Genomic DNA, 57,671 nt, shown 5'->3' with positions numbered 1-57,671 from the left:
TACCATGTACTGCTGTCGTTATCAGTATGCTCGTCATGTGAATCATCTGACACGTCTACACCATTCTTATTGTGTACATTTATGATTCCGATGTCATCGGCAATATCTGAGACAACAACTTCGTATGTGATCTCATACTGTGAATTAGCGTCAAGCTTCGGAAGATTTCCCTTTATAACTGTGTCACCGTTTCCTATGGTTCCTGTCGCAGGAGTCACATATCCATTTGATGTGACATCTGTGTACTGACCATTGCTGTCCTTGAGCTTGCATGTAACATTCTGTACTGTTCTCTTGGCATCAGATCCAAGTTTTGAGTCAAGTTCATTTGCAAGAATATCATCGAGTGTAATATCACCATCGCTTCCATACTCAGAACTTACTATAACCTTGTACTTGTAAACTATCTTGTGATCGTCAGGATAATTGCTCACACCATCTGAGGATTTTGTAACCTTGAGATCTGTGGCACCGTCCTTCACATATTGGTAGCCCTTGTTGGTCTGATCCTTATCATCAACCTTTGAATTCTTAGCCTCCGCGATATTGCTCTGGTTCAGATTGATCACGTCCTGAGAAAGATCATCGACTTTACTCTTTACTGTATAGGTTATCTTATATGACTCCTTTGCACCGAGTGCAGGAAGAGTTCCTTCTATAGTAGAGGTACTACTGTTATATGTGAGTGACGAGCTGCAGTCTGTGTTGTCAGACTTGATCACCTTTATATCTGTAACTTCAGGTGTGACACCTGCTATGTCGTTGGCTATAACATCACTAAAGTTCAGATCCTCACTGGCACTTCCATGATTGGATGAAACTTCTACGGTATAGTCAAAGTATACATATCCATCCTTAGGATCTGTAACTCTACCCTCGGATGCGGTCTTCTTCACATCCACATCAGGCTTGAAATCCACATCCACAGTCACAATCACAGTGCTTGTGAATTTGTTCTCGACCTGGTTTTTCTCATTGTACTTTGTGAGATCCATATCGATCCACGCCTTGAAGAAAGCCTTGAGCTGGGCTCCCCCCTTGAGTGCTGTATGATCGATAGTCGCAGTAAGGACTCCGTTCACAACTGAATACGAACCGATCTTGTTACCACTTCCATCAGTTATATCCTTATTCAGAATATCGGAATTAAACTTTATGGTATCCGGCATCGTATAAGTAAATGTTGCATCTTCACCAGACTCCAATATGCTATTAACAACATCTTCCGGGAACACTATATCCATAGACATCTGGATATCTACACCGGCTTTTGTAGGATCATTTGGATCTACAGGAAGCGGCGTTGTGGACGGTCTGGAACTGCTACCATATATATTACCTGCTTTATCAGCAATCGTAGCTCCAGTAATATAATCTTCAAGATTTCCGGTTACTGCTGCACTCGACAGCATTGCTATCGAATCAGTAGCCGTGGCGTATGCGTCTCCTCCTCTCGTCTCGGCCGCATTTGACCAACTATAATTAGAAGGCGAAATCAACGTAGTTATCATAACTACCGCCAGCAGCAGTGCTATAAGCTTTTTCGTAGTTTTTGCCATTGTAATACCTCTTTTCTAATTATTTTTCGAATTACAAACTTGCTTTAAATTTATCATAACACATGGTAATTGTAAACAGTTTGTGAACAAAAAGAACAGTTTTCTGTTGCTTTTTTGTTCACATTTACTTTATCGTTTAATTATTAGGTGATTTTGTACTACTATTCTTCGGCAGCATAATCTATCGAAATATATCAAACATATAAAATATAATCGATTACAATTCACTCTTTCTGTCTCTGTTGAGAAGCTCTGTGAGAGCCTCTTTTGCCGTCATGCCATTAAATAATACGTTATTGACTGCTTCAACGATAGGCATCTCAACCCCATGCTCCCTGGCAAGTGCCAGTGTTGCCTTGGCAGAATAAACACCCTCAACAACCATCTTGACCTCCGCCATAGCCTCCTCATAGGTCTTCCCCTGACCGATGAGATAACCGGCATTCCTGTTACGGCTGTGCTTGGATGTACATGTAACTATAAGATCTCCCATTCCTGAAAGTCCTGACAGCGTCTTGACATCTGCGCCCATGGCAAGTCCAAGTCTCATGATCTCCGCCATTCCTCTGGTCATAAGAGCAGCCTTCGTGTTGTCGCCAAGTCCAAGTCCATCTGATATTCCGGCTGCCAGAGCTATTACATTTTTCACTGAACCACCCAGCTCAATACCAGTCACATCAGTGCTTGTATATACCCTGAAATAATCGTTCATAAATGCGTTCTGGATCGTCTTTGCAATCTCTATATCACGGGCACCGGCAACTACCGTTGTAGGTATTTCGCGGCCTACTTCCTCTGCATGTGACGGACCCGAAAGGACAGCCACCTTAGCCTGTGGAATTTCTTCCTCAATGATCTCCACGAGAGCCTTGAGTGTGGACTCTTCTATTCCCTTGCTGACATTCACGATAAGCTGTCCGTCGCTCACCTTGTCAGCGATGCTCTTTGCTGTGCTTCTGACAAACGGAGAAGGCACTGCGCACACTATCATCTTCTGACCGATAACAGCCTTTGACGCATCTGTTGTATATTCAATACTGTTGTTAAGTATAACGCCCGGAAGTCTGTCTCTCTGCTCATGAAATTCCTTGAGCATGGCAACCTCTCTCTCATCTATAGACCACACTATAACCTCGTGTCCATTTCCTGCCAGCAGATTAGCAAGTGCAGAACCCCATCCACCTGCTCCAAGAACACCTATTTTCATCGTAAAATACCTCCAAAATATTTATATTTCTTTTTTCAATCCTTGAATCACTTTTTCTATTTTAACTTTTTTTCATCATTTAATCCAGTCCATAGTGACAATACATGGATGTTTTTGCAATTTTTTACTGTATTTTTAGATTTTTGTCCAGTTATGTAAACTCACATTATTCTATTCAACGGTTTTTAATACACTTTTCACTGCGTATAAATATCACATAACCATAATCTCAGTTTTATGTATACTCATTATGTTATCTGATTTTATTTTATCCAGACATCTATAAAACGTTGCTCACTACAAAAAAACCCCCTCCTTCCTGGTTTATCCAGTAAGTAGGGGATTCAATAACTCTCTATTCGCTTCCGCTTTCCATCAAGCCTTCTTAGAACCAAACGACAACTTATTCTCCGTTCCCGCTATCAGTCTCTTGATATTCTGCCAATGTCTTATCACGGCCATTCCGGCTATGATTCCCGCCATGATTATTCCTTCGATCATTTTGGCATTCGATGTGAAATTATAATCTCCATGAATTGCAAATACTGTGTATAATATGAAGAATCCGATCATGATCGTAAGTGATCCAACCGATACATATCTTGTTATCACAACACTTATAACGAACGCTGCAAGGAGTATCACTACCAATCTCCAGTCCCACAGACCTACTATCATTCCGCCGCTGGCAGCAATTCCCTTGCCGCCCTTGAACTGCATATAGAATGGGAAGTTATGACCAAGCACAACTCCAAGTCCTGTATACAGTACGAACATGTATGCATCACCTATACCTAACTGGCCAAGTATGATATGTGTCAGTGAGCAGGCGATTATTCCTTTGAGGAAATCCCCCAGGAAAACTATCAGTCCAGCTTTCTTTCCAAGAACTCTCAGTGCATTTGTCGTTCCCGCATTTCCACTTCCATACTTTCTTATATCAACACCTTTTATCCTGCCGTAAATATACGCTGTCTGAATGAGTCCTACTCCATAGCCCCCAACCAGACATATAGCTCTAATCAACATCTCCATGACTACTTCTCTTTCCTCTCCCTGATTATGAATTTTAGAGGTGTACCTCTGAATCCAAAGGATTCTCTTATCCTGTTCTCTATATAACGTGTATATGAGAAATGCATAAGCTCCTTGTCATTTACAAATATGACAAATGTAGGAGGTTTTACTGACACCTGGGTAATATAATAGAGCTTAAGTCTCTTACCCTTATCTGATGGTGGCTGCTGCATAGCAACCGCCTCACTCATAATCTCATTCAGAACACCAGTAGCTATGCGGAGTGAATGATTCTCTATAACAGCATCTATGGTCTCGAACAGCTTTGGAAGTCTCTGTCCGGTCTGGGCTGATATGAAGAGCAGTTCCGCATACGGCATGTATGAAAGCTTGTTTCTGATCTCCTCTGTAAACTTATATATGGTCTTGTCATTCTTCTCGATGGCATCCCATTTGTTCACAGCTATTATCATTCCCTTGCCACGATCATGTGCGATTCCCGCGATCTTGGCATCCTGATCGGTTATTCCCTCCGTTGCGTCTATTACGAGGACTGCAACATTACATCTCTCAACCGCTGATACTGTTCTTATGATACTGTATCTCTCTATATCCTCTTTAATCTTGCTCTTTCGTCTGAGTCCCGCTGTGTCTATGAATACATATTCTCTGCCATTTCTGACGATCTCTGTATCCACGGCATCTCTTGTGGTTCCGGCTATATCTGATACAATAACCCTGTCCTCACCGAGAAGCTTATTAATTATAGAAGATTTTCCTACGTTTGGCTTTCCTATGATGGCGATTCTAGGTCTCTCATCCTCCGTGTCATCCTTTGCAGACTCATTGAAGTGTGATACCACCTCATCGAGCATATCTCCTATTCCAAGTCTGGATGAACCTGATATAGGATGTGGATCTCCAAGTCCAAGATTATAGAACTCATACACATCCGGCATGAACTTTTCAAAGCTGTCTACCTTGTTGACAACGAGAACTATAGGTTTCTTGGATCTTCTGAGCATATCGGCAACCTTGACATCATCATCAACCATTCCCTGTCTGACATCCGTCATGAACAGGATGACGTCCGCTGTCTCTATGGCTATCTCTGCCTGTTCTCTCATGCTCTTAAGTATAATATTGTCTGACTCCGGCTCAATTCCTCCTGTGTCTATCAGAGTGAAATTGTAATCCAGCCAGTTGATATCGGCATAAATTCTGTCTCGCGTAACTCCCGGTGTATCCTGAACTATGGATATCTTTTCTCCGGCAAGCACATTGAACAGAGTTGATTTACCTACATTTGGTCTGCCCACTATGGCAACTATAGGTTTACTCATTCTATCTTCCTCCATATATAATTAATTACATATCATCGCCAATTACTGCATGAATAAAATCAGCACCACTTGATTCTACAATACAAACATCGACTTGTAAAGCATCTGTGAGCTCTGCAAGCGTCACATCATCAAGGAATTTTGGCTCATCCGCCATAAGAGTATTGGAAGGCAGTATAAGCCGCTGCCCAAGAGGCTTTCCTGTGAGCTGCTTTCTTATATCTCCACCCGTAAGCAATCCTGTCACGGTTATTCTGTGTCCAAAAAAATCATTAATGATCTTATACAGATGCACCTTCACATTAGGAAACTTCTCAGGGATTCTGTTAGCAAGGAGCTTTATGGAATCATATACGAGCACTCCAGTAACCATGGACACCTCATACTCTCTGTCATCGCCCTCTACGCAGCTCCACTCTTCATCAAACTCATCCATGAGCAGTCTCACCATGCCCACACCATTTTCAAGCTGGATAAAGCCATCATACCTGTCAGCCTCAGGGAAATCCCTGCCGGCATTTATATACCATTCATCACTTGCCTGGACAAAATGTGTGCCATGCTTTTCAAATGCCTTTTTCTGAAAATGTTCTATTATATCAATAACCTCGCAGGCGTCCTCTCTGTTGAACGGTTCAAGATGGAACAAGCCATCTCTGTAATCTGACAAACCGACAGGGACCACGGACAAACTCTCCATAACAGGAACAAACTCCATAAGATCAGAGATCGTACGCCACAATTCCTCCCCGTCATTTATCCCCTTGCACAGAACTATCTGTCCATTCATAGGAATACCAGCTTCATAAAATTTCCTTATATAGTCAAGTATGGCACCGGCAAATCTGTTGTTCAGCATACTGCAGCGCAGCTTGGGATTGGTAGTGTGCACTGATATATTTATCGGAGCAAGGTGATAATTGATTATTCTGTCAATATCCTTTTCCTTCATATTAGTAAGGGTAATATAATTTCCCTGAAGAAATGACAGTCTGGAATCATCGTCCTTGAAATATATAGTGTCTCTCATACCTTTCGGGTTCTGATCGATAAAGCAGAATATGCACTTGTTATAGCAGGACTTGTAATTATCCATCAGAGAATTTTCAAAAACAATCCCTAGATCCTCGTCATAATCCTTATCTATCTCCAGAAGCCACTCCTCGCCGTCAGACTTCCTCACGAGAAGTTCTATATATTCGTCATTTATGAGATACTGATAGTCAAATATATCCTCTATAGGATGGTCATTGACCGCCAGAATATTATCTCCCGGTTCGATCTCCATCTCCTGGGCTATACTTCCCTCAAGTATTTCCTTTACAATATGTTCCATAATTTCCTCTTTTATATTAATTGTCTACGGATCAAAAGCTGCAGCAAATGAATAACGCCCTATCATTCAGGGAGCATGATCACCGCCGCAAGATTACCCCGCAGGCCTTTGCTCGCCCTGTGTGAAAAAAGCCATTCGCTGTTACAGCATGTACATATATTTGTCACGTCAATATTCTCAGGTTTTACACCTGAATCAACAAGATTGTAATAGTTGGCCTTGTGGAGATCAAGCAGATATTTGCCATTACCCTTGCTAAATACGATCTGAGCTGCCTCTGCTTCCGTATATGCCGCCATAAAGCGTTCAGCTACATCTTCACTCACCTCATAGCAATTCTTGCATATAGAAGGTCCTATGGCGCAAATGAGATTCTCTGGAGATGTTCCATATTCAGACTTCAATCTGTTTATCATATGTCCGCTTATCTTGCTGACGGTTCCCTTCCACCCGGAGTGATTCGCCGCAACAACCTTTTTCACCGGATCATAGAACAATACAGGGACACAGTCCGCATAAAATGTCATAAGCGGTATCCCCGGAACATCCGTCATAAGTCCATCGATCTCCAGAATATCCGACTCTCTGATTATTCCCTTTCCGGCATCCTTCTCTGTAACCTTATATATATCTGTCTTGTGCACCTGATCAGAGAACACAAGCTTTTCGTGATCATACCCCACTGCAGTGGCAAATCTGCGGTGATTCTCCATTACCAGATCCGCATCATCACCTCTGTGGAAGCTCAGGTTCATGGAACCCAGATATCCCTCACTCACTCCGCCGATCCTGGTGGAGAATGCATTTACAACTCCTGCTCTGTCCATTTTGTCAAATGATATATAATCCACGCCATCCACCGTGTGGACATGTGTTGAATTGTCTTTCCTAATATACTTTATATCCATATCCGCCATCCTATCAATATCCCGAATACTCAAATGCATTTTCTATATGATGTATATCCTCACCAAGTATGGTTATCACATCAAATCTAACCGGGGTGTCCATTCCATATCCATATTTGTTCAGGAAGAATAATGCAGTCCTACATATCTGTCTCTGCTTGCGCACATCGACAGCCTCCTCCGGCAAGCCCTTATGTACTCCGGACCTATACTTCACCTCGATAAACACTATATATCCATCGTGTTTTGCCACTATATCTATCTCACCGCTGGCCACCCTGAAATTCCTGCACAGGATCTCATAGCCCCTGCCAGCCAGATGATCAGCAGCTAAAGCTTCTTTTTCATTACCGGTTGCTCTGCTGTTATACATCATTTCACCTTTCCATGAATATATGTGTGATGAACAATTGTTATACAAAGTTCTTGATAAACGTCCTTCTGTGTATTGCGCACGGACCGATCTTCTTGAGCGCATCAATGTGCTCTGCCGTACCATATCCCATGTTTTTTGCAAATCCATACCCCGGATACAGACTGTCATACTCAACCATAAGCCTGTCCCTTGTAACCTTTGCAATTATACTTGCTGCCGCAATCGACGCAGACAGCGTATCACCTTTTATTATGCCTACCTGCTCGATATCAACACCCGGAATATTAACCGCATCGTTTAACAGGAGCTGTGGTTTAACCTGAAGCTTCGATATAGCCTGCTTCATCGCCTCGTAATCTGCATTGAGAACATTTATCTCGTCAATTACTTTCTCGTTTGCCATACCCACGCCTACAGCTACAGCCTTCGCCATGATCTCATCGTATAGAGCCTCCCTCTTCTTCGGTGTGAGCTGCTTGGAGTCGTTGAGGTATAAAATATCACAGTCCTTTGGAAGAATGACTGCAGCAGCCACTACAGGGCCTGCAAGCGGGCCTCTTCCGACCTCATCTATACCACATATATATCCCTTATCAGCGTATTTTCTCTCAAATTCAAACATTTTATAGCTGCGGGCTTTTTCCTTTTCAAGAGCATTGATCTTTTTCTGAGCGGACGCTATGATCTTCTTTACCCCATCTCTCTCATCGTCGCCATACTTCTCGATAAGCCCCGAATATTCACTTATATCAGCATCAGCAAATACTTTTTTTATCTCCGCTATACTTTCCATATGTCCTCCACCTAAAAACAAGGACCATTGCCACTTTTTAGGCAACAGCCCCTGATATCTTATCCTATTCTATCTTGCCAAAACCGCCTGTAAATCTGAATACAGCCCTGCCAATGATATCTTTCTTGTGTATATTGCCAACATCCTCCACACGGCTGTCACGGCTGTTGTTTCTGTTATCTCCCAGAACAAAGTACTCGTCATCACCCAGTGTGATCTCCTCGGCTGCAACTCCGCGCTTGTCGCTGGCTATAGCCTCTCTGCCATACACATCGCCCTCCAGAGGCTCGTCATTTATATAGATAACACCATCTTCGTCTATATACACTGTCTCACCCGGAAGTCCGATTATACGCTTGATGAAGAAGGTCTCATCATCGTCTCCATACGGGAATACAACCACATCAAATCTCTTCGGCGAGCCAAATTCATACTCAAGCTTGTCAATCCATAATGTATCTCCGCTGTGAAGAGTATTGCTCATGGACTCTCCACTGACCTCTGTTCGCTGTCCGACAAATGTGAGCACAGCCCAGCATATGCCAATTACTATTATTATATAAATACACAGAAATATGAGATCCTTGACAATATTGACTTCCTTTTCGGCCTTTTCTTTCTTTTTTGCCTCTTTCTTCTCTTTCCTGAGTTGCTTCTTTAAAGCCTTCTCGTCGAGTTCTCCATCCTCATTGTACACTTCTTCAGAAGAGTCTGTATTAACCGCTTCTGCAGTTTTATCTGAGCTCTCAGATTTAGCTGCTCCTGCAGCTTCTTCCGATGTCTCCTTCTGAGATGCTTCTTCCGATTTATCTGCTGTCTCCGCCTTTGCATCAGCCGAACTCTCAGCGACTGCTTTGTCCCAGGACCAGGAGGACTTCTCCTTATTTTCCTGCTCATCGTCGGCATTTTTCTTTTCAGCTTCCTTTGCTTCCTTCGCAGCCTTTTTTGCAGCCTTCTTCTGTTCTTTATCTATCGCTTTCTGACGCTTCTTCTCATATTTGGCGATCTCTTTGTCCCTTTCCTTCTTCGCAGGGTCATCCTCAAATATATCGTTTAACGCATCAGCAACATTCTTGTTTTCTTCACTCATCTAGTCTTCCTTCGGGGTCTCCAATGTAATACGCCCCAGCTTTCCCGATCTGAAATCATCGATCAGCAGAGCCGCAGCCTTGTCATAATCGAGCTCCCCGCCCTTCTTAATGCATTGTCTCTTCTCTGCGATACCTGTCAGCATCTGTACAGGATCATCAACACTTTCAATATTATACCTTTGAACAAGGGTATTACAATAGTTTGCCTGTAAAAATTTAATTAATTCAACCGCTATATCCGTTATGCTGAGTATCTCATCATTGATCGAACCAATGAACGCAAGTCTGAGACCAACGGCCTCATCATCGAATTTCGGCCATAAAATACCGGGAGTGTCCAGAAGCTCAATATTCTTTCCAAGTCTTATCCACTGCTTGCCTTTTGTGACACCAGGCTTATTTCCAACCTTGGTGCAGGCCTTTCTCGCATAGGAATTGATAAACGTGGATTTGCCGACATTCGGGATACCGACTATCATCGCCCTTATCGGACGGTTTATGATTCCCCTTTTTCTATCCCTCTCTATCTTCTCTTTGCAGGCCTCCTGCACGATATTGTTGATACTCTTCATCCCCATACCGTCACGGGCATTTATCTTTGCAACGGCAAAGTCTTTATTCTTATAATAGTTTTCCCACTTTGTTGTGACTGCATCATCCGCAAGATCTGATTTGTTGAGGAGTATGAGTCTGTATTTGTTCTTTGCAAGCTCGTCTATATCAGGATTCTTACTACTGAATGGGATTCTTGAATCCACCAGCTCTATGACGATATCTATAAGTTTTATATCCTCCTGCATCATTCGTCTTGCTTTTGTCATATGTCCGGGATACCACTGTATATTCATATCTCTACCTCTATTTTATCTTTACTCTGCCCAGCATCTCGCTCTTTTGCACATTGCCAGCCGCCTGAAATCTTGAATCCTGGCTGTTGTCCGGATTGTCTCCGAGCAGGAAGTATTCATTCTCTCCAAGTGTGATCGCAGATTCCGCTATTCCGGCTGTTTTTATCTCACAGTCGACGGGATAATCTGCAAGCGGATTGCCATTTATATATACCTGACCATTCTGGATAAGCACAGTCTCACCCGGCAGGCCTACCACTCTCTTGATGGAATAGTATTTGTCCTGATTCTCAACTATACGATACGCTACCACATCGTATCTTTCCGGGGATGTCACCAGATAAACAGCCTTATTGACCAGATACGATTCTCCATCCGTCAGTGTCGGCTCCATGGATGGTCCTACCATATATACCGTCTGGAATCCAAATGCAACAAAACCATAACCAAGTATAGCCGCTGTCAGTATCGATATGAACCAGCCAAGTGCGCTCTTCATAGTCTTTTTCAATGATCTCTGTTGTCTTCTCTGACGCCTTTTTTCTCTCCTTATCCTTCGGAGTCTGTCATATCTCTCACTCATGAATTCTATCCTTCAATCATCAATATATTTGTTCAGTTCATTTCATCCATTCTAAAAATGGCTGGAGTAGAAATACTCCAGCCACTTTTACTTTCATGTTACAAGCTTTATTATTTAACAAGCTCCTTAACCTTTGCTGCCTTACCAATTCTTGAACGTAAGTAGTAAATCTTAGCTCTTCTAACTTTACCTTTTCTTACAACTTCAATCTTCTCAACGAAAGGTGAGTGTACAGGCCATGTCTTCTCAACACCGCATCCGCTAGAGATCTTTCTAACTGTGAATGTCTCTCTGTTGCTTCCGCCCTGTCTCTTTACTACAGTACCCTCGAAGATCTGGATTCTCTCCTTGTTACCCTCTTTGATTCTGTTGTGTACCTTAACAGTGTCTCCTACGTTGAACTCATCAACGCTCTCCTTCATCTGTGAAGCTTCAAGATTCTTAATGTAATCGTTCATTGTGTTCCTCCTTAATATTCTGATGTTCTTACTACCATATCCACCGGATATATGGGCACAGAGGACCATCACTCTTTTCACAACTCATTTAATATAACATACTGAAATTGTAGATGCAAGAAGAATTTTCGGATTTTATCCGTTTTTTAGCAAACAGGGCATATAGATTGATTTCTATATGCCCTGTTGCATTAAATATCTTGTTCGACTTAATTCAGTCAAGTGGAGCAGACACATTAGAAGGCGAACTTCGTTCGCAGGCGTCTGCGTGCTTCATAACTTGTCGTCAAGCGTAGCTTGATGACCTACGCGCACATCAGTGCGCTTCCTCTGAAGGATTCCTCCCACCTACGGCGGGCCCCTCCTTATGAAAAATAGTGGAGCTGGCGGGAGTCGAACCCGCGTCCAAAAGCTCATTCACTACAGTTTCTTCCATCACAGTCAGTGCTTTAACATTTCCTCAGCCTATCGCCCACTAACATGCTATAGACCTTAGTAGCTTCATGGATTTTCCTACATCGCAAAGCTTAGATGCAGGAGTTTGCCGAAAATCGACGCCATTCCTAAAGGCTCGGCGTTCCTAAAGGATGACGACTGCCCTTAGGCAGCGTATGCTAAATTATCGTTAGCGTTTATTTTTTTCCAGCTTTTAGCGTGGCTCTGGTCCACGGATGGCTTCCATAGCTTCAAAACCCCTGTCGAAACCAGTCAACCCCTGATCATAGATCAGTGATAACCGATCATATATAATATATGCAGCAAATATCACAATGATACCTGCGCCTATATATCTTAATTTATCAGATGCTGTTACTCAGCGTCAGCAGTTGTATCTTCCGCTGCATCTGTCGCCTCTGCTGTATCTTCTGCAGCTTCAGTTGTATCTGCTGTGTCCTCAGCATCTGAGGCTGTGGCAGAAAACAGAGTGTCATAACCGCTGTCCTTCCAAGTCTTATCAACATATTCTGATAAGCTTGAAGCATCAACGTACTTAGGTATCGCCTTATATATCTTCACACCCGCAACACTTCCAACTATAGCAGCGATAACAACAATCGTAACTGTTATAGCTGTTATCTTCTTGATCTTCTGCTTCCTGAGAATCTCCTTGCGGTGCTTTTTCTCATATTTCTTCTTATCTACTTTACTCTGACTCATAACGCCCTTCTCCAGACTATCGTTTATTTGATTCCGATACACACATTATATCTGAACCAGCTTATCTTCTTCAACACCCTGCTAGTATAACACATGCTGTATCATATTTCCAATAATAAGTTTGATTTCACAGAAATTCCACAAACGCACACTATCAGAAATCTCTGCTTCTGTTCTTCAGATCTCTCTCCATCTCGCGCTTCATATCCTTCTTGGCGATATCCTCACGCTTGTCGTAGAGCTTCTTACCTCTTGCCAGACCTATCTCCATCTTGACAAGGCCATCCTTGATATATACCTTGAGCGGCATAATGGTATAGCCCTTCAGCTTCTGCTGTCCGATGAGCTTGTTGATCTCATACCTGTGGAGCAGCAACTTTCTCGTCCTGAGCGGATCTTTATTGAATATATTCCCCCTCTCATATGGGTTGATATTCATTCTGTACACATACACCTCGCCGTGGTCTATTCCGACAAATGCTTCCTTGATACTGCAGTGTCCCTGTCTTATGGACTTTACCTCGGTTCCCACAAGCTCTATTCCGGCCTCAAACTTCTCTTCTATAAAATACTCGTGATATGCCTTTTTGTTATTTGCGATGAGAGTGTTTCCTCTTTCCTTTGACAAATGTATCCTCTCCTTTATATACAATACTGAAATCTATCGACTTCGTCATCTTGTCTGTATTCTTCACCTTTATCTGTATAGGATCACCGATGGCATATTGTTTGCCCGTGTCCTCACCTATCATAGCATAATCTTCCTGAGAAAAATAGTAATAATCGTCGAGCATATCTGCCACGTTCACAAAGCCTTCCACCGTATTCGGCAGTTCCACGAACATTCCCCGGTTTGTAACTCCCGAGACAAATCCGTCATAGACCTCGCCAATGTGAGCTGACATATATTCCACCTTCTTGAGCTTCTCCACATCACGCTCAGCTTCCTCAGCTCTTCTCTCCTTGCGCGAATTGTCATCAGCCACCCTGTCAAGTATCATGCTATAATGTTCTATTCTCCTCGAGTCAAGTCTGCCATGTATATTTTCCTTTATTATACGATGTATCTGCAGATCTGGATATCTCCTTATAGGAGAAGTAAAATGACAGTAATACTTACACGAAAGTCCAAAATGTCCTGTGCACTCCGTTGAATACTTCGCCTGTTTCATGGTCCTCAGCGCCATCCTACTCACAAGATTCTCATAAGGCTCACCCTTTATCCTGTCAAGCAGCTTCTGGAATTCTTTCGGATGTATATTCTCCTTTGATGCCTTAAAGTACATTCCAAAATTACTTATAAGGAGCGCCAGCTGCTCAACCCTGTCTGCATCAGGTGTCTCATGCACTCGATACTCAAATGGTATATCCTGCCAGAAATAATCCTCAGCAATCGTCTCATTTGCAGCAAGCATAAAATCTTCAATGATCTCATTGGATCTGCGTCTCTCATATACACCTATTGATACAACTTTGCCGTCGGAGTCTATCTTGATCTTCGATTCGTCAAAATCAAAATCTATTGAGCCTCGTTTTCTTCTGTTCGCTCTGAGAAGATCCGACACATGAAGCATCATCTCGAACATGGGCACAAGCTCCTCATATTTTCTGGTCTCCTCTGGATCGTGATCCTCGACAATTGCAGACACACTTGTATATGACATTCTACGGTCCACATTGATCACAGTCTCACATATCTTATGTCCTACTATGTGGCCCTTCTGATCTATGTCCATAAGGCAGCTAAGTGCAAGTCTGTCCTGTCCTTCATTCAGCGAGCAGATACCATTTGACAGCTTGTGTGGAAGCATAGGTATTACCCTGTCCACGAGATAACAGCTTGTACCTCTGTTAAGTGCCTCTTTATCCAGAGGGGAATTCTCCTTTACATAGTGGGTCACGTCAGCTATGTGCACACCAAGCTTGTACATTCCGTCCGCCTCATAGAGTGTTATGGCATCGTCCAGGTCTTTTGCATCCTCGCCATCTATCGTCACTGTCTGAAGATGTCGGAGATCCGTTCTGCCTGCCATCTCCGATGCGCTGACAAAATCAGGGATCTGTGAGAGGCTGTCCATGACCTCGTCAGGAAAATCGACAGGAATGTCCAGAGCTCTGACCACAGACAGCACGTCACTCTCCGGATCATTTATATGTCCAAGTATCTCTATAATCTTTCCCTCCGGAGACTTCACTTTGTCTCCATAACTGATGATCTCCGCCACAACCTTATGTCCAGCCATGGCGCCCATGGAATTTGCCTTGGATATAAATATGTCTCCATCTATTTTCAGATTGTCAGGTATGACAAATCCAAAGTTCTTATTCTTCTGATAGACTCCGACAACCTTCTTTAGTCCACGCTCAAGTACCTTTATAACCGATGCTTCCTGCTTCATTCCCTTCGGTCTGTCCTCCGCACGTATGAGGACTGTATCACCGTGGAACGCTCCCATGGTATTCTTCTCAGGGACAAAGAAATCCTCCTTCATGCCCTCAACGCGGACAAATCCAAAACCTCTCTGATTGCCGATAAATGTTCCCTTGTATGTCCCTTCTCCGACCTTCTGATATCGTCCTTTTGCCGATCTGATGATCAGTCCCTCCTCTGTGAGGTCATTCAGTATATCGAGAAATGTCTGTCTCTCATCTCCCGGGACCTGAAGGAATGTACACATCTCCTTGAACTTCATAGGCGGATAATCATCATCGCATATAAATTCATATACCGTCTGTTTTCTTCTGTTGTATAACTCCAAATCCTTATTATCCATAACAAACCCTTTCTATATACATTATGCCCGCATCCCTACCGCACAAATACATTGCATAATGAGCAAAAAAATGCTTACATATATCAGTTAATATATGTAAGCATCAGAAATCATTATTAGTTGAAAAGCTTTGAGTCAAGCAGTAATGCAAGTACAAAGAAGAGAACTGTGAGAACTGCTGTTATCTTCTTAAGTATCTCCTGCTTTGAGCTTCCCTTATTCTTGCTCCAGTAGGAATTGTCAAATCCGCCGCCTGCTCCTGATATGGAACTTGTAAGGCTCGCATCCTTTCCTTCCTGTGAAAGAACCACTATTGCTAATACTATACATACTATAACATAAATTACCATTAATATTGTCTTCAGCATCTTAACACCTCCGTTTCCGAAAAAATGGTGTGTGTATAATTTTAACACCAACTTGAAACATAATAACACAACAAAATAATATATTCAATAACTATTTTCTTCGTTTTCTGTAAAACTCCGCAAATACCAGCATTGCGATACCTATTATCGAACAGGCAATACCTACGCCTGCATATTTCACATGGAATTTCATCTCAACAACATTCTCACCCTCAACAAGACTTATAGAATACAGGCTGTCTACCACCTTATCCGGCTGTACCTTCTGGCCGTTAACTTTGACTGTCCAACCATCACAGTAAGGAATAGATGTGAATAAACTCTGTCCTTCCTTGGCATTTACAACAAATTCTGCGCTGCCATTTTCTATATCCATCACATCAGGGGTATGTTTCTCAAGCTCCTCTGCTATGCTTTTCAGCAAATCCAGATCAAGAACATAAAACTGCTCTGCTCCATCATCCAGATCTAGCTTCATCTTTGAGTGAAGCACAACCTTGTAGTAATCACGATCCTCATTTACAGGAATATTGAACACTGACGGCGAAAGCCATCTGGCATATCTGGTCCTGTATATTCCATTGACATTCAGCTTTGCGTTAAACAGACTGTTCCATGGGATATTGCCATAAGCGATGTAATTGCCTTCCGGGATCTCCATCTTGTATACACGCTTCTTCGCTTTACTTACAACCGTCTCGTACTTTAAAGGCTTATAGATCTCAACCTTTCTGCCGAGCAGCTCGCTGTAGAGCTCATTTTGATATTCAAACGGATTGCCGTTATATTTTGCCGCTGTATATTTGCCTGAATCATATACAAATGCCATAGGCAGGCTGTATGGGTTCTCGTATACATCGACTCCATTTGCATTGTCTGCAATATCCTCTACTTTATTCATGCCCTCCAGAGCATAATCAGATACGATGTATCTGACTCCCAGCAGTGAATCAGTTCCAAGCACCGGCATGTTGACAACACTTAGGTTATCGCCTTCGCTCCTGTATCCCGTGTCCACAAGGAAGTTCAGCACTGTGCTGTCAGCGGTTGACACATACGATCCTATCGCCCAATACCCATAACCAAACGACTCGTCATAATTTGCTCTGACATTGTTCTTATATTTAAAATTATCATCCGTATCTTTGCCATTATTGTTTTTCTTTTTTTCGAGTGATCTTGTCGCCCTTGATCTGGTCTGGCTGATCCTGTATGTATCGGAATCATATTCTTTCAGATCATTTATAAGGCCTTCCATAGCCGTCTCATACTCAACAAAACTCTCACCGTTGTCGATATGGATATTGTCCATTTGCAACATCACGCTGTATCCTGTCTCAACAGTCAGCACTGCACACAGAATGACCGTAAATATAATTCCGAACACTCTTCCGGATCCTACGTTTTTCGAAAGCCTGCTTATGAGTGCTATCAAAACGGCTACCCCTACAATAAGCGCATCGGTCAGCCATACAAGTTTGTTATCCTGGACTCCATGCAGATAGTTTACACCAAGCATAGCCGCACTGAATATCGCACTTGCAATGATAACCCGCCTTTTTACAGCATTCAAATCCTCCGAGAGGAAAAATTCAGCGGCAAAGAATAATATACAGAATATTCCAACATGTGAATATCTGTACCAATATGATCCAACCTCTTTGAACAGATAAAATGCCATGCACAATGGATTCCAGTAAAACATGAGCAGCATTACCACAAGCGTGACAAATGCTAATATCTTCTGCTTTACATTGTGTTTCTTACCGATGAAGATTCCAATAAATCCTATCAGCGCCAGACATCCGCAGTACAGAGACACGCTTCCCTTCTGACTCTGTGCACCAAGCGAATATCCGTCTATCACAGATGAAACATCACCGATAAATGACATGTCGAGCAGAGAGCCGAAATCAAGACTTCCTCTTACACTGTAACGCATCGCACCTATCGTCGGAAGGAACAACACCCCACTGATCAGGACTCCCGCCAGCATTGAATATATAAACCGTCCAAGTTTTCCGGCAAAATCCTTTATGACAGTCTTCTCAGCCTTAGTATCCCCACTGTACAATCTTGAATATGCAAATTCAAACAAAAACCAGAAACAGGCAAATACACAGTTGATTCCGCCCATATACCAGTTGAACAGAACTGCCAATGCAACTGATACGGAAAGCATAACAGGCCTGCCACCGTTAACCACTCTGTACACGCCCAGCATTATGAGCGGTAACATATAGAAGCCGTCAAGCCACATTATATTACATGCCTGGGCTATTCCATACTGACTCACTGCATAGCTCACCGCCAGAAAAATGATAAGTGCCTGCTTTTTCACAGAACCATCATTCCACTCTTCAAATCTCCTGTTGAGATAAAATGCAAATGTCGCCGCCGCACAGGCAAGCTTTAACGTTATGATCACATGTACGAACAATACAAGCTGGGATTTGTCGAATAACAACAGCAATAAATTGAACGGGCTGGAAAGATAATAACTGAATACTCCTATGCAGGCCCCTCCTATAGATTTGCTGAAAGAATAATCTATATTATTTTTGCCGTCAAATACATCCTTCAGATATGCCAGAAAATCAAGATACTGAAAATCAGCATCCTTGGATGCGAGTGAGTGTACTCCGAACGGCACATACTTTTTTATATAAAACAGAAGCCACAGCAGGCAGAATGTGATAATGCCCGCTGTAAGCATCTGAATAACGAGCTGTTTTCTCTGTTCTTTCTCCATCGTATTCTTCTCCAGATTATTTAGTTTTAATATAATACTACACAATCTGTGAAAATACTATATAGATATAGATTAAAAATTTTTAATGAAAGAATTTCTAACTTTTACATACTGATTTATAACATATACCTACTTCGTATATCGAAACCATGATTCAGCGGTCCACTGCCCGATCCCAGATCCAGCATGGCCTCCAGGGCACCGGATATATATTGTTTGGCCATTCTGACTGAATCACTTACATCATATTCCTTTGCGAGATTTGAAGCGATCGCACTTGAAAGCGTACATCCTGTGCCATGTGTATTCGGATTATCAATACGCTCACCCGAAAACCAGGTGATATTCTCTCCGTCAAAAAGCATATCATTTGCATCATTTATGCTGTGTCCACCCTTTACAAGGACAGCGCAGCCATACTTTCCGTATATACATCTGGCGGCATTCTCCATATCAGCTACGCTCTTCACCGATATACCAGTGAGCGCCTCAGTCTCAGGTATGTTTGGCGTTATGAGCTTTGCAAGTGGGAACAGTTTACCGGTCATGACCTCCACCGCATCATCGCTTATAAGCTTAGCACCACTGGTCGCCACCATCACAGGGTCAAGCACGACATTCTCCGCATTGTATCTGGCAAGTCTGTCAGCTATCACATCAATAAGTTCAGGAACAGATACCATTCCTATCTTGACCGCTTTCGGCCGTATATCGGTAAACACCGCATCTATCTGGGCGCCAAGTACATCAGGGATAACGTTCATGATAGCAGTCACTCCTGTGGTATTCTGAGCCGTGAGGGCTGTGATCGCACTCATACCAAATACGCCATTTGCCTGCATGGTCTTGAGATCCGCCTGCACACCTGCGCCACCTGAGGAATCGCTTCCGGCTATGGTGAGGACAGGCACAAGACGGCTTCTGTCAGAATTTATACTGCACAGCATGTCATCCATACTCTTAAAATAATGATCACAATGTGCTATAAGATCTCCCTGTCTGTCCCTGCTGGATTCGTCATAGAGACCGACCACAACAAATCCTCCGTTCTGTGCTGTCTCCGCCGCATGATATGCGTCCTCGAATACAAATGTATCCGAAGCCGGAGTTCCCATAAACTCAGCCGCCATCTCATATATCTTAGGTGAGGCTGCCTTGCCCACGCCCACCTCAGAACATGTAAATATCCTGTCAACATACTTCATAAGTCCCGTCCGCACAAGTGCTGCCTCAACATGGCATCTGTCTGTGGATGTTGCAACAGTGACCGGGATATCATATCTCTTTAAGAACCTCAGCAGTTCAGGCACACCTGACTTCGGCTCAACTTTATTTGCATAGAAATCGCGCACAGTCTCATTGATACCGTCTATAATCTCCTTCGCGCTGAGTTCAAGTCCATAGTGTTTCTGCATATATTCTGCGCCCTTCATCATGGTCATGGTGAAAAGCACCTTCTCAAGATCAGGTTCTGCCTGTATCCCCTGTCCCGCCAGATACATCTCTCCGGCATGATCCCACATAGGCATAGAGTCAAGCAGAACCCCATCCATATCAAATATCGCACCTTTTATATCACTGATAACTATTTTTTTCATATACACCTCTATATCATATATTTAGTCAGGCATCAAGCATATTCTCTACAGAAACCTTGAGCTCCTCTGTGGCCTTCTGTATGTCCTTTTGTCCGAATATGGCACTTATAACTGCCACACCGCATATTCCGGAGCCCGCAAGCTCGGCCACATTATCCTTTGTTATGCCGCCTATTGCAATGACCGGTATGGACACCGCCTCACAAATTGCCTTGAGAGTTTCATGGCTCACATCGTCTGCGTCATCCTTTGAACCTGTTGTAAACACTGCTCCTACACCAAGATAATCTGCGCCGTGCTTTTCCGCTATAATCGCCTGTTCGACAGTCTGTGCAGACACTCCAAGTATCTTGTCAGGGCCGAGTATCTTTCTGACGTCCATGGCCTCCATATCACTCTGTCCCACGTGTACACCGTCAGCATCTATATCTTTTGCTATGCTGACCTCGTCATTGATGACAAATGGAACTCCATATTCCTTACAAAGCTTCTGTATCTCCTTCGCCTCAGCGAGGAAGTCTTCTCTGTCGAGATTCTTCTCCCTGAGCTGTACAAATGTTGCACCGCCGTCAAGTGCCTTCTTTACCTGATCATACAGAGTCTCTTCACCAAGCCAGTGTCTGTCAGTTACTGCGTAGAGCAATAGCTCTTTCTCACTGCAATTTATCATACTATCCGTCCTTCCTATATGTTTCGATCCCGATCTGATGCAGATCCAGGCAATTATTAGACTTCCGTCAATTATCTGATTTCAAACTTTGCGCCCTGTTCAAGTGTATCCCCGTCCATATTGTATATGGCATCGATTATCCTGTTCCTGTATGTTGAATTACCCTCAAATGCCTGCAGATGGGAATAACCGATCTCCCCAGCAAGTCCCATGACCATGACAGCCGCTGCAGCAGCCTCAAGCTTGTTGTCCTGATTTGCCACAACATATGCTGTAATCATTCCTGAGAGCTGGCAGCCTGTTCCAGTGATCTTACCCATCTCAGGACGGCCGTTTCTGATTACATAACATTTCTCGCCGTCCGCAACAAGGTCTATTGCGCCTGTTACAGCTATGATAGATCCCGTTTCAGCAGATAGCTTCTTGACAAATGTCACTGCATTATCAAGCGTATCCTCCGTAACCGCATCTGCCACATCGGCATCAACACCCTTTGTGCTGCCGGAACCATATGCCAGAGTTTTGATCTCAGAGATATTTCCTCTTATAACATCAAATCTAATCTCCTTCATAAGTCCAACAGCCGTATCAGTTCTGAGCTTACTTGCTCCTGCTCCAACAGGATCGAGAAGTAGAACATGTCCAAGTTCATTTGCCTTCTTCCCTGCCAGGTACATTGATGGAATAGTGTTCTTGTTAAGTGTTCCTATGTTGATATTCAGACCACCACATATGCTTGTGATATCCTCCACGTCACCCTCATCATCCGACATGATAGGACTTCCACCGCACGCCAGAATGACATTTGCCACATCATTTACAGTTACATAGTTTGTTATATTGTGTACCAGAGGTACATTCTTTCTTACATTTTCAAGGCACTCTTTTATCATGTTTTTCTGTCTCCTTTATATATACTCTGTTGTTTATCTGCTAATCTTTTTTGACGAAAAGCGGCCATACCATAAGGCACAGCCGCTTTTCTTATGCTGTATGTATCCCTACGCCGGCGCTGATCCAGGTCAGACCTGATCTACTCCTGGGCAGGAGGTACATCAGATGTACAATGCATACACTTTGTTGCTTTGATATCTATCTCACCCATACAGTATGGGCACTTTCTTGTGAGAGGAGCTGCCTCCTCTTTCTTCTTACCAAGATCCATGATCGCATTGATTCCCTTCATGATGACAAATATAACAAATGCCATGATTATGAAGTTGATAACTGCTGAAATAAACGCTCCATACTCGATATACTGTCCTGTATGGAATATCTGAAAATGTCCACCAATCTCTGCTCCACCGATGCTGTTGATTATTGGTGTGATGAAACAGTCTGTAAAAGATGTAACCAATGACTGGAACGCTCCACCAATGATAACACCGATTGCAAGACTCATCACATTTCCCTTAAGGGCAAACTCCTTAAACTCTTCCAAAAACTTCTTCATATGTATCCTTCCAACTGAATACAGCACCGATCATAACAATCTTATATTATAATTCGGTGCCGTATCTTTTATTTGTTGTTTCTCGCGCGATTGATATGACATATATCTACATTTGCTGTCATCGCTCATCGCACATCATCTTTTTTACTTTCTTACAATAAGTGACTTGCCTGTCATCTCCTTAGGCTGAGGAAGTTCCATAACCTCAAGAAGTGTAGGTGCGATATCTGCAAGACATCCGCCCTCACGAAGCTCTACATCTTCACCATAGTTGTAAAGGATAAATGGTACAGGGTTAGTTGTATGAGCTGTATGTGGAGCACCGGTCTCATAGTTGATCATCTGCTCTGCGTTACCATGATCAGCACAGATAAAGAGAACACCATCAACCTTATCAATTGCCTCTACAGCAGCGCCAACGCACTTGTCAACTGTCTCTACAGCCTGGATAGCTGCTGGGATAATACCTGTATGACCAACCATATCAGGGTTTGCAAAGTTGATGATGATCACATCATACTCGCCACCAAGGATAGCTGCATTGAGCTTCTCGCTTACCTCTGGAGCACTCATCTCTGGCTGAAGGTCATATGTTGCTACAGCAGGTGACTTTACAAGGATTCTGTCCTCGTTCTTGTTAGGCTCCTCAACACCGCCGTTGAAGAAGAACGTTACATGAGCATACTTCTCTGTCTCAGCAAGTCTGAGCTGCTTGAGGCCCTTAGCTGCAAGGTACTCACCGAATGTGTTGTCAATCTCTTCCTTCTTGAATGCTACAAGCTTGTTAGGTATTGACTCGTCGTAGTCCTTGAAACATACATATGTGAGTGGCATGCGGCCATTTGCTCTCTCAAATCCATCAAAATCATCACAGCAGAATGCTCTGGTGATCTCGCGGGCTCTGTCTGGTCTGAAGTTAAAGAATATAACTGAATCATTTGGCTTAACAAGTGATACAGGCTTACCATTCTCTGTGATTACTGTAGGAAGAACGAACTCATCATATACTTCCTTGTCATATGACTCCTGCATAGCTGCAACCGGGTCCTCAGCCTGAACGCCCTCACCTGTCACAAGTGACTTGTATGCAAGCTCTACTCTGTCCCATCTGTTATCTCTGTCCATTGCGTAGTAACGGCCTGACATAGATGCAACCTTACCTACACCTATCTCCTTCATCTTTGCGATAAGCTCCTCAAGGTATCCCTTACCTGATGCAGGCGGCGTATCTCTTCCATCGAAGAATGGATGAACGTATACGTTCTCAAAGTTCTGCTTCTTGCAGAGCTCAAGGATCGCATAAAGGTGTGTATTGTGGCTGTGAACACCACCATCTGAGAGAAGTCCCCAGAGATGAAGATCTGAATTGTTCTTCTTGCAGTTTTCTATTGCAGCAAGCATCTCCTCGTTCTCAAAGAAATCTCCATCAGCGATTGCCTTTGTGATTCTTGTAAGCTCCTGATATATGATACGGCCTGCGCCGATATTCATATGACCTACCTCTGAATTGCCCATCTGACCGTCTGGAAGTCCTACAGGAAGTCCTGAAGCTGCGCCCTGCACAAATGGTGCTGTAGCCATAAGCTTGTCCATAACTGGCGTCTTTGCAAGTGCTACTGCATTACCCTCTGTCTTGTCACTGAGACCATATCCGTCGAGGACCATTAAAACTACTGGTTTCTTACTCATAATTTTTCTCCTTTTTATTTATTCCGGCTAAATGCCTCTTAATCATAATTCACTCATTGAGATTATACTTATATAATGCCAATTTTTCAAGTTCAAATCCAACTCAAATCACAGGTCGATATCCAGTTCAACCGGGCAGTGATCAGATCCCATGATATCAGTGTGTATCTTGGCATCGACAAGCTTGTCCTTCAAACTCTCAGATGTGAGAAAATAGTCGATACGCCAACCTGCATTCTTCTCCCTTGCCTTGAATCTGTACGACCACCATGAGTAGATATTTCCCTGATCCGGATAAAAATATCTGAATGTGTCGATGAAGCCATCATCTAGAAGCACCGTCATCTTCTCTCTTTCCTCATCAGTAAATCCCGCATTCTTCCTGTTTGTCTTTGGATTTTTCAGATCTATCTCATTGTGAGCCACGTTCATATCGCCGCACACAATAACAGGCTTATTCTCCTCAAGCTTTTTCAGATATGCTCTGAAATCATCCTCCCACTTCATCCGGTAATCAAGCCTTGCAAGCTCGTTCTGTGAATTTGGTGTATATACAGTCACCATGTAGAAGTTCTCATATTCAAGTGTTATGACACGACCCTCATGGTCGTGTTCATCTATGCCTATACCTTTTGTTTCACTCAAAGGTTTCTCTTTTGTGAAAATAGCCGTACCTGAATATCCCTTCTTATCCGCATAGTTCCAATACTGATAATATCCTGGCATATCAAGTGTGAGCTGTCCCTCCTGCATCTTGGACTCCTGTATACAGAATATGTCTGCATCTATGCTGTTAAAAAAGTCCATGAAGCCTTTACCGGCGCATGCCCTTATTCCATTTACGTTCCATGAGATAAGTTTTTTCATAAATTTATATACCATTTTATCCTTTCATTATTATTTGGGGAAAATCATGTTTTATTTTAACATGTCGCCTACCGGCTCCATGCAGGCATTCGCTTTATGACGGCTTGCGCAAGCGCACCCGTCGCAACGCTCATTATATCATACAAACACCCATTCTGACTGTCAAATCATTAAAAAAATTCACCAAAATCCTGCTATGTCCACAATGAAAAAGGCAGCGACGATTCGCCGCTGCCTAAGGGTATATATTATTGTTTTTTAGGGGTCAAATTTAATTTTTTACAAATGATACATTTGATATAGAAACTGTATGTGCTCCAAGTGTGTATCCTTCAACATATCCCATTGAGAAGAATAATCCGGCACCTGTATCAACAGTGATACCATCTGTGAAAACTTCTTCCTTAGGTGTAATTGTGAGTGTTATATCTTTAGCCTCACCAGCTGTAAGAACTACATCTTCACCGCCATGCCATGCATATCCGGCTGAAGGAGTCATAACAGCAACCTTCACAACTCTATCAACATCAGAAACCAATGTACATTTAAGCGTATATGACTCGCCCTGCTCAAGAGATAATCCCATCTGCTTAAGCTGGATGTTCCAGTCTGCCTCACCCACGTTTTCAACACTGTATGTGATCTTTCCATCTCCAGCCTCAAATGTGGCATCTCCAGGAGCAGTTACTGCATTTCCCCAACCGGCAAGGCTACCATCCTCACCCATCTCAAATTCTGGATTTGTGAGAAGATTCTTACCTACAGGCACATCTATCTCTGGAGCCGAAGTCTTTTCAAGGATAATGTTATCAATACATATTCTATGCTGATCTGTAATTGCCGAACCATTTTCTCCGCCTGCGCCAAGTGCAATATTGAAAATACTCTCTTCGTCTGTGTCACAGGCCATCTGGAATGTGTTTGAAACAGTCACATATTTCTGATCAGCCTGATCGTATGCATCAAGCTTTACTGTATCCTGAACATACGGTGTCCAGTCCTCTGCACCTGTACTATCCTTATGTGTACTTCCATCCCTCTGTATCGCATACTGAACAGTTCTCGACACAGAACTCTTTATATCAAATGAAAGCTTGTACCACTGTCCTTTCTCAAGCTTGATATTATTCTGCTTGAGCTGTATCTTCCAGTTCTGGTCACCTGAATTCTTTATTGTGAAGTCAGCAGCATTGTCCTCCTTCTGGCTGTCCACAACAGACTCTGCATCCGCACTGCTGTCTATATACACATCATATCCAGCAAAATCTGCTGAAAAGTTCCCATTGAGAAGAAGTGAATCCTGCATTATCTTCACATTGTCTAACAGAACTTCTCCGCTGTTACCAAAATCAATGCTGATTGAACTGTCAGTCACTTCTTCTCCGGTCTCAAACTTGTAAACATAATTCTTAATTCCTTTATCCAGAGTTACAGCAAACTTTGAATCTCCTGTAGTGATAATTATATTCTTTCCCTCAGTTGCAGTCTCAGCATCAAATTTAAGTACATACTTTGTATTTGGGGCATACGCAAGCTCATCCTGTGATAATACGAAGTTGCCATCTATACTCTCATCCAATGACTTGTATGAAAATCTTCTTCCGTCAGACAGACCTGTCACCTTATACTCAGCACCGCAATTGTTGCTGACTGTCCAATATCCAAGTCTTCCTGTTCCTTCCTGAAATTCTCCATTGTAAACTAGGTTTCCATCAGCGAGGATCGTCTTCTTGTCAACTATCTCAGTCTGATTTGTCTTTACCAGCTTTACATTTGCAATATGTACACCAGCCACGCTTCCCTGATTGCCGAAGTTGAATTCTATTCTTCCCTTGTCATCAGATGAATCAGTCATCGTATACTCATACTCAAATGTCTGTTTCTCTGTTGTCATATCAAATTTTGTATCCTTAAGATATCTTCCCCATGATCTGGTTGGCGCTGAGACATCAATTATGCCTGTTCTCGCCTCATCCGCCCACGCATCAAATGAAAGCTTGTATGTGGCACCTTTTTCTACAGGAATATCAGGCTGTACCAACTGTATGCTGTAATCAACCGTTCCTGCATCAATTGTATTTATGTTGATTGTATTGTTCTCGATGACCGCTGTTCCTTCGCCGCCATTCTGCGCCATAAAAATCCAGTTTTCTGCATCTCCCAGATCCTCGGTCTCACTAAAATCACCATTTATTACATAATTGCCATTTTCATCCGGATCACGAATTATAACTTCACGCTCTGGCTTTGTCACATTTTCGTCATAAGACTCCTTCTGGTATACTCTCACATAATCAACATATAAGCTCTCACTGTTAATATAATCTGCATCTGCATCCGGATTTCCTGGCCAATTACCGCCAACTGCAAGATTGAGTATTACATAGAATGGCTGATCAAACGGTGCCGGATAAGTAACTGTACCTTTTCCGGCAGTTGTAGAATACCAGTCATTTTCCTCATGCATCTTAACTCCATCTACATACCACGTAATTTTTCCAGGCTCCCAGTCACATGTAAATACATGATAGCTGTCCGCAAATGACTTTCCATTTGAAAGTGTATATTTTCCCTGTGACTCTGAATGCGGATTGCCATAGTGAATCGTTCCATAGGTTGTATATGTATTGTCTCCAAGAACCTCCATCACATCTATCTCACCACATCTAGGCCACTGTCCATACAGGCTCTCGTTTGTAGGCATCATCCATGCTGCTGGAAGATAACCCTTACCTGTAGGAACCTTTGCTCTGAACTGTACTCTGCCATACTTGAAATCCTGCTTATTCTGTGTGTTTACTCTTCCTGATGTATATGATATGGAACCATCCTCATTTACTTTTTTCTTTGAGCTTATAATAAGTGTGCCATTCTTGACTTTTATATTATCTTCAGAATCAACATATGACTGAAGCTCATTATTGACCCAGCCAGGCTCATGGAGTTCAACATTCCAAATATCACGGTTGAGCTCTGTTCCGTCAAATTCATCATGCCATAAAAGTTTATACCCCTGCGACTCGTATTTATTTTCTACAGTCACCTTCTTCTTTACAGTCACTTTACATGTTGCTTTCTTTCCTGAACCGTCAGCAGCTTTTGCTGTGATTGTAGCTGTACCTGGTGCTATAGCCTTCACAACGCCTTTTGCTGAAACCGTTGCAATCTTTTTATTGCTCGATGTCCAACTTAACGTCTTGTTGGTTGCCGATGCAGGAGCGACAGTAGCTGTAAGCGTTTTACTGCTTCCCTCTGTGATAGTGAGTGTTGCCGCTGAAAGCTTGATAGAAGTAACTGGCTGTTTTACTGTAATCTTACATCTTGCATATTTGCCACTTCCATCCATAGCCTTCGCAGTTATATATACTCTTCCAACCTTAACTGCTTTTACAACACCTTTCGAGGAAACTGTTGCTATTCTTTTATCTGATGATGACCACTGAATTCTCTTATATGTGGCATTCTTTGGAGCAATTGAAGCTTTTAACGTCCTGCTGGTTCCTTTAAACATGTTCACAGCCTTTGCAGACAATTTAACAGTCTTCGTAGGAACCCCAACATAAACATTAAACCTATACATTACCTTTGGGTTTGCAGCACTCTTCACTGCTACAACCGCTTTTCCTGATTTTACCGCTTTGACAACACCCTTGTTATCTACTGTAACTATCTTCTTATTTGATGATACATATGTTACTTTTTTGCTGATCTTACCTGTAACTACAACTCTAGGTTTCACCCGAAACTTTGTACCCTTTTTTAGTACAAGTTTATTTGTGACAAGATTTGTCACAGTTACAGACTTTACCGCAGCTTTTGATGTTCTAGCACTAACGTCTGATGGACACAGAGTGATCAGCATACAAACTACAAGTATCATAGCCACAAGCTGTTTTAACCTTCTCATAAAATACTCCTCTCCAAAAATAAAATAATAATATTTACGACGTCGCACCTTTATAAAGTATTTTGATAATAACATCTTATACATTTGCCATATATCGTTTTATTGCTTTTTATATAGTTTACATGATATATTATAGAGGAGTTGTAAAGTAAGACTTTTATAAACTTTTGATAACATATAAATTTTTACCCTGACACAATTTACTGGAAAGGATTTATACACATATGAAATACTCAAAGGAAATATTCTACCAGGAATTTATAAGACGCGAAGATTCAACCAATAGAGCGCCCTATAACCCTGAACTTGAATTTTACTCAATAATACAAAATGGAGATATAGAACAGGTTAAAGAATTGTGTAAAGCCTCACCACTTAAGGATAAAAAAGGACTCGGCTTACTATCTGAAAAGCCGGTCAACAACATAAGATATCATTTTGTCATAACAACAGCCCTTGTTGCAAGATACTGTATTGAAGGTGGTCTCGATGTGGCAACTGCTTACAATCTCAGTGATTTTTATATAAAAAAGTCAGATACAATGAAGTCTGTGGAGGATATATCTGAATTACATGCGTTCATGTGCATCGACTATGCAAAAAAAATGCGAAACCTTAAGAAAAATTCCATATGCTCCAAACCGGTCGCAGAGTGCATAGACTACATATACGATCATCTGCATACTAGGATCACTGTTAAACTTCTGGCAAAACGTGTCAATCTCACCCCGTCATACCTGTCAAGGCTGTTCAAAAAAGAGACCGGAGATAATATCGGACATTATATAAAAATGCTAAAACTTGATACTGCAAGGAACATGCTCATATACTCTGATTATAGCCCTGCCCAGATAGCACAGACTCTCGCATTTCCAAGTCAGAGTTATTTTACCGAACAGTTCAGATTACATACTGGTCTAACACCTGCGAACTATAGAAATATAAATTTAAGGCAAACCCCATTTCATAAAAACAATACTTAGTTCCTGAAATATACCACCTTGTTTTTCTAAGCGTAAACAAAAGGGATTACCTTGTGATAAAGCACTTGATAATCCCTTTCAATATTCTATATCAGATTTAATCTAAAACTAATATATTTTAGCCTGTTTAAAATTACTTTCCGGCATTTACAACCTGACCGAAATCAGCCTTGAGTGAAGCACCGCCGATAAGACCACCGTCGATGTCTGGCTTTGCAAGGAGCTCAGCAGCGTTGCCAGCGTTCATAGAACCGCCGTACTGAATTCTTACCGCCTCAGCTGTATCTGTATCGTAGATCTCAGCGATGAGATCACGGATTCCCTTACATACTTCCTGTGCCTGATCTGATGTAGCTGTCTTACCTGTTCCGATAGCCCAGATTGGCTCGTAAGCGATAACCATTGACTTAACCTGATCTGCTGTTACACCAGCGAGATCTGACTTGATCTGAAGACGGATCCAGTCCATAGTAACACCGAGCTCTCTCTGCTCAAGTGACTCACCACAGCAAAGAATAGGTGTGATACCAGCCTCAAATGCCTTCTTAACCTTCTTGTTGAGAAGAACATCATCCTCCTTAAAGTAATCACGACGCTCTGAATGTCCGATGATAACGTACTTAACACCAGCATCAACAAGCATTGCTGCTGAGATCTCGCCTGTGTAAGCTCCGCTCTCCTCGAAGTACATGTTCTCTGCACCTACAGCTACGTTTGTTCCCTTTGTTGCCTCAACAACTGGTACGATATCGATAGCTGGTACACAGTATACTACATCTACGTCATCATTCTTTACTAAGTCCTTTAACAGGTTAACAAGCTCAACAGCCTCGCTAGGAGTCTTGTTCATCTTCCAGTTACCTGCAATAATCTTCTTTCTTGCCATTGTAATCTACCTCTTATATTTGTATTTTTTGATGAGTACCGGCCTGAACCGGCACCCACCAGTATAATCTTTATATCTCAGTGATATACAAATTACTTGTCGTTAGCTGCTGCTACACCCGGAAGCTCCTTACCCTCAAGGAACTCAAGTGAAGCTCCACCACCTGTTGAGATGTGGCTCATCTTTGAACCGTAACCAAGCTGGTTAACTGCTGCTGCTGAATCTCCACCACCGATGATTGTTGTAGCATCTGTATCAGCAAGTGCTGCTGCAACTGCCTTTGTACCGGCTGCAAGTACAGGGTTCTCGAATACACCCATAGGTCCATTCCAAACAACTGTCTTAGCTGTCTTAACTGCGTCTGAGTAAAGCTCGATAGTCTTAGGTCCGATATCGCAGCCTTCCTTGTCTGCAGGCATCTTGTCAGCGTCAAATACCTCTGTCTTGATACTTGGATCGTCGATAGGGTTAGGGAAATCCTCGATCATAACTGTATCAACTGGAAGAAGAAGCTTCTTGCCAAGGCTCTCTGCCTTTGCCATCATCTCCTTGCAGTAATCGATCTTAGAATCGTCTACAAGTGACTTACCGATCTCATATCCCTTAGCCTTAAGGAATGTGTAAGCCATACCACCACCGATGATAAGTGTATCGCACTTCTCAAGAAGGTTTGAAATAACGTTCAGCTTGTCAGCAACCTTAGCACCACCGAGGATAGCTACAAATGGTCTAACTGGGTTCTCTACTGCATTGCCAAGGAAGTCAATCTCCTTCTGCATTAAGTAACCAACTACTGCTGTGTCAACAAGTCCAGCAACACCAACGTTTGAGCAGTGAGCTCTGTGAGCTGTTCCGAATGCATCATTTACAAATACATCACAGATGCTTGCAAGATCCTTAGAGAAAGCCTCTCCATTCTTTGTCTCCTCAGCTCTGAAACGAGTATTCTCAAGAAGGATTACATCCCCATCCTTCATAGCGTCAACTGCAGCCTTAACTGTATCGTCAACAACCTCAAGGCTTGGTACGAACTTAACCTCCTGTCCAAGGAGCTCTGTAAGTCTCTTAGCAACTGGTGCAAGGGTCTTAGTCTGCTTGTCTTCCTCAGTCTTAACCTTTCCAAGGTGTGAGCAAAGGATAACCTTTCCACCGTCAGCGATAAGCTTCTTGATTGTTGGAAGAGCTGCAACAAGTCTATTCTCGTCTGTAATCTCTCCGTTCTTTAATGGTACATTGAAGTCGCATCTGCAAAGCACGCGCTTGCCCTTAACATTGATATCATCTACTGATTTCTTGTTTAATGACATTTCTAATTCCTCCTAAATAATGTTATAGAACAGAAAACTATAAGTTGTCCTCTGCCCAGCTACCTACCCGCTCTTATGCGGGAACATAGAAACGCATAATTGCTTCCTACGAAGAAAAAAGGGCCCGGTCCTTGGAGACCGGACCCTCTATTAGGTCTAATAAATACTTTTAAATGAGCTTACATTATAAAAGCTAATTATAGCTTGAAATAACTTATGCTAACTCTGCGAAGTACTTGATTGTTCTAACCATCTGGCTTGTGTATGAGTTCTCATTGTCATACCATGAAACAACCTGAACCTCATATAAATCATCAGCGATCTTTGATACCATTGTCTGAGTTGAATCAAATAATGAACCATATCTCATACCGATAACATCTGATGAAACGATTGGATCTGTGTTGTAACCGAATGACTCTGAAGCAGCAGCCTTCATTGCAGCGTTGATTCCATCAACTGTTACATCAGCACCCTTAACAACTGCTGTAAGGATTGTTGTTGAACCTGTTGGAACTGGAACTCTCTGAGCTGATCCGATAAGCTTGCCATTTAACTCTGGGATAACAAGACCGATAGCCTTAGCAGCACCTGTTGAGTTAGGAACGATATTAGCAGCACCTGCTCTAGCTCTTCTTAAATCGCCCTTTCTGTGTGGTCCGTCAAGTATCATCTGATCGCCTGTGTAAGCGTGGATTGTTGACATGATACCAGACTGGATTGGAGCATAGTCATTAAGAGCCTTAGCCATTGGTGCAAGACAGTTAGTTGTACATGAAGCTGCTGAGATGATCTGATCATCAGCTGTTAATGTATCCTGGTTAACTGAGAATACGATAGTCTTAAGATCATTACCAGCTGGAGCTGAGATAACAACCTTCTTAGCACCTGCGTTGATATGAGCCATTGACTTCTCCTTTGAGCAGTAGAAACCAGTACACTCAAGAACTACATCAACACCGATCTTACCCCAAGGAAGGTTGTTTGCATCTGCCTCCTTGTAGATTGTAAGAGTCTTACCATCAACTGTGATTGTGTTAGCCTCATCATCAGCTGAAACTGTGTGAAGGTTCTCACCGATCTTGCCACAGTATCCACCCTGTGCTGTATCGTACTTGAGAAGATCTGCAAGCATTGAAGGCTTTGTTAAATCGTTGATTGCAACAACTTCATAACCCTCTGCACCGAACATCTGTCTGAATGCAAGACGACCAATACGTCCAAAACCGTTAATTGCTACTTTTACTGCCATTTTTTATTCCTCCTAGGTTTTTGAAATATAATAAAAGTATTTATCAATCTGCTACGCGGGAACGTAGCAAATAAATCGTGTTAAATACACAAGCTAATCATACATTCTTTAGGTATAAATTTCAAGCCTTAATCTCATTTTTTTAGTTATCATCTATCCAAAATAGACAAACTTGTTTTAACAAATTATACTAATGGGCTGAGACTATAGAAAAAAAGTTACTACTACAATTTGATAATAATAAGATTACTCAACAGCTTTACTTTATATATTTTTTTCAGTGTTTTATGTTATAATATGAAACGCAATGATTATAAACGGAGGTATACAGAAAATGATCATCTGTGATTCGCATATACATTCGGAGTTCTCAAGCGACTCTTCCGCCCCACTGGACAGCATAATCCAGCAGGCAATACAACTTGGAATTCCAAAGATCTGTCTGACAGACCACCACGATATAGACTTTCCTATCAATCCGGAGGACGGTTTTGACTTCCAGCTTGATTTCGATTCATATTTTGCTGCGCTGGATGAAATCCGGGACAGATACAGAGATAAGATAGACGTGAGAAGCGGCGTGGAGCTCGGTCTCATGAATACCGTTGCTGATAAGGCAAGGGATATTGCAGGCAAATACAAAAACGAACTGGACTTCATCATAGGATCATCGCATCTTGTAAAAGGTCTCGACCCATACTATCCAGCTTACTATGAGGGACGTACAGAGATAGAAGGCATCCGCGATTACTTTGAGTCCATCCTTGAGAACGTGACTCTGATAGACGACTTTGACGTATATGGTCATCTTGACTACGTAGTAAGATACTGCCCATCAGGCGAGAATATCTTTAGGATGGCAGATTATACTGATGTGCTTGAACAGATTTTCAAAATAATCATCCCAAAAGGGAAAGGTATAGAGATCAATACCGGAAGCCTGTACAAGAATATGAGTTACGCACATCCTCACATGGATATCCTGAAACTCTACAAGGATATGGGCGGTGAGATCATCACAGTGGGGTCTGATGCACATAAGCCCGAATATCTGTGCTATGATTTTGAGACATATGCAAGGGATGCCCTCACATCACTCGGCTACAGATACTACTGTACATTCAAGAACAGAAAGCCAGAATTCAATCCGCTGTAAAATAAAATTGCAAAATATCAATTTATATACTTATAAATATAAAAAGATGGAACATATACGCCAGTTCAATGGCTTATATGTTCCATCTTTTTTATACCGTAAATTCAATTTCGGCAGTCACCTGACTGCTCTATTTGTTTCATATCTCATTATGTATTGTTCCCTGTATAGTACGGACTATGTGGTATATCATGAATGTCTGTTTTTCTCATTTTTTCAAGATAATCGCCTCCGCCGCCATCCAGATCACCATATATCGCATTTGGGCAATAACTGAGGAGCATGTCAAGGACTTTCTTTTTTCTCTTTTCGGTCACATTACAGTCAGAAAAATCAATGGCCCTGTGAAACTATTCAATTCAAACTCTCCATTATGTATCATGGAGCATATAGTGATTATCATAAAAACAAAAATCACTGAAAAGATACCAAACAATATCCATCCACGCACTTTGACGTCTTTGCGCAAGACTTCTCTGCCTGTATCACCCATACGAAATCTCCTTATGTCAGACCATCACTCTTTGTAAAACCCTGTCAACAGATGCTTCCTCCGCCAAGCACATGATCATCTTCATAGAACACTACAGCCTGTCCCTTTGTCACAGCTCTTACCGGCTCGTCAAATACTGCTTCTACCAGATCTTCATCTATCTTTCTGATGGTACACATACTTCCCTTATGATTGTATCTGATCTTCGCCTTGACATGCATTGGCTCCGTGAGATCCTCTATGGACATAAAGTTCAGTCTGTTGCATATCAGCCTTTCTGAAAATACATCTCCGTTCTCTCCTATAACAACCTGATTTGTCTCAGGTATGATGTCCACCACAAATACCGGATGCCCCATCGCAAGTCCAAGTCCTTTTCTCTGTCCTATGGTGTAGTGTATGATTCCCTTATGTCTTCCGATCGCATTGCCATGTATGTCTACAAAATCTCCCGGAACCGCCTTAAGTCCTGCTTCATTCTCAAGATAACCGGCGTAATCTCCATCTGGCACAAAGCATATATCCTGGCTATCCGGCTTGTGAGCCACCATAAGTCCGTGGTCCTCTGCAATTTTTCTGATCTCAGGCTTGCTGTACTCTCCAACCGGCATGAGTGTCCTGGCGAGCTGCTCCTGGGTGAGATTGTAGAGAGCATATGTCTGATCCTTCTCTATTCCCCTGGCCTCCTGGAGAGTATATCTGCCATTTGGAAGCTGTATGATCCTTGCATAGTGTCCCGTAGCAATATAATCGCCCCCGATGGCCATGCATCTCGTAAGCAGAGACTCCCATTTTACATATCTGTTGCATGCAATACATGGATTCGGAGTTCTTCCGCATTTGTATTCGTCCACAAAATAGTCTATTACGTACTTCTTGAATTCTTCCTTGAAATTCATAACGTAATACGGAATATCGAGCTGCGATGCCACACGCCTGGCATCATCCACAGCAGAAAGTCCGCAGCATCCGGCATGGGCACTCACCACGTCCCTGTCCTCATCCTGCCATATCTGCATGGTAACTCCTATTACATTGTAGCCCTGCTCCTTGAGCAAAAGTGCGGCAACCGACGAGTCGACTCCGCCTGACATTCCAACACACACTGTCTTCTTATCTGTATCGACCAAATTTTTTCCCTCTTTATACATAGTTATATCTTGTGTAATTTACATGTTTCTCCTGGCAAAATCCTGATACGCAGGTGACATTTTTCTGAGATTTTCCACGATTCTCTTGAGATTATCTACCACCGCATCCGCCTCATCCATGGTGTTCTCATATCCCAGAGTCAGTCTGACCGCACCATGGGATATCTCCTTCGGAAGCCCTATAGCTGTCAGCACATGGGAGGGATCAACAGAACCCGATGTACATGCGGAACCGGCAGAAGCACATATGCCCGCCATATCGAGCATGATGAGGATCGTCTCGCCCTCAACGAACTGGAAGCTGACATTTACATTGTTCGGAAGTCTGTCTTTGTCATGTCCGTTCAGTCTGGAATAAGGAATCTCCGATAAAATTCTGTGTATCATATGATCTCTGATATCTGTCTCCTGCTTCATCCGATCTTCCATTGAGAGCATCGCAAGCTCCGCAGCTTTGCCCATTCCTACAATCCCCGGTACATTCTCTGTTCCGGCACGTCTTCCTCTCTCCTGCTGGCCTCCGTGGATAAAGCTTCCAAGCTTTATTCCGCTCCGTATATACAGAAACCCGATTCCCTTCGGGCCATTAAGCTTATGTCCGCTGCTGCTGAGCATATCTATGTTCATGGCATTTACATCCAGTGGTATCTGTCCATACGCCTGAACCGCATCCGTGTGGAATAGAATGCCATGTTCATGCGCAATAGCTCCTATCCTGCTTATCGGCTCTATGGTTCCTATCTCATTATTTGCAGCCATAACCGAGATGAGGATCGTATCCGGTCTTATCGCCGACTCCAGCCTGTCAGGATCAACCATCCCCTTCTCATCCACATCCAGATATGTCACATCAAAGCCCCTCTTCTCCAGATACTGACATGTGTTAAGAATGGCATGGTGCTCTATCCTGGTCGTAATTATATGTTTTCCCTTATCCTGAAAGGCTTCCGCTACAGCCTTTAAAGCCCAGTTATCCGATTCCGAACCACCGCCCGTGAAATAGATCTCCTCAGGCTTTGCACCAAGCGAATCAGCAATTATATCCCTCGCCACATTTGTCACATCCTTATTTCTCGATGCAAATGTGTATACGCCTGAAGGATTTCCAAACTTTTCTGTAAAATAAGGCAGCATGGCGTTGAGCACTTCAGGTCTCACCGCCGTCGTCGCTGCATGATCCATATATATCAACTTTCCCATTTCCGCTCTCTTTCCATTACCTTTTCTGTCACCTGTCAATGACAAATGCAAAACTGCATTCATCACACGAAACTATATTACTATATAGTATTCTACCACAATACAAATGCCACGTGCCATGTATATATTATTCTGCTCTCATCATATCTCATTATCTTCGTCTTTTAATCTCTTTGAACACTTTCCATAGGCTTTACTATTTTCTTATAGACCCTGAGAAGAAGAATCGTCGATATGATCACGCTGAAAACCTCTGCTATAGGGAACGCTGCCCACACACCATTCACACTGTTCATTGCTTTTGACAGAAAATATGCCACAGGAAGTATGACAAAAAGCTGTCTCGCCATAGACACTATCATACTGTACACGCCCTTTCCTACAGCCTGAAACATTCCCGAACATGTGACAGAAAATCCCGCAAATATAAATGCTGTGCTCATGATTCTGACCGCTGGTATACCCATCAACAGCATCTCATCTGTGGCATCAAATATTTTAAGTATCTGTCCCGGAAATACCTGCATGATAGCAAGACAGAATACCATAATGGAACAACCGACCATCACACCAAGCTTCATGGTGCGCTTCATTCTATCAGGTTTCTGTGCTCCGTAGTTGTATGAAATTATAGGTATCATTCCGTTGTTCAATCCGAATACAGGCATAAATGCCATACTCTGCACCTTGAAATACGCTCCGAACACTGCAACGGCCAATTTCGAGAATGAGTACAGTATCAGATTCAGGAAATAATTCATCACAGAACCTATTGCAACCATGATAACCGACGGCACACCTACGCTGAGAATCTTACCAATTATCTCGCCATGTGGCCTGAATCTTCTGAGTGTTATATGGAGATCCGGATTCTTCTTGATATTGAATACCATAGCCAGAGTTCCAGCTATACACTGTCCACATACAGTTGCGATGGCCGCACCCTTTACTCCCATTCGAGGACATCCAAGAAGTCCAAATATCATTATAGGATCAAGTATAAGATTGATGACAGCACCGAGTATCTGGGTTATCATACTGTACATTGTACGTCCCGTGGACTGCAGTAATCTCTCAAATGTCATCTGGAAAGCTATACCGAAAGCACAACAGCAACACACCTCGAGATATTCTGTTCCATATTGGATTACCTGTGCATCTCTCGTCTGACTTTCCATGAATGTCCTTGCAAAGAATAAACCTATTATCAGGAATATCACATATCCTATCGCCTCAAGGAATATTCCCTGTCTCGCCACCTCATTTGCCCTGTCAAATTTCTTCTCTCCAAGTGCCTTGGATATAAACGCATTAAAACCTACTCCAAGTCCAGAGAAAACTCCTATCATCAGATTCTGTATCGGAAATGCTGTGGACACAGCCGTAAGTCCGTCCATGCTGAATCTTGACACAAACACACTGTCCACAACATTGTACATAGCTTGGAACAGCATGGAAATTATCATAGGAAGTGACATTGACATCAGAAGCTTTCCCTCAGACATCACTCCCATCTTATTTTCTCTGCTCTCACCTGCGAACGCCTTTCCATTAGCAGATATTGTTTTATTATCAGATATTATTTTCTCACCAGATTTTTTCCTGTTATCAGGTGATTTTTCATTATTTTCGACGCTGTCTTTCTCTTTCATATGTACCTCTCCTCTGCATGCTCCTGCTGTGCATAATGTACTATACCTGCCATTTGTGCTTATCCTCACACACACTTATCTTCACTTGCACTTATCCTCACATGCGTACTCTCTTTATCTACTATACTCAAACTAATTAATATTACATTATTTTTGTATTATTTACAATACACTTGTATTTCGATTTTCGATCTCTATTTTCTGATTTCTAATTTTCGATTTATCGATTTCTCATCGACTCAATTCACCGACTCGTATATTGGACCCATATATTCACATTTACAATCATCAATTCATTTATAGCTCACTAATAATGCTATTCACTCATCATCGAGCAGAGTATCCCTTGTAATGAAAACGGACACTCAGCAAAGAACAGCACGTTATTTTTCGCCAGTATATCCTCAACACGACCCTCACGTAGCCGCACACAAATCGTTCCGTACCTGAATTCATCCTGCAACAGCCCTATGCAATTCAAACGATTCTACAATTCAGACCACCATACAGCTCAAAAAATCCCCCTCTTGAACATCAAATCCAAGAGGGGGACTTATAATTGATAATCTAAAATTATCTATATGACAAACAAGCTGTTAATTACTTATTAGCAAGCTCTGCCTTGATAGCCTCTGTAAGAGCTGGAACGATCTTGTTGAGATCTCCAACTACACCATAGTCAGCTACATCAAAGATAGGAGCATCCTCATCCTTGTTGATAGCAACGATGATGTCTGACTCTTCCATACCAGCTACGTGCTGGATAGCACCTGAAATACCGATTGCGAAGTATACCTGTGGACGAACTGTCTTACCAGTCTGACCAACCTGAAGCTCCTTTGGCTTCCAGCCTGAATCTACAACTGCACGTGAGCATGATACCTGTCCACCAAGTACCTCTGCAAGATCATCAAGGAGCTTGAAGTTCTCTGCTGAACCAACTCCACGACCACCTGAAACAAGGATTTTAGCATCCATGATATCCTTGATATCTGAGATAGCCTTTGAGATCTCAAGAATCTCAACATACTTGTTGTTAGGTACGAATCCTGGATTGTACTCGATAACCTCTGCCTTCTTACCAGCTACCTTGTCAAGCTTCTGCATAACACCTGGACGAACTGTAGCCATCTGTGGACGGTTGTCAGGACATGCGATTGTAGCGATTGTGTTACCACCGAATGCAGGACGTGTCATAAGAAGCTGATTGTGCTTCTGCTCCTGATTTGGAAGTGCAACAAGAGGGAAATCACCGATCTCAAGTAATGTACAGTCTGCTGTAAGACCTGTAGCAACTCTTGCTGAAACTGTTGGGCCAAGATCTCTACCGATTGCTGTAGCACCAACTAAAACGATCTCTGGCTTGTACTCATTGATAACTGATGCAAGTGCGTGTGCATATGGCTCAGTTCTGTACTCCTTGAGCTCTGGATCGTCAACAACGATAACTCTATCTGCGCCGTACTCTGCAAGCTCATCTACAAGACCCTTAACGTCTGAACCGATAAGGACTGCAGTTACCTGCTCATCAAGCTTCTCTGCCAGTCTCTTTCCTTCGCCGATAAGCTCGAAAGAAATACCACTTAACTTATTATCTACCTGCTGTGCAAAGACAAATACGCCTTTGTAGTTCTTCATTTCTTCTGCGTTCATTGCGCCCATTTTATTCACCACTTTTCCTTTACTATATTAGATTACATGCTTATCCTTTAACTTGCCAACAATATAGCTAACTGCCTCATCTGGAGAATCAGGAACAACCTTCTCGCCTGCACCCTTTCTTACCTTATCTGAAGCCTTAGCGATCTTTGTAGGTGAGCCCTTAAGACCGATGTTAGAATCATCAACATCAACGAGGTCTGCTCTGCCAAGTGTTGTGATCTCTGCATTAACTGCATCGAAGATTCCACCTGGAGTCATGTATCTTGGCTCATTTAACTCAGAAAGTGCTGTTACAAGGCAAGGCATCTTAGCCTTTAACATATGATATCCGTCATCATACTGACGCTTAACGATAACTGCGTCTCCGTCAACCTTGATCTCCTGTGCATATGAAATTACAGGAATTCCAAGATGCTCAGCGATCTGTGGTCCAACCTGAGCTGTATCTCCATCGATAGCCTGACGACCTGTTATGATCAGATCATAATCAAGCTTTCTGAGAGCTCCAGCGATTGTTGTTGATGTAGCCCATGTATCAGCTCCACCAAGAACACGGTCTGTTACAAGAACACCCTTGTCAGCTCCCATAGCGATTGCTTCCTGAAGAACGTCAGCAGCCTTTGGAAGACCCATTGTAAGAACTGTTACCTCTGCACCATACTGATCCTTTAATCTAAGTGCAGCCTCAAGTCCTGCCTTATCATCAGGGTTCATGATTGTAAGCATTGCTGCTCTGTTTAATGTACCGTCTGGGTTGAACTGTACTCCACCCTTTGTATCAGGTACCTGCTTTATACAAACTATAACCTTCACGTTAAGTACCTCCTATATTACTTTAATAAGTTTGCAGAAATAACCATACGCTGAACCTCTGAAGTTCCCTCGTAGATCTCTGTAATCTTAGCATCACGCATCATACGCTCAACATCGTACTCCTTGATGTAACCGTAACCACCGTGTAACTGAACACACTTTGTAGTAACTTCCATAGCAACCTCGGCTGCGTAAAGCTTAGCCATAGCTGCCTCTACTGAGTAAGAAACCTTAGCACCGCTCTGGTACTCATCCTTCTTTCTTGCTGCCTTGTATACGAGAAGCTTAGCTGCCTCGATCTTTGTTGCAAGGTCTGCAAGAACGAACTGTGTATTCTGGAACTGAGCGATTGATCTGCCGAACTGCTTTCTCTCTTTAACATAGTTTACTGTTGTCTCGAGAGCGCCCTCTGCAATACCAAGAGCCTGAGCAGCGATACCGATACGTCCACCGTCAAGTGTGTGCATAGCGATATTGAATCCCTTACCCTTCTGTCCAAGAAGAGCGTCCTTTGGAATACGGCAGTCTGTGAAGATAAGCTCGTATGTTGAAGAACCACAGATACCCATCTTGTTCTCCTTTGTACCGAATGTAAATCCAGGTGTACCCTTCTCTACGATGAATGCTGAGATCTCCTTCATCTTTCTGCCACGCTTCTCAACGATACCAGTAACTGCGATAACGATATATACGTCAGCCTCTTTACCGTTTGTGATGAAGCACTTTGATCCGTTAAGTACCCACTCGTCTCCGTCAAGTACAGCCTTTGTCTGCTGTCCCTGAGCATCTGTACCAGCACCTGGCTCAGTAAGACCGAAAGCACCAAGCTTTCTGCCTGAAGCAAGATCAGGAACATACTTCTCTTTCTGAGCTGGTGTACCAAATGTTACGATAGGATCAACACAGAGTGATGTGTGTGCTGATACGATAACACCTGTAGTACCGCAAACCTTTGAAAGCTCCTCAACGCACATAGCATATGTGAGAATATCACAGCCCTGTCCGCCTAACTCCTTAGAAACAGGAATTCCTAAGAAACCATACTTTGCCATCTTCTCAACTGTCTCTCTAGGAAATCTGTGCTGTTCGTCAATTTCCTGAGCAAGAGGCTTTACTTCATTCTGCGCGAACTCTCTGAATAAATTCTGCGCCATTTCATACTTCTTGTCTAAAGCGAAATCCATTCTAATTATTCCTCCATAAATATATTATATTACTTAGCACTATTACTGAGCATCAACTGGTGTCTTTGTACGATCAGCATTGTATACATAGAATCCTCTACCGCTCTTAACACCGAGATTGCCACCACGTACCATCTTACGAAGTAATGGACATGCACGATACTTGCTGTCACCTGTCTCATTGTACAGAACATCCATGATTGCAAGACAGATATCAAGACCTACGAAATCACCTAACTCAAGTGGTCCCATTGGATGGTTAGCACCAAGCTTCATAGCAGCGTCAATACCAGCTATGTCTGATACACCTTCCATCTTGATGAATGCAGCTTCGTTGATCATTGGGATGAGGATTCTGTTTACTACGAATCCAGCAGCCTCGTTAACCTGTACTGGAGTCTTACCGATCTCCTCTGAGATCTTAACGATCTTCTCTACAGTCTCAGTTGGTGTATTAACACCTGCGATAACCTCGATAAGCTTCATTCTGTCAGCTGGATTGAAGAAATGCATACCGATCATAGGACGTGTAAGACCATTTCCAATCTCTGTGATAGAAAGTGATGATGTGTTTGAAGCGAATACACACTCTGGCTTGCAGATCTTATCAAGCTCAGCAAATGTTGTCTTCTTTACTTCCATGTTCTCGAAAGCAGCCTCAACTATAAGGTCGCAGTCTGCACATAAGTCTTCCTTAAGACCTGGAGTGATGCTGGCAAGAATACCATCAACCTTCTCCTGTGTCATCTTTCCTTTTTCTACGAGTCTTGCATAACCCTTAGCGATCTTGTCCTTACCGCCTTCAGCCCACTCCTGCTTGATATCGCAGAGTGCAACCTCGTATCCGTCAACCTGAGCAAATGCCTTAGCAATGCCCTGACCCATGGTTCCTGCACCAATTACGCCAACCTTCATTTTTATGTCCTCCTAAATCTTTTTTCCCGGTAAACATGAGAAATTCATATACGTTTCGTTTAACATGCTACCATAATACTTATATCACACATTTAGGATGGTTTACCTTTATCAGATCCCCCACCCTGTTGAACACCAGCCATGCAAAATTTGCCTACGGCAAATGGCTGGTGCTACATGTCAGTTTTTCACAGAAAAACTGACACATATTCTAAATGTTAATATCAGAACTGTTAATTATTACTTGTTCTGGAAAGGAACAACCTTAAGCTTCTTTTCCTTGTCTTTCTCAAGGAAGTTGCCCATTCCTGCCTTCTGATCCTCTGTCTCGAAACAGTCACCAAAAAGCTTCTCCTCAATAACAATTGCCTGATCCATATCTACCTGTAAGCCATCGTTGATAGCCTTCTTGCAGTTTCTCACTGCAATAGGAGCGTTCGCTGCGATTCCGGCTGCCATCTTCTTAGCTGCTGGAAGGAGCTCCTCAAGTGGATAAACAGCATTCACAAGACCGATTCTGTAAGCCTCGTCAGCCTTGATGTTTCTTGCTGTATAGATAAGCTGCTTAGCCATGCCTGCGCCTACAAGACGCGCAAGTCTCTGTGTTCCACCAAAACCAGGTGTGATACCAAGGCCAACCTCTGGCTGACCGAATATTGCATTCTCTGAGCAGATTCTGATATCACAGCTCATTGAGATCTCGCATCCGCCGCCAAGAGCGAATCCATTCACTGCTGCGATGACTGGGATAGGGAATGTCTCAATGGCTCTGAACACATCATTACCCTTCTTACCGAAGGCCTCTCCCTCTGCCTTTGTGAGTGTTGACATCTCACCTATATCAGCTCCGGCAACAAATGACTTCTCACCGGCACCTGTAAGAATAAGACATCTTGTTGTATCAAGATCAACTGCCTTGAATGTTGCATCAAGCTCTTCAAGAACTGCACTGTTGAGTGCGTTCAGAGCCTTTGGACGGTTGATTGTGATAATTCCTACATATCCATCCTGTTCGTATGTAACAAACTCCATGATGTATCTCCTTTATTATCTAAAATTAGTCCTCGATCTTAACGACTGTTGAGCAGCCCATTCCACCACCGATACAGAGAGTAGCAAGACCTGTCTTAGCACCCTTTGCCTGCATCTCATGAAGCAGTGTAACAAGAATACGGCATCCTGAAGCTCCTACTGGATGTCCAAGAGCGATTGCTCCACCGTTAGGGTTAACCTGCTTGTCAACGTCAAATCCAAGATCCTTAGCAACTGCTACTGACTGTGCAGCGAATGCCTCGTTTGCCTCGATAACATCGAAGTCCTCGATCTTGAGACCAGTCTTAGCCATAACCTTCTTGGTTGAAGCTACAGGTCCGATACCCATGATTGAAGGATCAACTCCGCCAAGTGCTCCAGCTACCCATGTAGCCATAGGCTTAACACCAAGCTCCTTAGCCTTCTCCTCGCTCATAACAACGATAGCTGCAGCACCATCATTGATACCTGAAGCGTTACCAGCTGTAACAAATCCGTTAGGATTGATTGTTCTGAGTCTTGAAAGAGTCTCAACTGTAGTACCAGGTCTTGGTCCCTCATCCTTCTTGAACTCAACCATCTCTTTCTTCTTCTTTACCATAACTGGTACGATCTCAGCGTCAAATGCGCCTGACTCCTGAGCTGCAACTGCCTTCTGCTGGCTCTTAGCTGCAAACTCATCAAGCTCCTCACGTGTAAGACCCCACTGCTCACAGATATTGTCAGCTGTCTTGATCATGTGATAGTCATTGAATGCATCCCACAGAGCATCGTTTACCATTGTATCTACGAGTACACCATTGTTCATTCTGTAACCGAAACGACCCTTCATCATAGCGTAAGGAGCCATAGACATGTTCTCCATACCACCTGCAACTACGATATCAGCGTCTCCTGCCTCGATCATCTGAGCAGCCATGTTGACACAGTTAAGACCTGAACCACAGACAACGTTAACTGTAACAGCAGTTGTCTCGATTGGAAGTCCTGCCTTGATTGAAGCCTGACGTGCAACGTTCTGTCCCTGACCAGCCTGGATAACACATCCCATGTATACGTGGTCTACCTGATCTGCAGGAACTCCTGCTCTGTTGATAGCCTCCTTGATAACGATTGAACCAAGCTCTGCTGCTGGTGTTGTGCTGAGTGATCCACCCATTGTTCCGATAGCTGTACGACATGCGCCTGCTAAAACAATCTTCTTTGCCATTTTCAAATCCTCCATTTTAAAAAATATTAGTGTGACATAAGACTACATATAAAAAAACCTTAAAGGTTCACACAATCTGCCATAATTCTAGCACAAAAGCATGTGCCACGCAACCAAAAATGAACGACTCCGCGAAGGAGCTATTTCCTTTTATTCCTGTTTTTGCCATTTTTAGCATTCTTCTGCCCGGATGATTTTATGTTTTTCTGTGGAACAGCTTTATTATTTTTGCTGTTTTTACCATTTTTGATTGAATTGTTCTTACTTTTATCATTTTTGCCATACGAACGTTGTCCCTGGTGTTCACATTTCCTGTCCATCTTTCTCGGCGCTATCAGACATTTTTTATCAAAACCGATAAGATCCTGTCTGCCGGCCTTTATGAGCGCCTCTTTGACCAGATCATAATTCTCCGGTTTTCTATACATCATAAGAGCCTTCTGCATTGCCTTTTCATGTGGATTATGAGGTACATATACCGGTTTCATGGTTCTAGGATCGACTCCGGTGTAGTACATACATGTGGATATCGTGGACGGCGTAGGATAGAAATCTTGCACCTGTTCAGGCATATAGCCTATATCCCTTACATATTCGGCAAGCTCCACCGCCTCCTTCAGCGTGGATCCGGGATGTGATGACATCAGGTACGGAACAACATACTGCTGCTTTCCAGTCTTTGCATTTACCCTTTTGTATCTATCAATGAATTTCTCATATACACTGTTCTGTGGCTTGCCCATCATCCTGAGAACATTATCCGATACATGCTCCGGCGCAACTCTGAGCTGTCCGCTTATGTGCTTCTCGCAAAGCTCTTTCAGGAATTCATCGCTGCTGTCCGCCATCACATAATCGAATCGTATTCCCGATCTGATAAATACTTTTTTCACACCTGGAACCGCTTCCAGCTTCCGCAGAAGCTCAACATAATCCTTGTGGTCAACCTTCAGATTCCTGCACGGTTCCGGGAACAGACACTGCTTGTTGGTGCATACACCATATTTATCCTGCTTTGCGCATGATTTATGCCTGAAATTCGCAGTCGGCCCTCCGACATCATGTATATAGCCTTTGAAATCAGGATCATGCGTCATGCGCTCCGCTTCCTTTATCAGTGACTCGTGGCTTCTTGTCTGTATGATCCTGCCCTGGTGAAATGTCAGTGCGCAGAAGCTGCATCCTCCGAAGCAGCCCCGGTTGCTCGTCAGGCTGAATTTTATCTCTGATATAGCCGGGATACCGCCCGCCTCCTCATATATCGGATGGTAGTTATTCATATATGGCAGATCATACACATCGTCCATCTCCATCTGGGTGAGCGGATAAGCCGGAGGATTCTGAACAACATATCCTCTGTTTCCGTATCCCTCAACCAGCGTTTTAGCCGAGTATGGATCTGTATTTATATACTGTGTATAAAAGCTTCTTGCATATTCCAGTCTATCCTTTGAAAGACTGTCATAATCCGGCAGTATAATGGAATCCTCGGGCGCACCGGATATATCCTTTGTCCTGTAGCATGTACCCCTGACAAATGTGATATCTTTCACATCTATTCCGCTGTCGAGCGCCTCCGCTATCTCTATCATGCTGTGCTCGCCCATGCCATACGAAAGTATATCGGCGGATGAATCCACCAGAATGGAATGTTTCAATTTATCAGACCAATAATCATAGTGAGCCATACGTCTGAGGCTGGCCTCTATACCTCCGATTATGATTGGAACATCCTTGTATGTTCTCCTTATCAGATTACAGTAAACCGTGGTGGCATAATCAGGTCTGAGTCCCATCTCTCCACCTGGAGAGTACGCATCCTTCTGTCTTCTCTTCTTAGATACGGAATAATGGTTCACCATGGAATCCATATTGCCTCCGCACACCAAAAAGCCCAGTCTTGGTCTGCCAAAAACATCAATGCTCTTGTCATTCTTCCAATCAGGCTGGGCAATCATACACACCTTATATCCATATCTTTCAAGCAATCTGCTTATGATGGCAGGACCAAATGAGGGATGGTCAACATAGGCATCACCTATGACAAACACAAAGTCTGCCTGTGTCCACCCTCTCTTCTTCATGTCCTCCATGCAGATCGGCAAATAATCTCTTTCCATACATTTAATCTTCTTTCTTATCGCTGAGGTTGACAGACATACCAGCGCCGAGAGCCACTGCCTCAAGTGCTTTTTCCGATACATATGCCTCTATCCCTGTGCGCTCTTTGATTATTCTGTCCATTCCGTATATAAGACTTCCTCCTCCGGTAAGCACAATGCCCGATACCGCAATGTCAGCCACCAGCTCCGGCGGTGCAGTCTCAAGAACATTGTGTATTGCTCCAAGAATATGCTCTGTAGTCTCCTCAAATGCATCCACTGTTTCATTCGCAGTTATTGTTACAGCCTTTGGAAGTCCCTTGATAAGATCACGGCCCTTGATCACATACTCAATATCTTCATCACGCTTTACGACTGAGCCAACAGCGATCTTCGCATTCTCCGCTGTCTGATAACCTATAAGCAGGTTGTATTTTCTTCTGGCATACTTGATGAGTGCATTATTATAGTCATCTCCGGCGTATTTTATGGAGCTGCTCTCCACTGCACCACCAAGGGATACGACCGCAATATCCGTGGTTCCACCGCCTATGTCAACCACCATATTACCCTTTGCCTCATAGATATCTACATTTGCTCCTACAGCAGCAGCCAAAGGTTCCTCCATGACATACACATTCTTGGCACCGGTCTTGTACACTGCTTCCTCAACAGCTCTTCTCTGCACCTCGGTAACACCGCTTGGAACACACACGCATATCCTTGGTCTTCCAACTCCCGAACGTTTCTCCATTGCGCTTCTGATAAATGCCTTGAGCATTATCTCCGCTATTGTATAATCAGATATAACTCCCTTATTGAGAGGTCTGACGACCTCTATATTCTCCGGAGTCTTTCCTATCATTTTCTTGGCTTTTGTTCCTATTGCTATTACTTTTTTTGTAGATACTTCATATGCGACAACAGACGGCTGGTTTACAACAATTCCCTTACCTCTTACGCTGATCAATACATTTGACGTTCCTAAATCTACTCCAATATCAGTTGAAAGCATATAAATTCTCCTTTATCACAACAAAATAATACCAGTGCTATAACACAGATATTATAAGCACTGGTATTGTTTTTTTCAACAAAATTCTACAACGGTATATCCGTCACAAAACTTATTTTATCTCTTTTTTAAGAATCTTCTTGTCGATAGGATCTCTGGTCTCAGCAGCCTTCATGGCATCATCCATAGCACCGAGAAGTCTGTCGATATTTCCTGACTCCATCGCCATCAAAGCATTCTTTATAGCTGTATCTGCTCCACTCTCAAGCTTGAAGCCCTTCTCATCAGCGTAGCACTCTGCCACATTGATCATTCCGCTCTCATTGATCTGGTCAAAGTATACTCTGTTGTTGAACGATCTTGCCTGAGTCATATTTGCTGCAAGCATATTGCTGAGAGCTGTCTTCTCTCCTGTGAGGATGATCTTAATATCATTCTTCTCAGGTGAACACATATCAACCATCTCTTTGAATCTCTCAGGTGTTATAAGTCCTGCGCTCTCAATGATAAGACATCCGCCCTTGAGCTTGCCAACTGCTCCTGCAAGCTTACCGCTGTTTATAACCTTTGCCTTAACCTTTGCCTTTGCCTCAGACTTGCAGATTCCCATATCATAATAGAACTTTGCAAAATCCTCACCGACCATGGTAAGTCCAAATCCGTGCTGTCCAAGAATAACAACATTCTTAGATCTCTTAGGATCTACCTTGAGAGTCTGGAGAACGTTAACGATCTGTGCACCAGCAGGCTCGACTCCGAGATACTTGTAGAGGTACTTTGCCTCCTTAGGCAGTGATTTACGTCTCGCAGCAACAGCCTCACTTACTGAAGCAGCCATAGTTGCTTCTTCATCTTGTGTGATAACCTGTGCAGCTTCCTCAACCTTACCTTCCTTCAGAAGCTCTTCCTGCTTCTTGTACTCTTCCTCACGCTTTATAGCCTTTTCAAGTACCTTTGCAGCAGCAGTAGCCTTGCTTCTTATATCCTCGAGCTGTTTCTTGACATCAGCCTCGACCTTGTCTATTGCTGAGAGATCTTTCTTCTTCTTCTCCTCAGCCTCGGCCTTTGCCTGATCAGCAGCCTCTTTTCTTGCAACAATGCGCTCAGCCTGTTTTGTCTTGAGCTCAGCGATCTTGTTCTTTAACTCTTCTTCTTTCTTCTTTGCATCATCGAGAAGCTTCTTAGCATCAGCTTCAGCCTTTGTCTTCATATCTGAGGCTTCCTTCTCAGCCTTCATAGCTGTAGTCTGAACCTTCTCGAGCTCACTTGCCTCTGCCGTAGCATACTTCTCTTCCTCAGCAGCAAGGAACGCCTCATGCTTGGTCTCTCTATCTTTTCCTTCTGCCGTAAGCTTATCTGTCTTTTCCTTGGCAGCAGCTTCCGCATTCTGGATCTCAACCTCTTCTGCGATCTTAGCCTCTTCGACTACCTGCTCTGCTTCCTCGGCAGCAGCCTCTGCCTTTGCCAGAAGATCCTCAGCCTCAACAAGAGACTTCTTAGCTGAATCGAGAGCTTCCTTAGCCTCTGCCTTCGCAGCCTTGAATGAGTCATTCTCCTTCTTTGCGGCGGCAACATCCTCACTGATCTTCTTGTTGTCGTTCTCAGCAGATGTAATCTGATCAGCAGCCTTCTTTATGAACTCCTCGCTGTCTGAAATCTTCTTCTGAACCTCTTCCTTGGCCTTCTTTGCTGCCTCAAGAGCCTTTGCAGCCTCCTCCTCAGCCTTCTCTGCCTTCTTCAGTTCTTCCTTCTGTATTGCAAGCTTTGTGTTTGCATCATTTCTGCTGTTCTTTGCATTCTTAACAGCCTTCTCTGACTCCTCAAGCTTCTTCTGGAGCTCATCAAGAGTCTTCTGTGACTGACTCTCCATCTCAGTGGTATTCTTAAGATTAGCATCAGCCTCTTCCTCAGCCTTCTTAGACTCGCTGAATATTGCACCAGCCTTTGTCTTGTCTGCCTCGGCAGTCTTCATGATCTTGGATGCTCTTGCTTCCTCATCTGTGCGCTTCTTCTTGGCTGACTCTATAGACTTCTTCTTGTCTGCATCTATGTCTGCCAGCTTCTTCTTATCTGCATCCACAGCCTTGTTGTACTCAGCGACACCCTTATCCACATTGGTCTTCTTAGTGTCGGCAAGTGCCTTTATAGCCTTGTCAGCAGCAGCCTGAGCCTCATTGATCATATTGTTCTTATATGTATCAGGATCGCTCTCCTTGAGGATTCTGTCTGACTCTTTCTTAGCAGATTCATTTGTATCTGCTATCTCTTTCTTGAGCTTTGCAATATTTGCATCAAGCTCTTTCTCCTCGCGCTCAAGCAGCTCAGCGTCGTTCTTCTTCTTTGCCTCAGCCTCCTGTGCCATCTTTGCATCATAGTTCTGTTTCTTGGCAGCAAATTCTTCAAGCTGCTTTTCGAGATCCTTCTCTGTCTTCTCGCATTCCTCGATGGTCTTCTTCGAGGTCTCAGCATGCTTCTTTGCCTCTTCAGCGTTCTTTCTGGCATCGTCGATTGCCTGCTGCTTCTTTGCCTCAGCCTCAGCCTTAGCCTTTTCAGCGGCAGCCTTCTTTCTTGCCTCTTCTGCCTCTTTGCGCTTCTTCTCCTCTTCAGCCTTACGCTTAGCCTCTTCCTCGGCCTTCTTCTTAGCTTCTTCCTCAGCCTTCTTCTTGGCTTCCTCCTCAGCTTTCTTCTTGGCCTCCTCTTCAGCCTTCTTCTTGGCTATCTCCTCAGGGCTCTCCTCGTCTATATTGGACAGGTTCTTTATTCCTGCTCCAAGGAAATCGTCATCATCGTCGTCATCATCGTCAAAATCATACAATGACTCTCCAGCCGCAGCCTGCTTGTTTCTATCTGGGAGAATGCTGAACAGATCTCCGTTCGCATCACTGCCTCCCTTAGGTGACTTAACTTTATTCACCTTTGCATTCTTATCAGTTACCCACTCAAGTGTCTCTTCATCCTCAGCATTTTCATCATCATCAGTGAGAACAATATTGCTTCCACCTGTTGACTTAACTGTGCCTTCAGTTCCGGCACCGAACTTAAATCCGCCGCCAAGACCGCCTTCTGTTTTAGGTGTTTTACCAAGACCGCCGCCAAGACCGCCTGATCCAAGGCCTCCTTCTGTCTTAGGTGTACTTCCGAGTCCGCCGCCAAGGCCGCCTCCGAGTCCGCCAAGACCGCCTTCACCTAATCCGCCGCCAAGGCCGCCTCCGAGACCACCGCCCGACATATCATCAGCGATACCTCCAAGGTTAAGACTGAGCTTAGGTGCAGCTCCCTCTGGTTTTTTATCTTCTTTTTTATCTTCAGGCTTCAGTCCCTCTCCCTCTTTTGGAACGTCTTCCTGTTTTTCATCCTCAGTTGAAGTTTCCGGTTCATCCTCATGAACAATTCCAAGAGCCTCTTCTCTCTTACGGCGTTTCTTAGCCTCGATTCGTTCTAACTCCTCCTTGGACAAAGTTTTGTGTTGGCTTTTAGCAGTCTCAGCATCTTTCTTCTTGCTGCCACTCTTGAGAAGTTCTTCCTCTTCTTCTCTCTTTTTCTTGGCAGCTTCTGCAGCTCTTTCCTTTTCAAGCTGTGCCTTGATCGCCGCAATCATTGCTTCTGTCTGATCTACAGCCAATTCCCTCGCCTCCTTCCGTTTGTTCAAATAAAAAAGCAATACACTATATGTATGATCATGCTACTTTATTTCTTCTTTGATCAGCCCTTCAATCTGAACGGCTTTTTCTTCGGTTGCTCTGGTTCAGCGTCAACCATTTCCTGCTGTGAGGATGCCTGCTCATCCGTCTTCTCCTCGTTGGGAGCTGCCACAGCCTCCTCTTTATCTTCATCATCAAAATTCAATATAGAATTGAACTCCGTGTTGAATTTAATTCCAAGTCTTGCAAGGAGTCTGTCTGTTTCACCGATAAGATCCTCCTCTTTCTTAAGACTTTCCGATATCTTGGCTTCATCAGCCTCTATCTCTGCATTTATATCTTTCTCTGCCGACAGATCATACAGTGCTGCATTCTCTGTGTTGTAGTCAGGGAACAGACTGCTCTTAAACACCGGGAAGCCATTATTCTTTGGCTTTTCCGGTTCTGTCTCCATCGCAATTTTCTCTTCTGACTTATCCTCTGCTTCCATTATGAATTCCTCTTCGACCTCTGATTCAGCTTCAGCCTCAGTTTCTTCGATCTCCAGTTCAGCCTCAGCTTCAAATTCTTCCACCTCTGGTTCGACTTCCACTGGAACTTCTTCCATCTCAGATTCCTCAGATTCCGCATCGATTGTAAATTCTTCTAACTCTGGCTCAGCTTCAGTCTCAAATTCATCTTCAATCTCCGCTTCGGCATCGATCGTGAATTCTTCCTCAACCTCCGGCTCTGCCTCGACTGTGAATTCTTCCTCAGCCTCTGGCTCTGCCTCGATCGTGAATTCTGCGCCAACCTCAAGTTCTTTTTCGAATTCAGGCTCAGAATCTGAATCTACCTCGAATTCTTCTTCGATCTCCGGTTCGATCTCAACTGAGACTTCATCAACTTCCGGTTCATTCTGCTCTACACCCGGCTCAACAGCAGTTTCTTCCACATCATTCTGAGACTCCGCATCTTCCATCAGATCCTCGAGATTCTCATCGTCAACCTCGAACTCCTCAAGAGATTCAAAGGCTTTATCAAAATCAAACGTTTCTGATTCAACCGGTTCATCAGGCAAAGTCTCCGGCTCTGCATCCGCCTCAAATCCATCCTCAAAGTCTCCCTCGAACTCAGAATCAAAGGTCTCCACAACAGTATCGTCTTCAGAATCGCAATCTGACGCACTGTCAGATACGTCATCAAAATCGTCACCATCAACCTCAACCATGACTACTTCCTCCGGCTCTTCTTCGATAACATAATTATCTTCCTCCACCGGTTCGGAATCCTCATACTCATTGTCGTTATCTTTGTTATACACCGCTGCATCCTCAGGAGTCAGCTCTCCGCTTATCTCGGTCATATCCTGTGACTTTCCCTCAGGAGCTTTCTCACTGTCACTGCTCATCGCCTTGAGCTCAGGTTTTGCCTTATTCCCGGCATCATCAGCGGTATCGGAAATAACTTCCTCGAGCAGTTGTTCCTTGTCAAGATTCTCGTTCTTCAGAGATTCCATCTCCTGCTCGACAAGCTCTTCCTCTTTCCTTGACATCAATCCAAATAAACCTCTGGATTTCTTCTTCGGCTCAGAATTCTCTTCTTCCTGACGAGCTTCCTTTTTCTGCTCTTTTTTATCCTTCGATCTAATCCACATCTGCTTGAATTTCATGGAACTCGTCACAGGTGCGTCATCCTCGACCATGATCATGATCTTAGCATCCTTTGGATGCATTCTCAGATCGTCTTCTTCCAGTATCTTATTTTCATTTGCTCTTGTATCTGCCTGCTCAGGATCATCATCCGGCATCTCCGTGTCAGGATAACAATAGATCATGGATTCAAGATCCACATCGCCGCCCATGAGCTTGTCCAGCATATACAAATGTGAAGAGTTCTTGTAATGCGCTCTGAATTCAACACAGGCGCTGTCAAACTTCTCCCTGTTTCTTATGTACGCATGAAGCAGAAGCATCTCAAAATCCCACTCTTCATCCGTCTCAACATCATTCGCCGACACCAGTATGCTGTAAAGTTCATTCACGGGCTTCCTGTGTGCCTTGGCTATCATATATTCAAGTCTGTATGTACCTGCATCCTTATTGGCCTGATTAAATGTATATATCTCAAAATAATGCTCTGCAAGCTGTGTAAATCCCATGGATAAATACAGTTTTATCAAAGAATATATTATCTTGTTACCAGCCGGAGCCATGGCATGTGCCTTGACAAGCGCCGCTCTGGCCTCAGGATATCTTTTGTTCTCGTAATACACCTCGCCGCATATTCTAATAAATTGTGGACTAAGTGACTTCGACAGATCCTGATGTTCAAGTATATCGAGAGCGAGACTGTAATCGCCATTGTCTGCAAGTTCCTTTATTTTGTTTACACTTGACATACTGATTCCAGTACTCATAACCCAGCCTCCCACTTTTTATCATCGTATTATTTTATCATAAACGGCTATTCTTTACAACCTTTTGATTGGTCAGCAAAAGGACTATCCCGGCCACTATCCCAGCCGCAAATCCCGCCACATGGGCAACATTATCAATACCTTCTGACATCTTTCCGTTAACCAGTGTCAGAATAAATAATATAAGCATATTAATAAGTGACAGATCCTTCACCCGGCCCTTATTGTAAAATGCTATGACAACCAGCACTCCCAGAAGACCAAATATCGCTCCGGATGCACCAGCCGAGTAAGCATATGTATTATTATAAAAACAATCTATGTATGATGCAAATGACGCAGTAAGACCCGTGGCAATATAAACTATGACATAATTGAATCTGCCTATTATATTCTCAACCCTCGCACCGAGTGCGATCAAAATTACCATATTTCCAACCAGATGTGCTATTCCAAAATGTGTAAACATTGATGTCAGGAATCTGTAATATTGTCCTTTTTCTGATATCGCAAGCACTTCCACAGCCAGTTCCGTAGGTTGATAAACAAAGATACATGCAACGTACACCAGAATATTTAACAACAGTAATATCGGTGTTACAACACCGAAGATTCTTATCAGATTGTGCTGGGATCTGCGGTTATCCACCACCGTTTTTTTATCGATCACATCATAGAGTGAGTCAAAGTCAGTGGGCTGATTCTCAAATATATACAGCTTTCCGTAATCCTCCGTGAACAGCCAGACATTGTCCAGTTCTTCAACTATCTTTTTTGTCATATCATCAAACATTCCGTTTGGAGTGATGAGTATATTGAGAAGATTGACTTTTCTATGCGAATCCGAAGAAACGTCAAGCAATATTTTATTATTGAACTTTTTCAGAGTCTCAGAATCAAGATTATGATTACTGCCTATAACAACAATATATACGGCATCGCTGTCTGCTCTGCCGTATACGTTGTTACTTTCCGGATTGAGTTGTCTGTAACCCTTCTCCTTAAGATTTTTTATTATCTGTACCATGTACTGTTGCATATCGTCTTATAATCCTTATAATCCAAGGAAGAGATTCTCAACTTTCTCAATAACAGAGTCCTTCATGGATCCTCTGCTCTTCTCGTAATTAAGACCGGACTCCATGATCTCAAGAAGCTGCATTCTCATTCCTGTATCAATGTCCTTGATGTACTTCATGAGTACATCCTTGATCTCTATTACATACTCTTTTGTCTTCATCTCTTCAAGCATAGGCTCGTAGTTGAATGTGATAGAGTTCTTCATATCATCCTGCTTTCTTCCACAGATCACACATTCCTCTGCGCCGCCTTCGTTTACGTGTCCACAGTTACATGTCCACACAAGTCCATCTGACTTGTAGTTTGCTACTGCATCAATTCCCTTTTTAAGCTTGAGTGCCTTAAACTTAACGTCAGACATCTCAATTCCGATAGAATCTGCATCTATCTCGTATACTCCGCTGGCCTTGACATACTTCTTGATGTATACCTTGACGGAGGATATCATCTTTATATACTTATCCGGAAGCTTACACTCCACATAATCCGACTTGAGGAGCTTGAGGTTGGTCTTATCAAATGTAAAATCAACATCCGGCAGTGTTATATTGTCACCATAGATATTGGTGAACTGAAGCTCTGCCTTAAGCGCCTTTATATCGTCGTTATTGTAGTTGTTGAACCACACGGAAATCTTTGTTCCCTTGCCCTCTGATGCAAGTACAACCTTTGATGCCCTTGGCACGAGCAGGTCGTAATAGTTTCTTACATAAATCTCATTTCTGATGAAGCTGCTCTTGTCAAATTCTGACTTGTACTGCTCCTTTATGTTTACCAGAGTTCCACTGGCAACAACAGCAGTCACGTTGTTGGTGTATTCCTCAACACCCGTTCTGAATCCAACTACAGCATTATACTTCGTCTCACGAACCATATCTGTGAAATTATTGATTGTTTCATTGAGGATCTCATCGATCTTCTCCTGATAGATATCTCTTCTATCCGTGGCAATATCCGCAATAGATGTTCCGAAATCCTTCAAAAAGTTGGAATTAAGTATCGTCTGTGTGAACTTGTATGTTCCATAGTCAACGATATCATATCCCTCAAAGCTTGTTCCCGATGTAATTAATACTTCCTTCATTAGCGCACCTCCCAAATATAAAAAAATTGTATCACAATAATCTTCATTTAACAAATGTTTTTTGTGAATTTTCAATCAAAAAAAGGTGCTTTTTTGTGAATATTATAAAAATTATTATAATTTATTTCTTCACATCACTATTTTTATATGTGACAAATGTAAAATTCACCTCTGACACATCCTCACCCGGTCTCTCATCCGTCACATTCCAGTTGTCCATTTTGTCGAGATCCGAAATAAATGCATCAGCCTCAAATTCTCTGTCTATTTTGGTGATAACCGCCTCATCACAATATGGTATGAGCTCATCGTAGATAGTCTGTCCGCCTATGACAAAAATGTCATCCGTGTTATACTTTGCCAGCTCTGCAAACAGTTCGTCCATCGAGTGGACAACCACCGCATCCTCAACTGTATATTCGGGATTTCTGCTGAGAATTATATTTGACCTTCCCTTGAGCGGTCTTCCACCCGGAAACTCCTCCAGAGTCTTCCTCCCTAGAACAACGACATGCCCCATCGTGGTCTGTCTGAAATTCCTCTGATCCTCCGATATCCTTATCAGTAATCTGCCTTTATTTCCAATAGCCCAATTCTTATCTACTGCTGCAATAAACTTCATATGTCCTCCATCTGTATACTTCCCGTCCCATGCTTCATAGTCTTATATCGCAATAGGAATATCCTTAATCTGTGGTCC

The 57,671-nt window shown here is 43.0% G+C and carries 47 protein-coding genes and 1 other RNA gene (2 of these 48 cut by a window edge); 2 read left to right on the top strand and 46 right to left on the bottom strand.

The window, feature by feature from the left end; all coding sequences use genetic code 11:
* The 25 genes from DW025_RS15320 to DW025_RS08480 all read right to left on the bottom strand — a co-directional run.
* Positions 1-1,559, bottom strand: partial view of a Cna B-type domain-containing protein gene (locus DW025_RS15320; protein ID WP_119999578.1) — the start only. The gene continues 9,124 nt to the left of window position 1, outside the view; only the first 1,559 of its 10,683 coding nucleotides appear in the window; it begins with the start codon at positions 1,557-1,559; its stop codon lies off the left edge, out of view.
* 217 nt (positions 1,560-1,776) lie between these two features.
* Entirely contained in the window at positions 1,777-2,766 is a 990-nt protein-coding gene (locus DW025_RS08595) for an NAD(P)H-dependent glycerol-3-phosphate dehydrogenase (RefSeq protein WP_117548926.1), read from the bottom strand.
* A gap of 375 nt (positions 2,767-3,141) precedes the next feature.
* Positions 3,142-3,801: a glycerol-3-phosphate 1-O-acyltransferase PlsY gene (gene plsY, locus DW025_RS08590; protein WP_118757734.1), complete on the bottom strand. Its 660-nt coding sequence runs from the start codon at positions 3,799-3,801 to the stop codon at positions 3,142-3,144.
* Between the two features lie 2 nt (positions 3,802-3,803).
* A complete protein-coding gene (der, locus tag DW025_RS08585; protein ID WP_119999576.1) occupies positions 3,804-5,126 on the bottom strand; it encodes a ribosome biogenesis GTPase Der in 1,323 nt (440 codons plus the stop codon).
* A gap of 25 nt (positions 5,127-5,151) precedes the next feature.
* Positions 5,152-6,462, bottom strand: a complete 1,311-nt coding sequence (locus DW025_RS08580) for a DUF512 domain-containing protein (protein ID WP_117548924.1) — start codon at positions 6,460-6,462, stop codon at positions 5,152-5,154.
* A gap of 62 nt (positions 6,463-6,524) precedes the next feature.
* Complete coding sequence (gene pgeF / locus DW025_RS08575) at positions 6,525-7,370, bottom strand: peptidoglycan editing factor PgeF (RefSeq protein WP_243104951.1); 846 nt, start codon at positions 7,368-7,370, stop codon at positions 6,525-6,527.
* A 13-nt stretch (positions 7,371-7,383) separates the two neighbouring features.
* Positions 7,384-7,743, bottom strand: coding sequence for a YraN family protein (locus tag DW025_RS08570; RefSeq protein WP_015534983.1), 360 nt, complete (start codon positions 7,741-7,743; stop codon positions 7,384-7,386).
* Between the two features lie 40 nt (positions 7,744-7,783).
* Entirely contained in the window at positions 7,784-8,539 is a 756-nt protein-coding gene (locus DW025_RS08565) for a ribonuclease HII (RefSeq protein WP_015534984.1), read from the bottom strand.
* 64 nt (positions 8,540-8,603) lie between these two features.
* On the bottom strand, positions 8,604-9,629 hold the full coding sequence (gene lepB, locus DW025_RS15370) for a signal peptidase I (protein WP_119999572.1): 1,026 nt from the start codon (positions 9,627-9,629) through the stop codon (positions 8,604-8,606).
* On the bottom strand, positions 9,630-10,478 hold the full coding sequence (gene ylqF / locus DW025_RS08555) for a ribosome biogenesis GTPase YlqF (protein ID WP_015534986.1): 849 nt from the start codon (positions 10,476-10,478) through the stop codon (positions 9,630-9,632).
* A 10-nt stretch (positions 10,479-10,488) separates the two neighbouring features.
* Positions 10,489-11,061, bottom strand: coding sequence for a signal peptidase I (gene lepB, locus DW025_RS08550; protein ID WP_117548919.1), 573 nt, complete (start codon positions 11,059-11,061; stop codon positions 10,489-10,491).
* Positions 11,062-11,171: 110 nt separating this feature from the next.
* The gene (rplS, locus tag DW025_RS08545) at positions 11,172-11,519 is read right to left on the bottom strand and encodes a 50S ribosomal protein L19 (RefSeq protein ID WP_055272925.1); all 348 of its coding nucleotides are present in this window, start codon (positions 11,517-11,519) and stop codon (positions 11,172-11,174) included.
* 375 nt (positions 11,520-11,894) lie between these two features.
* Positions 11,895-12,235: a transfer-messenger RNA gene (ssrA, locus tag DW025_RS08540) on the bottom strand.
* A gap of 94 nt (positions 12,236-12,329) precedes the next feature.
* Positions 12,330-12,677, bottom strand: coding sequence for a hypothetical protein (locus DW025_RS08535; RefSeq protein ID WP_117548918.1), 348 nt, complete (start codon positions 12,675-12,677; stop codon positions 12,330-12,332).
* Positions 12,678-12,831: 154 nt separating this feature from the next.
* Positions 12,832-13,305, bottom strand: a complete 474-nt coding sequence (gene smpB / locus DW025_RS08530) for an SsrA-binding protein SmpB (protein ID WP_119999570.1) — start codon at positions 13,303-13,305, stop codon at positions 12,832-12,834.
* Entirely contained in the window at positions 13,268-15,451 is a 2,184-nt protein-coding gene (rnr, locus tag DW025_RS08525; RefSeq protein ID WP_119999568.1) for a ribonuclease R, read from the bottom strand. The genes smpB and rnr overlap by 38 nt, the downstream gene beginning before the upstream one ends.
* Before the next feature lie 116 nt (positions 15,452-15,567).
* Entirely contained in the window at positions 15,568-15,819 is a 252-nt protein-coding gene (gene secG, locus DW025_RS08520) for a preprotein translocase subunit SecG (RefSeq protein ID WP_015534991.1), read from the bottom strand.
* A 91-nt stretch (positions 15,820-15,910) separates the two neighbouring features.
* Positions 15,911-18,571: a YfhO family protein gene (locus tag DW025_RS08515; RefSeq protein ID WP_119999566.1), complete on the bottom strand. Its 2,661-nt coding sequence runs from the start codon at positions 18,569-18,571 to the stop codon at positions 15,911-15,913.
* A gap of 116 nt (positions 18,572-18,687) precedes the next feature.
* Positions 18,688-20,169, bottom strand: coding sequence for a bifunctional hydroxymethylpyrimidine kinase/phosphomethylpyrimidine kinase (gene thiD, locus DW025_RS15365; RefSeq protein ID WP_117548914.1), 1,482 nt, complete (start codon positions 20,167-20,169; stop codon positions 18,688-18,690).
* Between the two features lie 25 nt (positions 20,170-20,194).
* Complete coding sequence (thiE, locus tag DW025_RS08505; protein ID WP_330514338.1) at positions 20,195-20,839, bottom strand: thiamine phosphate synthase; 645 nt, start codon at positions 20,837-20,839, stop codon at positions 20,195-20,197.
* Between the two features lie 71 nt (positions 20,840-20,910).
* Positions 20,911-21,732, bottom strand: coding sequence for a hydroxyethylthiazole kinase (gene thiM, locus DW025_RS08500; protein ID WP_119999564.1), 822 nt, complete (start codon positions 21,730-21,732; stop codon positions 20,911-20,913).
* A 140-nt stretch (positions 21,733-21,872) separates the two neighbouring features.
* Positions 21,873-22,292, bottom strand: coding sequence for a large conductance mechanosensitive channel protein MscL (gene mscL / locus DW025_RS08495; RefSeq protein WP_015534993.1), 420 nt, complete (start codon positions 22,290-22,292; stop codon positions 21,873-21,875).
* A gap of 144 nt (positions 22,293-22,436) precedes the next feature.
* Positions 22,437-23,981 (bottom strand): 2,3-bisphosphoglycerate-independent phosphoglycerate mutase, encoded by a 1,545-nt coding sequence (gpmI, locus tag DW025_RS08490; protein ID WP_119999562.1) that lies wholly within the window; start codon positions 23,979-23,981, stop codon positions 22,437-22,439.
* A gap of 108 nt (positions 23,982-24,089) precedes the next feature.
* Positions 24,090-24,848, bottom strand: coding sequence for an exodeoxyribonuclease III (locus DW025_RS08485; RefSeq protein WP_119999686.1), 759 nt, complete (start codon positions 24,846-24,848; stop codon positions 24,090-24,092).
* 271 nt (positions 24,849-25,119) lie between these two features.
* The gene (locus DW025_RS08480) at positions 25,120-28,755 is read right to left on the bottom strand and encodes a carbohydrate binding domain-containing protein (RefSeq protein ID WP_165854770.1); all 3,636 of its coding nucleotides are present in this window, start codon (positions 28,753-28,755) and stop codon (positions 25,120-25,122) included.
* A gap of 224 nt (positions 28,756-28,979) precedes the next feature.
* On the opposite strand from DW025_RS08480, the gene DW025_RS08475 reads away from it, so the two are divergent.
* Entirely contained in the window at positions 28,980-29,738 is a 759-nt protein-coding gene (locus tag DW025_RS08475; RefSeq protein ID WP_119999558.1) for a helix-turn-helix domain-containing protein, read from the top strand.
* Positions 29,739-29,871: 133 nt separating this feature from the next.
* On the opposite strand, the gene tpiA is transcribed toward DW025_RS08475, so the two are convergent.
* From tpiA to gap, 3 genes are all read right to left on the bottom strand, one after another.
* Positions 29,872-30,624, bottom strand: coding sequence for a triose-phosphate isomerase (gene tpiA, locus DW025_RS08470; protein WP_004852916.1), 753 nt, complete (start codon positions 30,622-30,624; stop codon positions 29,872-29,874).
* Between the two features lie 92 nt (positions 30,625-30,716).
* The gene (locus tag DW025_RS08465) at positions 30,717-31,931 is read right to left on the bottom strand and encodes a phosphoglycerate kinase (protein ID WP_022216404.1); all 1,215 of its coding nucleotides are present in this window, start codon (positions 31,929-31,931) and stop codon (positions 30,717-30,719) included.
* A gap of 214 nt (positions 31,932-32,145) precedes the next feature.
* Positions 32,146-33,183, bottom strand: coding sequence for a type I glyceraldehyde-3-phosphate dehydrogenase (gene gap, locus DW025_RS08460; RefSeq protein ID WP_004852921.1), 1,038 nt, complete (start codon positions 33,181-33,183; stop codon positions 32,146-32,148).
* Between the two features lie 334 nt (positions 33,184-33,517).
* On the opposite strand from gap, the gene DW025_RS08455 reads away from it, so the two are divergent.
* A complete protein-coding gene (locus tag DW025_RS08455) occupies positions 33,518-34,339 on the top strand; it encodes a histidinol-phosphatase HisJ family protein (protein WP_243104949.1) in 822 nt (273 codons plus the stop codon).
* Positions 34,340-34,652: 313 nt separating this feature from the next.
* Here the strand turns inward: DW025_RS08455 and DW025_RS08450 are convergent, their stop codons facing one another.
* From DW025_RS08450 to thyA, 18 genes are all read right to left on the bottom strand, one after another.
* Positions 34,653-34,832: a hypothetical protein gene (locus DW025_RS08450; protein ID WP_119999557.1), complete on the bottom strand. Its 180-nt coding sequence runs from the start codon at positions 34,830-34,832 to the stop codon at positions 34,653-34,655.
* A 44-nt stretch (positions 34,833-34,876) separates the two neighbouring features.
* A complete protein-coding gene (gene mnmA / locus DW025_RS08445; protein ID WP_117548908.1) occupies positions 34,877-35,983 on the bottom strand; it encodes a tRNA 2-thiouridine(34) synthase MnmA in 1,107 nt (368 codons plus the stop codon).
* Positions 35,984-36,001: 18 nt separating this feature from the next.
* The gene (nifS, locus tag DW025_RS08440; RefSeq protein ID WP_119999555.1) at positions 36,002-37,183 is read right to left on the bottom strand and encodes a cysteine desulfurase NifS; all 1,182 of its coding nucleotides are present in this window, start codon (positions 37,181-37,183) and stop codon (positions 36,002-36,004) included.
* 164 nt (positions 37,184-37,347) lie between these two features.
* Entirely contained in the window at positions 37,348-38,835 is a 1,488-nt protein-coding gene (locus DW025_RS08435; RefSeq protein ID WP_117548906.1) for an MATE family efflux transporter, read from the bottom strand.
* Positions 38,836-39,435: 600 nt separating this feature from the next.
* A complete protein-coding gene (locus DW025_RS08430; protein WP_015535002.1) occupies positions 39,436-40,497 on the bottom strand; it encodes an electron transfer flavoprotein subunit alpha/FixB family protein in 1,062 nt (353 codons plus the stop codon).
* Positions 40,498-40,524: 27 nt separating this feature from the next.
* Positions 40,525-41,310, bottom strand: a complete 786-nt coding sequence (locus DW025_RS08425) for an electron transfer flavoprotein subunit beta/FixA family protein (RefSeq protein ID WP_022058361.1) — start codon at positions 41,308-41,310, stop codon at positions 40,525-40,527.
* Between the two features lie 17 nt (positions 41,311-41,327).
* On the bottom strand, positions 41,328-42,494 hold the full coding sequence (locus tag DW025_RS08420) for an acyl-CoA dehydrogenase (RefSeq protein WP_004852934.1): 1,167 nt from the start codon (positions 42,492-42,494) through the stop codon (positions 41,328-41,330).
* 42 nt (positions 42,495-42,536) lie between these two features.
* Positions 42,537-43,409 (bottom strand): 3-hydroxyacyl-CoA dehydrogenase family protein, encoded by an 873-nt coding sequence (locus DW025_RS08415; protein ID WP_117548905.1) that lies wholly within the window; start codon positions 43,407-43,409, stop codon positions 42,537-42,539.
* 240 nt (positions 43,410-43,649) lie between these two features.
* Positions 43,650-44,441 carry an enoyl-CoA hydratase-related protein gene (locus DW025_RS08410; RefSeq protein ID WP_119999553.1) on the bottom strand — a complete coding sequence of 264 codons (792 nt, stop codon included), beginning with the start codon at positions 44,439-44,441 and terminating at the stop codon, positions 43,650-43,652.
* 25 nt (positions 44,442-44,466) lie between these two features.
* The gene (locus tag DW025_RS08405; protein ID WP_055279930.1) at positions 44,467-45,651 is read right to left on the bottom strand and encodes an acetyl-CoA C-acetyltransferase; all 1,185 of its coding nucleotides are present in this window, start codon (positions 45,649-45,651) and stop codon (positions 44,467-44,469) included.
* A gap of 140 nt (positions 45,652-45,791) precedes the next feature.
* The gene (locus DW025_RS08400; protein ID WP_118757720.1) at positions 45,792-47,771 is read right to left on the bottom strand and encodes a YgiQ family radical SAM protein; all 1,980 of its coding nucleotides are present in this window, start codon (positions 47,769-47,771) and stop codon (positions 45,792-45,794) included.
* Between the two features lie 4 nt (positions 47,772-47,775).
* A complete protein-coding gene (locus DW025_RS08395; RefSeq protein ID WP_117548903.1) occupies positions 47,776-48,768 on the bottom strand; it encodes a rod shape-determining protein in 993 nt (330 codons plus the stop codon).
* Between the two features lie 112 nt (positions 48,769-48,880).
* Positions 48,881-52,390 carry a hypothetical protein gene (locus DW025_RS08390; RefSeq protein ID WP_242992600.1) on the bottom strand — a complete coding sequence of 1,170 codons (3,510 nt, stop codon included), beginning with the start codon at positions 52,388-52,390 and terminating at the stop codon, positions 48,881-48,883.
* A gap of 80 nt (positions 52,391-52,470) precedes the next feature.
* A complete protein-coding gene (locus DW025_RS08385) occupies positions 52,471-54,807 on the bottom strand; it encodes a tetratricopeptide repeat protein (protein ID WP_119999551.1) in 2,337 nt (778 codons plus the stop codon).
* Between the two features lie 37 nt (positions 54,808-54,844).
* A complete protein-coding gene (locus tag DW025_RS08380; protein ID WP_118016563.1) occupies positions 54,845-55,846 on the bottom strand; it encodes a rhomboid family intramembrane serine protease in 1,002 nt (333 codons plus the stop codon).
* Between the two features lie 15 nt (positions 55,847-55,861).
* The gene (locus DW025_RS08375; RefSeq protein WP_118016564.1) at positions 55,862-56,971 is read right to left on the bottom strand and encodes a heavy metal-binding domain-containing protein; all 1,110 of its coding nucleotides are present in this window, start codon (positions 56,969-56,971) and stop codon (positions 55,862-55,864) included.
* Positions 56,972-57,092: 121 nt separating this feature from the next.
* Positions 57,093-57,593, bottom strand: a complete 501-nt coding sequence (locus DW025_RS08370) for a dihydrofolate reductase (RefSeq protein ID WP_117548899.1) — start codon at positions 57,591-57,593, stop codon at positions 57,093-57,095.
* 42 nt (positions 57,594-57,635) lie between these two features.
* On the bottom strand, positions 57,636-57,671 hold the end of the coding sequence (gene thyA / locus DW025_RS08365; protein WP_118016565.1) for a thymidylate synthase. 795 nt of this gene lie beyond the right edge of the window; the window shows 36 of its 831 coding nt (coding positions 796-831); its start codon lies off the right edge, out of view; its stop codon occupies positions 57,636-57,638.

It is taken from the genome of Coprococcus sp. AF38-1 (assembly GCF_003603945.1).
Taxonomy (GTDB): domain Bacteria; phylum Bacillota; class Clostridia; order Lachnospirales; family Lachnospiraceae; genus Coprococcus; species Coprococcus aceti.
The sequence above is the reverse complement of the archived record's forward strand: the minus strand, read 5'-3'. Positions and strand labels throughout refer to the sequence as shown.

What these genes read in the sequence shown, in the direction of transcription:
- DW025_RS08595 (WP_117548926.1), bottom strand. Translation starts at nt 2,766, where the DNA reads ATGAAAATAGGTGTTCTTGGAGCAGGTGGATGGGGTTCTGCACTTGCT.
- plsY (WP_118757734.1), bottom strand. Translation starts at nt 3,801, where the DNA reads ATGGAGATGTTGATTAGAGCTATATGTCTGGTTGGGGGCTATGGAGTA.
- der (WP_119999576.1), bottom strand. Translation starts at nt 5,126, where the DNA reads ATGAGTAAACCTATAGTTGCCATAGTGGGCAGACCAAATGTAGGTAAA.
- DW025_RS08580 (WP_117548924.1), bottom strand. Translation starts at nt 6,462, where the DNA reads ATGGAACATATTGTAAAGGAAATACTTGAGGGAAGTATAGCCCAGGAG.
- pgeF (WP_243104951.1), bottom strand. Translation starts at nt 7,370, where the DNA reads ATGGATATAAAGTATATTAGGAAAGACAATTCAACACATGTCCACACG.
- DW025_RS08570 (WP_015534983.1), bottom strand. Translation starts at nt 7,743, where the DNA reads ATGTATAACAGCAGAGCAACCGGTAATGAAAAAGAAGCTTTAGCTGCT.
- DW025_RS08565 (WP_015534984.1), bottom strand. Translation starts at nt 8,539, where the DNA reads ATGGAAAGTATAGCGGAGATAAAAAAAGTATTTGCTGATGCTGATATA.
- lepB (WP_119999572.1), bottom strand. Translation starts at nt 9,629, where the DNA reads ATGAGTGAAGAAAACAAGAATGTTGCTGATGCGTTAAACGATATATTT.
- ylqF (WP_015534986.1), bottom strand. Translation starts at nt 10,478, where the DNA reads ATGAATATACAGTGGTATCCCGGACATATGACAAAAGCAAGACGAATG.
- lepB (WP_117548919.1), bottom strand. Translation starts at nt 11,061, where the DNA reads ATGAGTGAGAGATATGACAGACTCCGAAGGATAAGGAGAGAAAAAAGG.
- rplS (WP_055272925.1), bottom strand. Translation starts at nt 11,519, where the DNA reads ATGAACGATTACATTAAGAATCTTGAAGCTTCACAGATGAAGGAGAGC.
- DW025_RS08535 (WP_117548918.1), bottom strand. Translation starts at nt 12,677, where the DNA reads ATGAGTCAGAGTAAAGTAGATAAGAAGAAATATGAGAAAAAGCACCGC.
- rnr (WP_119999568.1), bottom strand. Translation starts at nt 15,451, where the DNA reads ATGGATAATAAGGATTTGGAGTTATACAACAGAAGAAAACAGACGGTA.
- secG (WP_015534991.1), bottom strand. Translation starts at nt 15,819, where the DNA reads ATGCTGAAGACAATATTAATGGTAATTTATGTTATAGTATGTATAGTA.
- DW025_RS08515 (WP_119999566.1), bottom strand. Translation starts at nt 18,571, where the DNA reads ATGGAGAAAGAACAGAGAAAACAGCTCGTTATTCAGATGCTTACAGCG.
- thiD (WP_117548914.1), bottom strand. Translation starts at nt 20,169, where the DNA reads ATGAAAAAAATAGTTATCAGTGATATAAAAGGTGCGATATTTGATATG.
- thiE (WP_330514338.1), bottom strand. Translation starts at nt 20,839, where the DNA reads ATGATAAATTGCAGTGAGAAAGAGCTATTGCTCTACGCAGTAACTGAC.
- thiM (WP_119999564.1), bottom strand. Translation starts at nt 21,732, where the DNA reads ATGATAAAAGAGTGCCTTGAAAATGTAAGAAAGAATGTACCTCTGGTA.
- mscL (WP_015534993.1), bottom strand. Translation starts at nt 22,292, where the DNA reads ATGAAGAAGTTTTTGGAAGAGTTTAAGGAGTTTGCCCTTAAGGGAAAT.
- gpmI (WP_119999562.1), bottom strand. Translation starts at nt 23,981, where the DNA reads ATGAGTAAGAAACCAGTAGTTTTAATGGTCCTCGACGGATATGGTCTC.
- DW025_RS08485 (WP_119999686.1), bottom strand. Translation starts at nt 24,848, where the DNA reads ATGAAAAAACTTATCTCATGGAACGTAAATGGAATAAGGGCATGCGCC.
- DW025_RS08480 (WP_165854770.1), bottom strand. Translation starts at nt 28,755, where the DNA reads ATGAGAAGGTTAAAACAGCTTGTGGCTATGATACTTGTAGTTTGTATG.
- DW025_RS08475 (WP_119999558.1), top strand. Translation starts at nt 28,980, where the DNA reads ATGAAATACTCAAAGGAAATATTCTACCAGGAATTTATAAGACGCGAA.
- tpiA (WP_004852916.1), bottom strand. Translation starts at nt 30,624, where the DNA reads ATGGCAAGAAAGAAGATTATTGCAGGTAACTGGAAGATGAACAAGACT.
- DW025_RS08465 (WP_022216404.1), bottom strand. Translation starts at nt 31,931, where the DNA reads ATGTCATTAAACAAGAAATCAGTAGATGATATCAATGTTAAGGGCAAG.
- gap (WP_004852921.1), bottom strand. Translation starts at nt 33,183, where the DNA reads ATGGCAGTAAAAGTAGCAATTAACGGTTTTGGACGTATTGGTCGTCTT.
- DW025_RS08455 (WP_243104949.1), top strand. Translation starts at nt 33,518, where the DNA reads ATGATCATCTGTGATTCGCATATACATTCGGAGTTCTCAAGCGACTCT.
- DW025_RS08450 (WP_119999557.1), bottom strand. Translation starts at nt 34,832, where the DNA reads ATGGGTGATACAGGCAGAGAAGTCTTGCGCAAAGACGTCAAAGTGCGT.
- mnmA (WP_117548908.1), bottom strand. Translation starts at nt 35,983, where the DNA reads ATGTATAAAGAGGGAAAAAATTTGGTCGATACAGATAAGAAGACAGTG.
- nifS (WP_119999555.1), bottom strand. Translation starts at nt 37,183, where the DNA reads ATGGGAAAGTTGATATATATGGATCATGCAGCGACGACGGCGGTGAGA.
- DW025_RS08435 (WP_117548906.1), bottom strand. Translation starts at nt 38,835, where the DNA reads ATGAAAGAGAAAGACAGCGTCGAAAATAATGAAAAATCACCTGATAAC.
- DW025_RS08430 (WP_015535002.1), bottom strand. Translation starts at nt 40,497, where the DNA reads ATGGGCGCAATGAACGCAGAAGAAATGAAGAACTACAAAGGCGTATTT.
- DW025_RS08420 (WP_004852934.1), bottom strand. Translation starts at nt 42,494, where the DNA reads ATGGATTTCGCTTTAGACAAGAAGTATGAAATGGCGCAGAATTTATTC.
- DW025_RS08415 (WP_117548905.1), bottom strand. Translation starts at nt 43,409, where the DNA reads ATGAAGGTTGGCGTAATTGGTGCAGGAACCATGGGTCAGGGCATTGCT.
- DW025_RS08410 (WP_119999553.1), bottom strand. Translation starts at nt 44,441, where the DNA reads ATGGAGTTTGTTACATACGAACAGGATGGATATGTAGGAATTATCACA.
- DW025_RS08405 (WP_055279930.1), bottom strand. Translation starts at nt 45,651, where the DNA reads ATGGCAAAGAAGATTGTTTTAGCAGGCGCATGTCGTACAGCTATCGGA.
- DW025_RS08400 (WP_118757720.1), bottom strand. Translation starts at nt 47,771, where the DNA reads ATGGAAAGAGATTATTTGCCGATCTGCATGGAGGACATGAAGAAGAGA.
- DW025_RS08395 (WP_117548903.1), bottom strand. Translation starts at nt 48,768, where the DNA reads ATGCTTTCAACTGATATTGGAGTAGATTTAGGAACGTCAAATGTATTG.
- DW025_RS08385 (WP_119999551.1), bottom strand. Translation starts at nt 54,807, where the DNA reads ATGAGTACTGGAATCAGTATGTCAAGTGTAAACAAAATAAAGGAACTT.
- DW025_RS08380 (WP_118016563.1), bottom strand. Translation starts at nt 55,846, where the DNA reads ATGCAACAGTACATGGTACAGATAATAAAAAATCTTAAGGAGAAGGGT.
- DW025_RS08375 (WP_118016564.1), bottom strand. Translation starts at nt 56,971, where the DNA reads ATGAAGGAAGTATTAATTACATCGGGAACAAGCTTTGAGGGATATGAT.
- DW025_RS08370 (WP_117548899.1), bottom strand. Translation starts at nt 57,593, where the DNA reads ATGAAGTTTATTGCAGCAGTAGATAAGAATTGGGCTATTGGAAATAAA.